The organism is Streptosporangium sp. NPDC023963, from assembly GCF_040639135.1.
Classification (GTDB): Bacteria; Actinomycetota; Actinomycetes; order Streptosporangiales; family Streptosporangiaceae; genus Streptosporangium.
Window position 1 is genome coordinate 1 of record NZ_JBEZZK010000008.1, and the last position, 57,671, is coordinate 57,671.

A 57,671-nucleotide genomic window follows, 5' to 3' on the forward strand; every position below is an offset into this window, starting at 1 on the left:
GGCGCGGCCTGCCCCTGGCCTTCGTGCTCACCGGCGGCAACGTCAACGACTGCACCCAGTTCACCGCCGTGATGGAGGCCATCCGCGTGCCCCGCACCGGCGCCGGCCGGCCCCGCACCCGGCCCGACCATGTGATCGCCGACAAGGGCTACAGCTCCCGCGCCATCCGCACCTACCTACGCCGACGCGGCATTGGCGCCACCATTCCCGAGCGCGCCGACCAACTGGCCGGACGAGCCCGCCGCGGACACCGCCGCCATGCCTTCGACCCGATCCGCTACAAGCGGCGCAACGTCGTCGAACGCTGCTTCAACCGGCTCAAGCACTTCAAAGGCATCGCCACCCGCTACGACAAGCTCGCCGCCCACTACCGATCAGCCGTGACCATCGCCTGCCTACTGCTCTGGCTCAGATGATCCACAAAACAGGTCCTAGTGAACGCCATCCGGGAGCCGAAGTGGCGCGGTCGTCCTGCCGTATCGGTGATCCTCATCGGCACGGCGCTTTCCGCCGTCGTCATCTGCTGGTACGCCGCGATCCGCATTATGTATCTATACGACAACTCCAGCGTGGCGAGTTTCGAGGCCGCGTGGGCGACGCTTAGCGGCCCTGCCACCTGGTTTCCGTGGGAGTTGGCGATCGCACTCGACGATGTCCTGTGGGTCCTGCCGATCATCGCACTGGCCGCTGTTCTGCGTAAGCGGGCGTCCCTGGCCGAGCCCGACCTGAACGGCCCCGATCGCCGCGCCGTGATCTGGATCTTTTGCGTCTCGACGCTGACATGGGAGATCTACGTGGCAAGCGTGTGGCTACCGCTGAGCATCCTGGTGGCCGCGCCTGTACTGTCCATCACCCTTCAGGAGACCCGAAGGTGGGCAGTACTGCGCCAACCTGAACCCGAGCGAGCGACGGTGGTACGAGCCGGCCGTCAAGCGCTCATGGATTTGCGGACGATGGCCTCTGGAGGTTACGGCACCGTCCGGGCCTACGGCCCGTACAAGGACGCGGGACGCAACGCGCTTTTCGGCGGACGAGTCGCACTGGCGCTGGGCGTGTTACCCACCGTCTGGTTCACCTGGCTGGATATATCCTCACAGCGAGGAGACCTCGACGACGGTTGGGCGCTGGCCGTCATCACGATCACGGGCTTGATTATCGGTGAGTTGGTCGTGTGGTTCATGGCGGGTTTCGTCCTTGGGCTTCTTTGGCGCGAACTACCGGGACAGATCAGCCCCTGGAAGGCGCTGCCTCTGGTACTCGCCTACGGAGCGGGGGTTCTGGCCCAGGTCCTGGTGGACTGGGCTCTCGGGCAAGGTCCAGCATGGTGGGCACTGCAACGTTCGTTGTTTGTGTGGGCGATCCTCACGATCGTCGGCTTCGGCATCGAGCTTAGGACTTGGCGCCAGATCAGACCGATTCCGCGCCTTGCGTTGTTCTACGGGTATCAGGGGCGCTTCCCGTGGATGCGCACACTAGCGCCCCAAATCCTTGCCACCGCCTTCTTGGTGTACGCCGTATTGCGCCCCGAGCACGGCTTCATCCAGTTCGAACTCGGCCAGCTCGTCAGACGGTGAATCGGTATAGCAAGCGTGACCATACGATCACTCCGTTGATCTCGTCGTTGTCGACGCCGCCCATCTGCGTAACGGTGACATACATGCCCGCATAGCCGCCATCAGGGCAGATCGCCCCATCAGACGTTGTGTCCGGAAGATCCGGGGCGCCTCACTGGCTCGGCCAACGGGATAAACAGCTCACCGAGGCGGGCCACCTGCTTGGGGACGATTCAGTCGTTGACCCAGGTGCCGCGCCGCTCACTGTCGATCGGTCACGTCCACGGACGTGGTGCCGATCATGGGAAGCAGTACACCTCGGCCGAGTTCGCCAGGGTCTGCGCCGAGCTCGCGTGCGTCAGTCCAGGGGAGCCGTGGGGTCCAGCGGCGACAACGCCGCGGCAGAGACGTTCGACACCATGTTGAAACGCGAGACGCTGCAGGGCGCCACGTACTGGTCCTCGGCGCGCGAAGCCCGCCTGGCCGTCTTCAAGCGGATCACTCACTACAACATCCGCAGGAGACACTCCACCCTGGGCTATCCGAACCCGATCGACTACGAGCAGCAAACCGTCGATAGGGTGCTGCTCGCCGTATGACAACCGGTGCCCACACCTTGGGGCGAGTCCCCGGCTTTTCAATATGGTGGCGCTCGCCGACGTACACGGCTATAAAAAATCCGCTGTGCTTCGCCCAGGGTCGTAATCTTGAAGGGCACAACGCTTTACGAGTTACTACTGCTGGGAATTCTTGCGTTAGCAGGGCAGTCCACATGGTTGTCCGTCGCACGGCTCTTCACGTAAGTGCAACGCGAATCGAACGAGACCTCAGAGCCGTCACCTATTGAACATGACCAGGCTGAAGGGCTGGGCTGCCCGATGGCAGACAACACCGCCTTCCTGTCGCAAGAAGAGATGCCGCCGTAACGTACCACTCCCGTCTTAGGGTTCTCGGAGGCACTCATAGTAGCGTGCAATGAGGTTTTAGTAGCAGACGGTGAGGTTTTCGGACTCGCAACAACGGGCAGTTGCGGATCAGCCGTATCCTGGAGAAGATCGTTCTGGTACGCGAGGAAAGAAATCAGCAACCCTGGTGCCGCTAGAACTAGCGCAAGTATCGCAGACACCTCTGCCAACAGTGTTAACAGGGACTTCTGATTTTTCTCGTTCAACTCCGCCCCGCCCTTGGTCGCTGACCACTATTGAGAGGCTACTCCCGAACCGGCCGCAAAATGCTTTACCTGGCCGCCGTCGTGATGATCGCGTGGATCCTCCTTGGAGGGGTCGCGACGTCGGGAACCATCGTGGCCCTTCCGTCTCGTGGCCCGGCCGGCATCCGCCCTCACATGGAGTCCCGGTCACGACGGGTCCTCTTTGTGATCCCTGACATAAGTATGACTAATCGGCCGCCCCTTCACGGAGCACGTTTTCTCAGCAGAGCCTTGTACGGCCGTGGCGCGACGGGTGACCGCTTCGGTCACCTGGCGGTGAAATTTACAACGCGGCGTCTCCGGGGCGGGATGGAAACGCACCAGTAAGGCCGCGGTGGATTACCACGCTCGGAGAATGCGGCTCAAGCGTCCCTTGACGGGTCTCGATACATCGAATTTGCTCCACGGCATCATCGTCATCCCGCCAGAGAAATGACGGAGAAGGTGACCGGCGTGCGCCGAAGGAGTGAACGCCGCAGTATCCACCTCCCGGACGCACGGCGGACATCCACGTGGATCGTCCGCGTGCCTCCGGCTCACGATCGGCCGGTTTCGCCCGGCCACCGGGGGGCGCGTCCCGGACGGTTCGGGCGGCGCCACGGGGTTCCCGCATCGATCAGGAGGAGCGGAATGACGAGCAGCGGATCGGGTCGGCGGGAGGTCGTCAGAATCGTCGTCTGCCTGATGACGGCGGTGCTGCGCGCTTCCCTCGCGATCACGTCGTCCGCGCCGCCGGTCGCCGCGAGCCCCGCCGACGCGAACAGGGTGTGGGCCGCCGTCGGCATGTACACCAGGACCCCGACAACGGCGCCGTCCTGCGCTCGTACGACAAGGGCGACACCTGGAGGACCACGGTCCTGCCGTTCCACCTGGGCGGCAACATGCCGGGCCGCACCATGGGCGAGCGACTGGCGGTGGACCCGAACAACGACAACATCCTGTACCTGGCCGCGCCCAGCGGGAACGGCCTGTGGCGTAGCACCGACGGTGGGGTGAGATAGGCGCGGGTGACCGGCTTCCCCCACTCCGGTGACGACCCGCAGACGCCCGGCGGCGCGGAGGACGCGGGCCTCGTCTAGGTGACGTTCGACAAGACCACCGGCCGCGCGGGGAACAGGACCAAGACCATCTACGTGGACGTCGCGGACAAGGGCGATCGGTGTACCGCAGCACCGACGGCGGCGCGACCTGGGCTCCGCTGGCCGGCGCGCCAACCGGGTACCTGCCGCACAAGGGAGGGGTGGACCCGATCAACCACCTGCTGTACATCGCCACCAGCGACACCACCGGCCCGTTCAGCGGCGGCAAGGGCGACGTCTGGAAGTACCAACCGTCACCGGCGCGTAGACGCAGATCAGCCCCGTCCCCTCCACCGGCGGCGACGACTACTTCGGCTACTCCGGCCTGACCGTCGACCACCGCCGTCCCGGCATGATCATGGTCGGTACCCAGGTGTCATGGTGGCCGGACGGCATCATCTGGCGTAGCACCGACTCCGGGACCACCTGGAGCCGCATCTGGTACTGGGGCGCCTGGCCCGACCGCAAGCTGCGGTACGAGTTCGACGTCACCGACACACCGTGGGCCACCATGGGCGAGCAGTCCAACCCGCCGATCCTGGTGCCCAAGATCGGTCAGGCGATCTCGTCGATGGAGATCGACCCGTTCGACTCCGACCACATGCTGTTCAACGGCGGCCCGGGCATCGCCGGCACGAAGAACCTAAGCGCCTGGGACACCGGGGGCAACGTCGCCATCACTCCCGAGGTCGAGGGTCTGGAGGAAGGCGCGGTTCAGGGCCTGATCAGGCCTCCGGGGGGCGCGCTGCTCAGCGCCATGGGCGATGTGGGCGGCTTCCGCTACGACGACCTGAACGCGGCCCCGAAGACGATCTTCACTTCGCCGGCCTTCACCACCACCAGGAGCATCGACGTCGCGGAGCGCAATCCGAAGGTCATCGTGCGGGCCGGCGACTTCAACGACGCCGGCCGGCCCGGCGACAGTCATGCGGCGTTCTCCACAGACGGCGGCGTCACCTGGTTCCAGGGCGTCGAGCCCAGCGGCGTGAACTCCGGCGGCAGCATCGCCGCCGCGGCCGACGGCAGCCGGTTCGTCTGGGCGCCGGGCGACTCGGGCCAGCAGGTGGTCCACTCGGTCGGCTACGGCACGTCCTGGACTCCCTCCACCGGAGTACCCGCCAACGCGATCATCGCGTCGGACCGGGTCGATCCCATGAAGTTCTACGCATTCTCGAACGGCACCTTCCACGTCAGCGCCGATGGCGGGGCCAGCTTCACCGCCACCGCCGCCTGCCTCCAACTGGAATCTGCGCGTCAAGGCGGTACCCGGGCGCGAGGGCGACGTCTGGGTGGCCGGCGGCGCCACCTGGACCATCTACGGGTTGTGGTACTCGACCGACTCCGGGGCCACGTTCACAGGGTGTTCGGCGTGGAGCAGGCCGACAACATCGGCTTCGGCAAGGCGGCACCCGGCCGGACCTATCCGGCGCTGTACACCGGCGCGCTGATCGGCGGGCAGCGTGGTCTCTTCCGCTCCGACGACGCCGGCGCGAGCTGGGTACGCATCAACGACGACCGGCACCGGTTCGGCGGCGTTCCCGAGGCGCTGACCGGCGACCCGGCCGTCTACGGCCAGGTGTACTTCAGTGGCTACGGCCGCGGCGTCCTGTACGGCGACCGATCCGTCAGACCCCTTCGGTGACGCAGCCGCGGGGACGCGCCGGCGGCGGCGCGTCCCTGCGCGTCCGTGTCGTGGCGGGTCCGCTCGCTGCGACGATTCCCCGCGGGCACACACCGCACCTTTTTCATCCCCCGGCTGACGCGCCGTTGGAGCAGTGCACCCTTGGAGCGGTGTGCGTGAGCCGCGGTGGCTCCATAACCCGGTGCCGGGCGAATGTTGCGGGGCTTACCGCTCCCCGCGCCGCGCAGGATGGAGTTTCGACCAACAACATTGGACTTTCGTCGCGACACGACGAAAGTCTGACGAAGTCGGCCGTAACATCTGGACAGCCTGCACGTAACATTTTAAGATCGCAGCAGAATGACCGAATGAGCCGCAAAGATGGCGAAAGTTCAGGAGGTGCAGCGATTTGCGATTGCAGCACCGCACTCTTCGTCCCTCGCGCGGCGAGAGGTCGCTGCCCGAGGCCGGGATCGATCGCAGACTCGAATCACCGTGCGGGCGCGCGGCCGTCGAGCCGGAGCCGGAGCGGCCGGGAGCGAACCACCTCACCCGCAGGGCTCGGCACCGTACGGCGACGGCGGTCGAGGCAGGCTCGCGGGCCCTACCGATCACCGGGTTTCCACGGCCCCGGCTCACTCCGTACTCGTACCACCGCACCTGACCACGCGCTTCCACCGACCGCGGCCCCGCGCCGCGATCGGTGATCGGCCAGCCCCCACACCCCCCACACCCCCCACCCCCTCTAACGCCTGGAGGTCGTCATGCGACTGCCGATCCGTACCACCGCGACCTGCTGACGGCGGGCGCGGCGCCAGGCCGGCGCCGCGCCGCCGGCGCAAGGGAGATAGCCGGGTCGGCGAGGGCGTACGCCGACCGCTCCGCCGACCCGGTCCCGCTCGTCACCTACCGGTGGAGGCCGGTACGCGCCGACAGCACCGGCGCTCACCGCCACCTGATTCCCCCGGCCGGCGAGCGGGACGACCCCCTCGTCCCGGCGCCATCCCCGCCTCCCCAGTGTCATGGCGTCATGGCGTCATGGCCGACCGTGACGGCCGGCGACGGCCGCCTTCGTGATGCCCTCCAACGTGTCCGCACGCGGTCGCTTGACGGTTCGTCACAGCCCCGCGGCGCCCGAAGCCTCGAAGACGAGGCCACTCACAACCCCTGACAGAGAACTGTTGACTGTTTTACCCATAGCGGTCACAGTTTGTCCGAGCGACGTCGCCGAGGGATTCCCCCGCCTCTCCGCGTCGTTGGCGTGATCGGCGCACGCCTGTATGGACTCGTACTACAGGAAGCGAGCACCACCGATCATGTTAAGAAAACTCGTCGCATGCGTCGCCGTACTGGCGACCGCCCTCAGCCTGGGTCCTCCACCGGCACAGGCCGCACCGAGCACCGTCTCGAAGGCAGCCTCGAAGGCAGCGGCACCCGCGGCCCTCGCGGCGCCCGGCTACACCCAGGTGACGCTGGCCAAGGGCGCGGCGGAGACCGGCGAGCCGATGGGCCTCACCGTCCTGCCCAACCGGGGCGTGTTGCACACGTCGCGCGACGGCGTGATCCGCTACACCGACGTGCTGGGCAACACCAAGGTGGCTCTCACCATCCCGGTGTACACGCACGACGAGGAGGGCCTGCAGAGCATCAAGGCGGACCCGAACTTCGCGACGAACCGGTGGGTGTACGTCTACTACGCTCCGCCGCTGTCCACCCCGGGCGGTGACGCGCCGGCCTCCGGTACGGCGGCCCAGTTCGCCCCGTTCAACGGGGTGAACCGGCTGGCCCGGTACACGGTCAACGCGGACCACACCCTCAACGCGGCCTCCGCGGTCACCGTCCTCGACGTCCCCACCAGCCGCGGCATGTGCTGTCACGTCGGCGGCGACATCGACTTCGACGCGGCCGGCAACCTCTACCTCTCCACCGGTGACGACACGAACCCGTTCGACTCCAGCGGCTACACGCCGATCGACGAGCGGACCGACCGCAACCCGGCCTACGACGCGCAGCGCACCTCCGGCAACAGCAACGACCTGCGCGGCAAGGTGCTGCGGATCAAGCCGAGCGCGGGCGGCGGTTACACCGTCCCTGCGGGCAACATGTTCGCGCCCGGCACCGCGAACACCCGGCCAGAGATCTACGCGATGGGGTTCCGCAACCCGTTCCGGATGAACGTGGACAAGGCCACCGGCATCGTCTACCTGGGTGACTACGGGCCGGACGCGGGCAGCGCCAGCGCCACCCGGGGCCCGGCGGCGTCGGTCTCGTTCGAGCGCATCACCCAGCCCGGCTTCTACGGCTGGCCGTACTGCTCACAGTTCAACGTGCCGTACATCGACTTCACGTTCCCGTCCGGGCCCTCGGGCTCCGCGTTCAACTGCGCCGGCGGGCCGACGAACAACTCGCGCAACAACACCGGCATCGCCCAGCTCCCGGCCTCGCGCGCGGCCTGGCTGCCGTACGGGGTCGGCCAGGACCGGTCGGAGCTGTGCTGCGGAAGCTGGTCGCCGATGAACGCCCCGGTCTACAACTACGACGCCGGTCTCGTCTCGGACGTGAAGTTCCCGTCGTCGATGAACGGCAAGGTGTTCATCGGCGAGTTCGGCCGGCGGTGGATCAAGACGGTCACCCTGAACGCCAGTGGCGGGGTGGGCTCGATCGAGCCCTTCCCCACCTGGACCGGCACCCAGGTGATGGACATGGAGTTCGGGCCGGACGGCGCGCTGTACGTGCTCGACTACGGCACCGGCTGGTTCGGCGGCGACGCCAACTCGGCGGTGTACAGGATCGAGTACAACTCGGGCACCGGCCAGGCGCCGATCGCGGCGATCAACGCCAACCCGAAGGCCGGAAACGCGCCGCTCACCGTGCAGTTCAGCTCGGCCGGGAGCACCGACCCGGACGGCGACCCGATCACGTACGCGTGGGACTTCACGACGAACGGCAGCACCGACTCGACCGCGGCGAACCCGTCGTTCACCTACACGGCCAACGGCACGTACACGGCGACGTTGACGGTGAGCGACAACACCGGCCGCAGCGCCACGGCGAGCACCACGATCAGCGTCGGGCAACCGACGGTCACCCTCAACCTGCCGCTCAACGGGCGGGTGTTCAACTTCGGCGACGCGGTCCCGTTCCAGATCAGCGTCACCGATCCGAACTCCCCGACCGTCGACTGCAGCCGGGTGAAGATCAACTACATCCTCGGCCACGACAGCCACGGCCACCAGATGACCAGCGCGACCGGCTGCTCGGGCACCATCCAGACCCCCGTGGACGGTGAGCACGACGCCAACGCGAACATCTTCGGCGTCTTCGACGCGGAGTACACCCCGGTCGGCTCGACCACGGCCGTCCACGCGCCGCAGGCCGTCCTGCAGCCGCGGACCCGCCAGGCCGAGCACTACGGCGCCCAGCAGGGCGTGCAGATCGTGGCCAAGCCGTCGGCCAACGGCGGCAACGCGGTCGGGCACATCGAGAACGGGGACTGGATCTCGTTCACCCCGTACAACCTGAGCGGGGTCACGTCGTTCACGGCCCGGGTCGCGTCGGCGGGCACCGGCGGCACGCTCACCCTGCGGGCCGGTTCGGCGACCGGGACGGTGATCGGCACGGCCACGGTCGCGCCGACCGGCGGCTGGGAGACCTGGGTCAACGTCACCGGCACCGTGACGCCGCCGTCGGGGACGACGACCCTGTTCCTGGTCTTCACCGGTGGCACGGGCTCGCTGTTCGACGTGGACTCCTTCACGTTCACCAGCGGCACCCCGCCGGCGTCGAACCTCGCGCTGAACAAGCCGGCGACGGCGTCCAGCGTGGAGGCGGCCGCCTACCCGGCCTCGGCCGCGGTGGACGCGTCGGCGACGACCCGGTGGGCCAGCGCGTTCTCCGACCCGCAGTGGATCCAGGTCGACCTGGGCGCCACGTACACGATCAACCGGGTGCGCCTGGTGTGGGAGGCGGCCTACGGGTCGGCGTACCAGATCCAGACCTCGCCCAACGGAACGACCTGGACCAACGTCAGGTCGGTGACCGGCGGCAACGGCGGTGAGGACGACAACACCGGCCTGAGCGCCTCCGCCCGGTACGTGCGCATCTACGGCACCACCCGGGCCACGGCGTGGGGCTACTCCCTGTTCAACTTCGAGGTCTACGGAAGCTGATCGCCACGGCGGGCCCGGCCCGCCCTGTCAGGTAGCGCCGCCGCGGGGCGTCCGTACGTCGGACGCCCCGCGGTGTCGTTCGTTTCCCGGGCCCGCGGGATCTCCGGCAGCGCCGTCATCGGCGCGGAAGGCCGCTTCCTCGCGGTCAGGTTCTTCGCGGTCAGGTTCTTCGCGGTCAGGTTCTTCGCGGTCAGGTTCCTCGTGGTCAGGTTCCTCGCGGTCAGGCGAAACGGTGGTGGCCCCGCCCCCACTCCCCAGTGGAGCGGGGCCACCGTTTCCGACCGGATCCCGGCGGGCTGCCGGGCGAGCGCGTATCCGGCCGGAAGACCAGGGGGCGGGACGACCGAGGTGTCCCGGCACCGGCGCGCGTCCGGGGCACGCTCGCGTCAGGTGCCCGGGTCGAACGGCGTGGTCCTCGACGGCGCGGCGGTGTCGGGCCGCCGCGCCGTCGAGGGGTGGGCCGAGGTCAGCCCGCGCTGCAGGAGACCGTCGGCCAGGTCGAGTTGCCGTTGCGCTGGATCGTCACGCCCCAGTTGTTGCCGCTGCCGTTGGGCCTGGCGGTCAGCACCTGGGCGCTGGGGTAGCTCGCGCTGATGTTCCAGGTGGAGAGGACCTTGGCGGGGGACGGGACGTTCATCGTCACGGTCCAGTTGCTCGAACCGCTGACCGCGACGTTGAGGTTGTAGCGGTCGCTCCACTGCTCGCCCGCGGAGAGAGACGCGGTGCAGCCACCGCCTCCGCCGCCGCCACCGCCGCCACCGCCTCCGCCCCCGCCGGAGGAACCGCCGATCGTGATGTTGGAGTTCCCGCTGCTCTGGTAGCCCTCGGTGGCGAGGATCATGTAGTCGTGGTTGCCCAGGCTCATCCCGTTACGGGCCCAGGCGTCGAAGTGGTTGCCGGAGGTTATGGTGCCGCCGGTCTTCTTCGACTGGCGGACGCTCCAGTACTGGTTGAACGTCCTGTTGCCCTCGATGGACGGAGCGTTGTACCGCGTCGTCTGGTAGATGTCGTACGTGCCGCCGTCGCTGGTGACCGTGCCCTTGTACGTCCCGGTGGGCCGGTAGGTGCCCCAGTTGTCGACGATGTAGTACTCCACGAGCGGGTTTCTCGTCCACCCGTAGAGGGTGAGATACGCGTTGCCGGACGGGTTGAAGCTGCCCGAGTAGTTCACGCTCCTGCGCCCGCCGGTGCTCCAGCCCTTGCCGGCGACGAAGTTCCCGGTGTTCCTCCACGAGGTGCTGTAGTTGCCGCCGGACCCCAGCTCCATGGAGACCGTGTTCTGGCTGTCGGTCCAGAACGAGAAGAAGTAGCCGTTGTTGGTACCGGTCTGGTTGGTGGTGATGGCTGCGTAGGCGGGGCCGGGCAGCACCGCCACGGCCATGGCCAGCGCCACGGCGCAGACACGGCTGACGAGCGGCCTGGCGCGACCACGCCCGCGGCTCTTCGGGGGGACGAGGGCATCGTTCATATGCGTGCTTCCTCCTGGTGAAGGCCGGTGGGGCGGGCAGCGTGATACGACCCGGCGGGGCGGGCGGTGGCCACGGTGACGTCCACCGCGCGTCGGGGTCGTACAACACGGCAGGGCGGGCCGGGCGTCGTGCGGTCGACGACCGGAGGACCAGGCCGCGCGGCGGGTGACCCGGATCGACAGCGGTTGGAGGCCTGTCGATGGTGAGAGTGTGGGTTTGACACGCCGAGCTGTCAACAACTTTCAGAAATATATCGGAAATATGATCTTGATTACGATTCCCCGAAAGGGCATTTCTCCTGTTCGTCGCGCCTAGCTCGCCAATCCGTGTCGAGGCCGGCCAATGAAAGCTTCTTTGGCGCGGCCAAAGACCGGCCGATGTTACCGAAAGATTTCGATGCTTTCTTGACAGGTTTCGTGACAATACACAGAATGACTCACCAGGCAGGCCCGCTCGTCCCACCCGGGTGACCTTGCGGCAGAACCGCAGCTCAACGCGGTCTTGCGCATTCCGTACGCGTTACGCCGCAGCCGTACGTGCGTCCGTCCCCACCGATCGGTGTTCCAGTGGAGGAACAGAGTGATCGACAACGCAACCATCACCGGCGGAAGCCGGGTACGCCGCTCACGCATCCGGAGTTCGCTCGTGATGGGTCTTCTCACCGTCCTCGGCGCGGCGCTCGCCGTGACCTCGTCACCCGCGGCACAGGCCGCCGACTGCAGCGCCGGATATGTCGGGCTCACCTATGACGACGGCCCCAACCCCGGCAACACCGCCAACCTGCTGAACGCGCTGCGGCAGAACGGCCTGCGGGCCACCATGTTCAACACCGGGCAGAACGCCCAGAACAACCAGGCCCTGGTCCGCGCCCAGCGGGACGCCGGCATGTGGATCGGCAACCACAGCTACACCCACCCCCACCTGGGCACCATGAGCAGCTCCCAGATCCAGTCGGAGCTCCAGCGGACCCAGCAGGCCGTCCAGCAGGCCACGGGCACCGCGCCCCGGCTCTTCCGGCCCCCGTACGGGGAGACCAACGCCACCGTGAGGTCGGTCGCGCAGCAGCTCGGCCTCACCGAGATCATCTGGGACGTCGACTCCCAGGACTGGAACGGCGCGAGCACCGCCCAGATCGTGCAGGCCGCCGGACGGCTGCAGAACGGCCAGATCATCCTGATGCACGACCAGTACGCGACCACGCTCAACGCGATCCCGCAGATCGCCGCGAACCTGAGGAGCCGCAACCTGTGCGCCGGCATGATCTCGCCCTCCACCGGCAGGGCCGTGGCACCTGACGGCGGCACCCCGACCACCTCACCAACGCCGACGAACCCGCCGGGCGGCAGTTGCACGGCCGCCGTCACCGCCGGCCAGCAGTGGAGCGACCGGTTCAACCTGTCGGTCAACGTCTCGGGAAGCAACAGCTGGATCGTCACGGTGACCCTGCGCAACGCCCATCGGGTCAGCAGCACCTGGAACGGCAGCCCGACCTGGGACGGCAGCGGCAAGGTCATGACGATGCGCCCCAACGGCAGCGGCAACACCTTCGGCTTCACCGTCATGCACGGCGGCGACTGGACCTGGCCGACGGTCTCCTGCCGCGTGGGCTGACACCTCGCTTTCGGCCGGCCGTCGGCACGGTGACGGTGGTATCACCGGTGCCGCGAACCGGGCGAAGGGCGCCGCCGCTCCCCCTCACGCGGAGGGAGCGGCGGCGCGCCGCCGCCGGGCCGGCCGGTCAGTCGGGCCGGCCGGGTCGGTCAGGCCGGTCGGGCCGGTCGGGTCAGGAGACCCCGCATGTCAGTACCGGTGTGGCGACGGTTCCGTTGGCGGTGAATCCGAACGTGGTGGTGGCGTTGGCGGCGAGGCTGCCGTTCCAGGTCTCGTTCCGGACGGTGACGGCCGCTCCCGAGCCGGACCGTACGCCTCCCCACAGCTGGTTGACGGCCTGCGAGCCGGGCCAGGTCCAGCTCACCGTCCAGCCGTTGATCGCGCTGGAGCCGGCACGCACGGTGACACTGGACTGGAAGCCACCGCTCCAGTCGTTCACCGTCTGGATCGTCGCCGTGCACCCGCCGGGGCCGGGAGTCGGGGTCGGCGTGGGAGTCGGCGTCGGCGTGGGCGTCGGAGTCGGGGTCGGGGTCGGGGTGGGAGTCGGCGTCGGCGTCGGCGTCGGCGTGGGCGTGGGGGTAGGCGTCGGCGTGGGCCCGCCGATCACGACGGTCGTGAGGGAGCGCGGCCTGAGGGTGACGGCGCCGCCCGTGACCGTGGCGCTCGTGAGCGAGTTGGAGTTGTCGGTGACGTAGGCGGTGGTGCCGCCCTGCAGGCCGTCCCAGGTGACGGCCGAGTTGCCGGTGTTCAGCACCCCGACGACCTTCGACCCGTCGGAGTTGAGGAACGCCGACACCTTCAGCGCCGAGTTGCTCGTCGACGTGCCGAGCCGGACCGCGCCCGGCCTGATGAACCGGCTGTATCCCGCCATCGCCCACAGCCGCTTGGACACGCGGTAGGTCCGCGCCGCCGGGTCGATCTGGATGAGCGCCCGGGTGGCTCCCGAGGAGCCCCCCAGCCAGAAGATGTAGCCGCTGACGTTGCCGACGGTGAGAGCCTGGTGGATGGCCTGGGCGACGGTGAAGCCGTCCTGGCCGCTCCCGTCGTCCCAGCTCTCGTTCCAGGTGCTCCCGTCGGGACCCCATTCCGACATCCAGGTCCGCTTGTTGCCGGGTTGCGGGCTCGTTATCTGGCTGGCATAGGTGTGCGCCGTGTAGGTGGACACCCAGCGGCGGGCCTCGGAGTCCGCCTCGATGGCGTTGGTGTAGGCCTTGCCCTGGTCCCAGCCGAAGGAGTCGCAACACGCGATCTTGACATCGGTCGCGAGCGGGCCGAGGACCTTGACGAAGGCGGCGGCCTGGGCCGGGGTGAAGCGCATGGACTCGTAGGTCGACGTGTAGTCGGGTTCGTTGGTGAACCCCAAGTCCGTGATCTTGATACCTTCCTGCGCGTAGAACTTCGTGTACTGCATCAGGTACCGGGCGTAGGCCGCGCGCCACTCGGACTTGAGGGTGCCGCCGTTGTTCTCGCTCCCGTTGTCCTTCATGTAGCCGGGGGCGCTCCAGGCGTTGGCGTAGAAGCGGTTCACGCCGTACGACTGCGCGACCTTCGACACCCACACCTGGGCGCCGTCGTCGCCGTCCCACACGTATTTCGGCGGGGCGTCGGGCCCGCCGGGGTTCTGCGGCTGGATGGAGACCATCTTGTCGTACGGGCTGCCGGCCGGTGCGGCGCCGATGCCCAGGCGCAGGATGCTGAGCCCCGCGCCGGTCTCGCGGTCGAACCACAGGCGGAAGACGTCGTTCTGCTGCGCCGTCGACAGGTTGCGCAGCAGTTCACCCCGGCGGAACGCCGTGGAGACGCCGAAGCCGTCCATCTCCTGATAACGCACACTGTCTGAAACGGTGATGACAGGCGCGGCCGCGACCTGCCCGGCCGCGGCCTGCCCGGCCACGGCCACCAGTGACGAGCCGAGAAGAGCGATTGCCATGACGATCCGTACCACGGACCCTCCCGAGATCGTGCCATCCGGATGCTGCTAGCAGGTGAAGCTGGTCTGGCTGAGGCGGCTCAATGGTTTCCGTGGCTGTTCGTCCCGCTGCGTACCTGGCCCGCCGACGAGAGTCCCCCTTCCGGCCGCCACCGCCCCGAGCGTGATCGCCGCGACGGCCGCCGCCGGCCCGAGAAGGGCGGTCACCGTATGTTTGCGCTAACAATTGAGTGAAGGCGGCGCGCCCCGTTCGGCACCCAAGTGTGGGAAAGGCCCGGAAAGGTGTCAAGGACATGCCGAGAAAGTTTCGGGCGTCTCGCTGCCGCGTGGATGCGGTTACCCGCGAACGGCGCATTCCCGCCGTGGAAGATATAAGCCTCTCCATCAGCGAAAACCCGACGCGCGGTGTCGAGGTTGTTCAGCGGTGCCGCCCGGCCGCCGCAAGATCGGTGATTTTGAAAGTTTCATTTCCCACCACGCCCTGACTCCGGCCCGTCGAGGTACGGCCGAGCCTGAGGGACACCGGCGGGCCGGGCCTGGCGGCACAGGCGCGCCCGCACCAGTGGTACGGGACAGAGAAGCAGGTGATGACGCCTTGGAGTGCGCCACCGGCCGTCCGGGACCGGGCGGCCGTGATGCCGCCGACGCCCTCTCGACCTGGTGCCTCCCGCCCGCTGATTGATTTTCGCGATGTTTCGGGGTTCCGGTATCGGCCTTTCTTCTTGAAGAAAGGTTTAATACGATTGTTTTCGCTTATAAACCGAAAGTTTCGGGGGACCGATCCCGAGGGAGTTCTATGAAGCGTTTCCTGACCGTCGGTGCGACCACGCTCATGCTGGCCGGTACGCTGAACGCCGTTCCCGTCCTGGCGGAGGAGCGGCGCCCCACGGTCGCCGAGCAGAGCCTGCGCGCGCTCGCCGCCCGCCACGGTCTCACCATCGGCACCGCGATCGACATGGACGTCCTGCGCGACACGGCCGATCCGCAGTACCGCGCGCTCGCCGCCTCGCAGTTCTCCTCCGTCACCGCCGAGAACGCCATGAAGTGGGAATCGCTCGAACCCACCCGCGGCACGTACAACTGGGCCCCGGCCGACCAGCTGATCGACTTCGCCCGCAAGAACAAGCAGCAGGTCCGCGGGCACGTGCTGGTCTGGCAGAACCAGTTGCCGGCCTGGCTCACCCAGGGCGTCGAGGACGGGACGATCGGCAAGGCGCAGCTCCGCGACATCCTGCGCGATCACATCACCACCGTCGTCAAGCACTTCAAGGGCAAGATCTCGCAGTGGGACGTCGTCAACGAGGCGGCCAGCGACCCGTGGGACACCCCGTCGTCGATCCACCTGAAGGGCTTCTGGGCGCAGCACCTCGGCCCCGGCTACATCGCCGACGCCTTCCGCTGGGCCCGCGCCGCCGACCCGAACGCCCTGCTGTTCTACAACGACTACAACATCGAGGCGTTCGGCGACCGCGGCCCCTCCGACAAGACCTGGTACGTCTACGACATGGTCAGGAAGCTGCGCTCGAGCGGCGTCCCCATCGACGGCGTGGGCAGCCAGGGACACCTCGGCACCCAGTACGGCAACTTCGACGCCTTCCAGGCGCTCGAAGTGCTCGACGCCTTCTCCGACCTCGGGCTCGCCACGGCGTTCACCGAGGTGGACGTGCGCAGCCAGATGACCGAAGGGGTGCGTGCGGGCGACTCCAACGAGATCAATCCCCGCCTCCAGGCGTCGGCGTCGAACTACAGCGTGCTCCTGCAGGCGTGCCTGGCCAACCGGCACTGCCTGTCCTACACCGTCTGGGGGTTCACCGACCGGCACTCCTGGGTGCCCGGCTGGTTCTCCGACCCCCCGGAGGGCTTGGCCACCCTGTACGACGAGTCCTACCGGCCCAAGCGCGCCTACAACGTCGTCAAGGCGGACCTGGCCTTCTCCGGACCGCCGTACGTCCTGCCGAGGATTCCGCAAAAGCCCCGGCGATGAGCGGCGGCGGGGCGTCCGCCGACTCGGATGCCCCGCCGCTCCCCTCCCGGAAAGACCGCTGCCGGAAGGACCACTCCCCGAAGTGGAAAACCGGCTCACCCCACGGGGGTGGGGTGAGCCGGAGAGGTGACGTGGCGCACGGGCCGGGCCGTGGAAACCACGGCCCGGTCCGAATCGGGTCAGGGGCTGGTGCAGGTGGCCGTGGGGGTGGCCGCGGTGCCGTTGGCGGTGAAGCCGAAGGTGGTCGACTGACCCGCCGCGATGGAGCCGTTGTACGCGGCGTTGCGGACGCTCACGCTGGAGCCGGACACGGTGTGCTGGCCGCTCCACAGGCTGCTGATGCTCTGCCCGCCGGGCCAGGTCCACCGTACGGTCCAGCCGTTGACCGGCGCGCTGCCCGCGCTGACCGTCACCGTCGACTGGAAGCCGCCCGGCCAGCTGTTGGTCGTCGTGACCGTCGCCGCGCACGCCCCGGGACCCGGGGTCGGGGTGATGGTCGGTGTGGGGGTCGGGGTCGGGGTGACGGTCGGTGTGGGAGTGGGGGTCGGGTTGGGGTCGGCGGCGTTGAGGGCGTTGAGGACCGAGGTGTAGGCCGGCTTCTTGTTGCCCGAGGTGTCGAACAGCAGGGGGCTGGTGTTGGCGCCGAGCCAGGAGTCGCTGTCGCGCACGCCCCACACGGTGATGCCGGTGCAGCGGGGCACGGCCAGGCAGTCGTTGGTCACCGCGGCGTAGGTCTGGGCCGAGCCGCCCTGGATGTCGAGCTCGGTGATCTGCACGTCCACGCCGAGGGCGGCGAAGCTGGAGATGGTGGTGCGGTAGTTGCTGTTGTAGGCGCTTTGGCTGTTGAAGTGCGACTGCAGGCCCACGCAGTCGATCGGCACGCCGCGCTGTTTGAAGTCGCGGACCATGTTGTAGACGCCCTGGGTCTTGGCCCAGCTCCAGTTGTCGATGTTGTAGTCGTTGTAGCAGAGCTTGGCGGCCGGGTCGGCGGCCCGCGCGGTGCGGAAGGCGACCTCGATCCAGTCGTTGCCGGTGCGCTGCAGGTTGGAGTTGCGGCGGCCGCCGTTGCCGTCGTCGAAGGCCTCGTTGACCACGTCCCAGGCGTAGATCTTGCCCTTGTAGTGGTTCATCACGCCGTTGATGTGGTTGATCATCGCCTGGCGCAGCGGGTTGCCCTCCATCGACCGCATCCAGTTGGGCTGCTGGTTGTGCCAGGCCAGGGTGTGCCCGCGCACCCGCTTGCCGTTCTGCACCGCCCAGTTGTAGACCCGATCGCCGCCGGAGAAGTTGAACTGGTTCTGGTTGGGCTCGGTGGCGTCGATCTTCATCTCGTTCTCGGCGGTGATCATGTCGAACTCGCGGTTCGCGATCGTGGTGTACTGCGAGTCACCGAGCCTGCTCGTCGAGATCGCGGTGCCGAAGTAACGCCCGCTCTGCTGGGCCGCCGCGCCCAGCGTGGAGGCGGCGGCACCGGCGGAGGCGGCGCCGGCGGAGACCTGGCCGGTCACCGCCGTGAGCGTGCCGAGCACGAGGGTGCCGAGGGCGCCGGCGACCAGGGCCCGGCGGAGGCCCCCGAGGGGTCGCCGGGTGCCGGGCGGGGGTATGGCGTTTGTGCCCATGTCTGAGACTCCATAACTGCGTCACGGGAAAGCGGGAACGTGGGGGACACCCCCGCGAACTCGACGCCGCGCCCATTTCGGGGGAGGCACACCATCGGGGCGTCGCAGGCGACGGCCCTGCTGCGCACCACCGACCCGGCCGTGGGAGGACGCCTTGGGGACTCAGTGTGGAAACCTTCCCGAAATACGTCAAGGTCGCCCAGAAACTTTCGGTTGTCCGGCTCGGGGGTACAGAACCGGCACATGTCCCAACCTTTGTCCCTGCCTCCTGAAACCTTGCGGGATCATCGCGCAGGGGCCGGCCAGGGCTGATGTAAGTTTCAGCACCATGGCCCTCGCCGGTCAGGGGCGGGGGCCCCGATGACACCGGATGGGCCGTGCTCGGCCGAACGCACCCCGGCGTCCCGGGCACAGGGGCCCTGGCGGCACCTGCGGCCTCGCGGCGGGTCAGGACAAGTGGCGGCTCAGGAGCAGCGGGTTCAGGAAGGGCGGGTTCAGGAAGGGCGGGTTCAGGAAGGGCGGGTTCAGGAAGGGCGGGTTCAGGAAGGGCGGGTTCAGGAAGGGCGGGTGCCGGCGAGCAGCCGTTCGCAGGAGTCGAGCAGGCGCCGCCGCAGCGGCCTCGCCCGCTCGGCGAACCCCCGCTGCTCGGCGGCGTACTCGGCCCGTCCCTCGGGCGTCTCGATCCGGATCGCCCGTTGACCGAGCGAACTCAGGTCGTACGGGCTGGCTCGCATGTCCACCGCGCGGATGTCGCGGGCCAGAGTGAAGCAGTCGGCGACCAGCTCACCGCTCACCAGCGGTGACAGCTTGTACGCCCACTTGTACAGGTCCATGTTGGCGTGCAGGCACCCCGGCTGCTCCAGCTCCGGCTGCCGCTCCCGAGTCGGCTGCAGCACGTTGAGCGGGCGCGCCTCGGGGGTGAAGAAGCGGAACGCGTCGAAATGGCCGCACCGCACACCCCTCTGCTCCACCACCTCCGCGATCTCCTCCCCGCTGAGCCGCAGCGGCCAGGAGCCGTGCCGCACCTCCGTGGTCCTGTAGACCATCGCCCACTCGTGCAGGCCGAAGCAGCCGAAGTATCCCGGCCGTGCCGCGGTGGCGGCCAGCAACCGCATGATCCACTCGATGGAGGACCCGCGCCTGTCCATCAGCGCCGCGGTGTCGAGCGTCGCCCCCTCCGGAGTGTCGAGGTAGTCGCGGCCGAAGTCGCGCGCCCCCTTCAAGGTCACCCCGGCGCCCGGATGCCACTTCCGCAGCCGCGCCGGCCGGTGCCCGTAGTAGGTGAACAGGAAGTCCTCGATGGGATGGGCCTCGCCCCGCGCCCTGCGCGCCAGGTGCGGCTCCGCCCACACCTCGACCCGGCGCCGGTGGGCCTCCGCCCTCGCCCGCCACTCCTCCGGTTCCAGAACCTCCACCGCTGAATGGTACGCGCGGGCCGGCGGTGCCCGGCGGGCGGCCCGCACGCCCGCTCCCGGAGGACCGCCTCGGTCTCGCCGGGCTCGACGGGCTGCCACCTGGGAGAACGGCGTTCCGGCCGGGGGGAGGACCGGGGTCTCGGAGGTTCCGAACGAACTGGGCGCTTGACTGCACCTTTCTCCGGGCGTAAAAGTGCGAAAAGAGTTGGATAGCGCTTTCCCACCCTTCGTCCCAGAGCGTCGTGACGGGTCTGCTCGGCGTACTCCGCCGCAGGTCAGCCATGCCCACAGCCCCAAGCCAGGGGTCGTGGGCGGGCTCGCACGCCGCCCGACGGACATCGCTCGCCGGGGCCCCGGCGTCGCCGGCGCGTGACCGCGGAACGCGGCACGCTCGCGTCGCCGGTTCGGTCCCGGCGCGAGGCCATGGCCGACCGGACCGGGAGCACGGCCGGTCGGTACTGACGGAACTTGGAGGTTCCACGGTGCGAAGAAGGAAAGGGCTCGACGGCTCGCCGTTCACCGCGCTCGCGACGGCGCTCGCTCTCGCGGTGATCGGGGCGCTGGTGCTCGTGGCGATGCCCAGCGCGTTCGCCGCGTCGTTGTTCGCGGACAACTTCGAGGACGGCAACTCCAACGGCTGGTCGAAGTCCGGGGGAAGCTGGTCGGTGGTGGCCGACGGCTCCCAGGCGTACCGGCAGTCCGGGACCGGCGCGGACGCCAGGACGGTGGCCGGCACCGGCTGGTCGGGCCAGGCGGTGCAGGCGCGAGTGAAGCCGATCGCGTTCAACGGCGGCGGGCGGTACGTCGCGGTGCTGGCCAGGGCGCAGAGCACCAGCAACTACTACTTCCTGGGACTGAGCAACTCGGGCTCGGTCGTCCTGGGCAAGCGGACCGGCGGCGCCCCGACGACCCTCGGCTCGGCCGCGGCGACGGTGACCCCGGGCACCTGGTACACCCTCAGGCTCGAGGCGTTCGGCACGACGCTGCGCGGCTTCGTGAACAACGTGGAGGTCGTCTCGGCGACCGACTCCACCTTCTCCTCCGGCAAGGTGGGCCTCGCCGGTTACTACGCGAGCGCCTCGTTCGACGACGTGCTGGTGACCGACACCGGCGGGCCGAGCGAGCCGCCGGTCACGCCCACGATCACCCCCACCGTGTCACCGCCCCCGGGCACCTGCCCCACCTCCGGAACGCCCGTCGGGTTCGCCTCGGTGAACGCCTGGGGCCGCGACGGGACCACGGGCGGCGCGGGCGGGCCGACCGTCGAGGTCGACACCGCGAGCGAGCTGATCTCCGCCATCGGCCAGAGCGGGCCCCTGAACATCTGCGTACGCGGGATGATCACGGTTCCGGCCGGGATGCACAACGTCACCTCGAACAAGACGATCGTGGGCATCGGCTCCGGTGGCGGCATCAGCGGCGGCGGGCTCAACATCGGCCTCCCCGCGGACAACGCGATCACCTCGCCGCCCGCGAACGCCGTGAACAACGTCATCATCCGCAACCTGACGTTCCGGAACGCCAACGACGACTCGATCAACGTGCAGATGTTCTCCCACCACGTCTGGATCGACCACAACGACCTGGCCGGCGGGTACGACGGGCTCATCGACATCAAGCGCGGCTCGTCGTACGTCACCGTGTCGTGGAACCACACGCACGACCACACCAAGAACATGCTGCTCGGCCACGACGACGGCAACAGCGCGCAGGACGTCGGCCGGCTGAAGGTCACCTACCACCACAACTGGTTCGACCGGACCCCGCAGCGCAACCCGCGGGTGCGGTTCGGCGAGCCGGTGCACGTGTTCAACAACTACTACGTCTACAACACCGACGCCGGGGTGGCCTGCCAGCTGAACGCCGGATGCCTGGTCGAGGGCAACTACTTCGAGCGGGTCGAGGTCCCGGTGACGAACACCTACTCCGGTACCGCCGGCAGGTGCGTCGCGCGGAACAACGTGCTCGACGACTCCGGCCCGCCCGAGTGCAGCGGCAGCGTGCAGGAGGCGAGCTCGTACTACGGCTACACCCTGGACGACCCGAACTCCGTGAAGGCGATCGTCAGCGCGGGGGCCGGGATCGGCAAGATCGGCGGCTGATCTCCCGGGGTCCCTGAAACCCCTGGACCGGGTCCCGGCGGGCGGCTCACTCCGGCGCCCGCCGGGACCCGGTCCCTGTCCCGTGCGGCGTGCCGGAGATCTCCGCCGGAACGCCGGCGAGGCGTACGGTGACCGTGTTCGAGCCGCCACCCCGGCCCGCCAGGCGCCCGAAGGTGAGCGTGAGACCCGCGCCGGTCGTGGCGCCCGCCAGGAGGGGATGCCCGCGGAGCACCTCGGTCACCGGCCGGTTCCAGGTCACGGTCAGCTCGTCCAGGTCGCGCCGGGGGTCCGACACGGTCAGCGTGGCCGTACCGTCGCCACCGTCGCCGCCCTCCCTGACGAGGACCGCGCACGGGGCGGAGGCGGCGAGGTCCCCGGCGGCCCCGTCGTTCCAGAAGTTGACGGCGGTGATCCCGAGTGACGGTACCCGGACACCCTGCTGATGGGCGGTGTTGGCGAGCACGCGCGCCCAGCCGGGGTCGGCGGCCCGGGCCCGGGTCTTCGCGAGGCTCGCGCCCGGCAGCAGCAGGTAGACGTAGCCCGCCGAGACGGGATCGACCCCGTGGTCGAGCCAGAGGGTCGCGTAACTCCGGGTCACCGGGTCCCGTCCGCCGGCGCGTTCCTCGCGCAGCGTGCGCAGGCGGGTGCCGCAGGGCAGGACGTAGCCGCCGTGCCCCTCCAGGTGCGCCCACCCCTTCCCGTCGTCCACGGTGAGAGGCGCGTCGGTCCTGCGGTTGTCCACGATGGTCTCAACGGGTACGCCGTCCTCGGCGGTGATCCCGGCACCGAGGCAGACGATCGCGTCGTCGAGGAAGAACCACGATTTGAAGGCGTCCAGGGTGCTCTCGAAGCCGTTCAGGTGCTGGCCGACCGTCGCGTACACGCCGTCGGTGGCGCCCCCCACCCAGCGGCCCGGCGGGCAGGTGTCGCCCCACGCCTCGCCGGCGCCGTCGGCCGGCCGCCGGGCGGAGACGGTCGTGCCCGGCAGGCGGCAGGGGTCGACGGTGGCCCAGAAGGAGTCGGAGTACTGGTCGCCGTGGCCGTCGGCCCACCAATAGAGCATCCCCGAACCGGTGTGCCAGCCGCGGAGGTTCTCGCCGTTGCCGTGCTCGTAGTGGCCGACGCGGTGGGAGGCCATGCTGAGGCCCGCGCACCAGCCAGGGCCGCCCCGCGCACCGGGAGCCGGGCCGGTGCGCGGGGCGCGGTGCACGGCGCGGGCGCTCATCGCCAGCAGCCGGTGCCCGGCGGGCTCCTCGGCCGCGGGGACGGCGTCGTCGTCCAGGATCGCGGCGAGGCGCGCGTGGAATCCCAGGTCGTCGTCCTCGGCCGCGTCGAGCATGGGCCGGTGGGTGTCCCGCAGCGCCCACCCCTTGACCATGCCCTGCCAGCGGGACCGCTCGGCGGCGGAGGCCGTCTCCCCCAGCAGCAGGATCGCGGAGGCGATCGCGCGCCCCCTGTCGTGGTCGCCGTACGGCTGCCTGCCGATCGCCCGGCCGCTGACCAGGTCCATGCAGAAGCCGTCGTGGACGACCGGCGCGAACGTCCTCTCGACGCTGTCGAGGACGACCTGCCTGTTCGGGTTGACGACCTCCCACGGCGAGCCGCGCAACACCGCGAACAGCGTCGCGAGACCGGACAGCAGCGTCGCTCCGTACGTGCCCTGGTAGGGGACGGTCGTGTGCTGGACGAAGGAGCCGTCCCGGTAGAACCCGTCGCCCTCGGAGACATAGGGGAAGACCGGGGAGAGCGCGGAGACGGCCAGCGAGGCCTTCGCCGGGTCGGAGCCGAGGACGGCCCGCAGCAGCGTCACCACGCACAGGTCCACCCGGTTGGCCCCGGTGCTGGTCCCGCTGTAGTCGTCCAGGCGGCATTCGGGGACGAAGTGATCCACCGCCTCCCGCAGTGCCCCGCTCTGCGGGCCCGTCAGGTGCGGGCCGATCAGCAGGGCCGCGTCGAGGAGGTTCCTGGGGGTGCCGATCTGCCAGTGCCACCAGTTGCCGGCCTGGTCGGCGCCCGCGGCGTACACCCGCCGCCGGTAGTGGTCGATGCCACCCGCGACGGCCGCGGCCAGGTTCGCGTCGCCGGTCAGGCCGGTCCCCGGCAGGGCGTACGCGCGGGCCATGGTCCGCAGCCGGGCCGGGGTGGCGCCGAGCGAGGGGAACGCCAGGTCGGGCCAGAGCGACGCGCCGGCCGGCGCCATGGCGTCCCGGTACCCCGCCGCCCTCCTCCCCAGCATCGCCAGCCGGGTCCGGTACGGCTCGGCCGTCGCGTCGAACCCCGACCCCGCCGTCACGTCCCGCCACCGGTGGCGCAGCGGGGCGAGGGGGTCGGCCGAGGTGCGCGGCGTGGTGACCGGGTGCGTGGTGACCGGGTGCGTGGTCCCGGTGTTCGCGGTCTGCGGGTGCGCGGTCTCCGCGTTCGCGGCATACGCCGGGATCAGCGCCCCGGCCGCGGCGACACCACCGAGCTGAAGAAACGATCTCCGGGAATGTCGGTTCACGCCTAGATTGTCAGGCGGAAATCCCCCTCACTGCGGATACCACGCCGTACGGGTCCGGGTCCGGCTTTGGGTCTGCGGGGGCCGTCGCCGGGGATCAGAGATCCACGTCGCGGGAGGCGACCACGCGGACCCCCTCGGGTTCGTGACCCGCCGGGGTGACCACGACCCGCCTTCCCTCGTCCTCGTAACCGTGGTCGGTCAGCCACAGCAGGGTGTACGGGTCGAGTTGGCTGAAGTCGACCGGAGAGGCGGGCGAGAAGATGTCGTCACCGGACGAGACGCCGACGGTGTCGCCTTCGACGATCGACAGGGTGTACGCGGTCATGGCAGCCTCCGGGCCGTGGTCGTCCTCGGAGAGGTCCCTACCCCCGGGGACGGCTGCAATCCCCTGACCTGGTGATACCCGCAGGCGCTCGCCGGCGCCCGGCCCGGCCACCGAAATGATCAAGAGGGTCCGTTCTCCCGGGAACGGGGAGCCGTGCGGGCTCCCGTCCGTCCTCGCCGGGGGCGCCGACCCCCTCCCCCGGAATCCGGCCGGCACCGCCTGTGCCAAAAGTCATTGTGCGGGCGGCAACGTCTTCCTAATCTCGGATGCATGGCTCAGGACGGCGTGCCGGACGGGCGACGCATTCATGAGATCGACGCGGTGCGCGGATTCGCCCTCGCGGGCATCCTGGTCGTGAACATCGAGTTCTTCGGCGACCCCGGGCTGCTGGGGTCGATGACCGGCGGGACCGGGATCGGGGGCGGGGACCACGGGCCGGTGCAGTTCGTCGTGCAGGCCCTGTTCGAGTTCAAGTTCTACGTCATCTTCTCCTTCCTCTTCGGTTACTCCTTCACCCTGCAGATGCGCTCGGCGGAACGCGCCGGGGCGAGCGTCCGGGCCAGGACCCTCAGGAGATGCCTCGGCCTGTTCGTGATCGGCGTGCTGCACGGGCTGCTGCTGTGGGTGGGCGACATCCTCACCCTGTACGCCGCGCTGGGCCTGGTTCTGCTGGCTGCACGCAACATCGGCGCGCGGGCCGCCACGATCGCCGCGACCGTGCTCATCTCGTTGATGTCCATCCTCGTCCTGCTCCTGGCCGGGCTGGTGGCCCTCGTACCCGGCCCGCCCGCCACGGGCGCGGACAGCGCGCTGGCCGCGGAGACCGCGCGGATCCTCGCCGCCACCACCGGCGGTCCTCTCGACTACCTGGGCCTGCACCTGACGCAGTACCCGCGGATAGCGATCATGATCTGGCTGCTGCAGGGGCCGATGGCGATGGCCCTGTTCCTGCTCGGCCTGGCGGCCGGCAAGGCGCGGCTGTTCGACGAGCCGGACCGGTGGGCTCACCTGCTTGCAAGGGTTCAGTGGATCGGCTTCGGCCTCGGCGTGCCCACGGGGGTGTTCTACGCGGCGACCTCCGGTCAGGGCGACGCGACGGAGCTGGTGGCGCTGGCGCTCACCCTCGCGACCTCGGTGTTTCTCAGCGCCGCCTACGTGGCCACCCTGCTCCGCCTGATCAGGCGATCTCCCTCGGTGGCGGGCGTGCTCGCTCCCGCCGGCCGGATGGCGGCGTCCAACTACGTCGGCCAGTCCGTGCTGCTCTGCCTGGTGTTCACCGGTTACGGCCTGGGCCTGATGGGCCGGATCCCGCCCCTCGGGGTGATGGGCGTCGCCGTCGTGGTCTACGCGGTGCTGCTCGCGCTGAGCGCGTGGTGGCTGCGCGGCCACCGTTACGGTCCCGTGGAGTACGGTCTGCGCCGCCTGACGAACTGGAGATGACGGTCAGCCGGGTCGTCCGGGGCGTCCGGGGCGCGGCCCGGCGATGCGGGGAAGGGCGCGGTGAGGCCGTACCGGCCGGCGGCTGCCTGTAACACGCATCACACGAAAATACGACGAAAGCCACATAAGGTGTGTAGCGGACAAATCTCCCTTGTGACGGGCTTCCCCCCAAGGTGACGGGCTTCCCCCAATGCGCGTACGGCCGGTCGCGAAGAGCGGCTCGTCCCCGGCGGAGGCGAACCCCTCACCGGTGCCGCCCGGAGGCCCCGCCCTCTCTGTTCCCCTCTCCGGCGCGCCCGCCGGCCGACGGAAAGTCATTCGATGAACCAGGACGGCACCAGTCCGCACACCGACTTCGAGATCGACCTCACCCTTGAGGAGACTCGCCGCCGCGCCGCGGTCATCGCGGCGCTGGGGCCGGGCTGGGACCCGGTGGCGGTGATGCGGGACGAGGAGGAGGCGTACGACCTCCTCTACTCCGGTCTCGACGAGCGACAGCGGGAGACCTACGACATGCTCGTGGCCGCCGGCGTGCTTCCCCGGAGGGGGCCCGGCCGTGCTGCCACTTGATCCACACGCCGACCTCGGGCGCAGGGCGTGGGTGCCCTGTCCCGCCTGCCGGGACCACCGCGACTGCGGCGACTGTCTCGGCGGGCGCAACTGCGGGGAGCACTGGCGCTATCTCCTGGGCACCACCGGGAGCCTGCTGCATCTGCAGTGCCCGGGATGCGCCCACCTGTGGAACCACGAGACGGGCTTCGGCGCGGGTGGCGGAACCACGCCCCGCCGACTTCCCTGAGGCGCCGACCGGGCGGGGCCGGGCGGGGCCGGGCGGGGATCGCGTCGGACGCCCCGCGGCCCCTGGACGGCGGCCTGCCCGCTCGTCCTCGTCCCGGGCGATCGCGTGCCCGCGCGCCCCGCCGGGCGGCCGTCCGAGGGCGGCCCGAGGGCGGTCCGAGGGCGGAAGGCCGCCGTCCGCGCGCCCCCGGAAAAGCGGGGGTTCCAATTACCCGAACGCGGGCCGCGAGCCGAACGGCCAAACAGAGGAAACGCATACATATCAAGTTGCTATGACGGCTTGCGCCAATCCGGAGTGGGAAACGGTATCGCGATCTTCCTGTGCGCGGCGAGAGCGCGGACGGCCGCCGGAAAACCGAACAGGAGGCGAACGACCGGGCCGCATCAGGGAAATGGCAGTTCAACAAGAAACGTGAAGGATCATCCGAAACCTCAGGACGGCCGTACTTCTCTAGAGAACCGGTGGCACGGTCCACTCGCAGGATGGCAGCAGGTAGGCGAATTACCGGTTTCGGACGGGCCATATATCTACTTAGGTGTTATTTATAATCCAATAACCATAAGTGGCAATTACTGAGCCCTTTACCTTCCAAATAGATCACGGTCAGTCTAATATTTGGACCTATGTCATGGCGTGCATCAGATTTCCCAGATGGACAGGCTGGGTCCTCTGGCCGTGGCAGTGGTTCCTCTAGGCACGATTCCGAACACGCATCCGACTGGCATCCCGAACGCCTCCTGTCATTCGATTGGCGGAAGGTTATTCTGTTCACGGCTGTATTAGCGATCATCGCCGTGGCCGTGTTCTGGCTCGCGACCAGAGCACCCTCCGGTTCGTCCCTGGCGGCGAACCCCACCCCCGACCCTTCGGACACCGGCTGGGAGAAGGCTCCTTCCTCGCCCTCGCCCTCGCCGACGCCGTCCCCCGCCCGTTCTTCCACTCCCAGATCGACCCCGAAACCCACCGGAAGCGGCACGGCCAGGTCCCCCCGCCCCGAGGCCGCCCCCACGAAGCGGCCGCGGACCGAGACCAGGACCACCCCGCCGCCCGCCGACCCGCCGGCCGGATCCAGCTCGCCCCAGCTCACCGCCAAGGAGGCATACGGCATCCACGGCCGCTACCAGCGGGGGTTGTCGGTGGCCCAGGCGAGGAAGGACCGGGCGGCCATGGCGAAGCTGGAGCACGGGCTCGCGCTGGAGATGACGAGGGCGGGTTTCAAGACCGCCGAGATGCAGGGAACCTCGCTCGCGACGGGGATATGGCCCAACCCCCAGGTGTGGATCCCGCGTCACGTGGAGGGCACCGCCGACTGGTTCGTGGCGGTCTCGTACGAGCCCGGCGTCGCGCGGATCGTCGACGTGATGAGCTCGGCGCCCGGCGGCTGGCGGCTCGTCGCCTCGGCCGCCGACACGCGCGCCACCCCGGCGCGGTTCCCCAAGATAGCGACCGACGGCGAGGGGTACGCGACGAGCCTCCCGGAGAACGCCACCGGGCTGAGCTCGACCCCCAGGCAGATCGCCCGCGCGCATCTGGCGAGCCTGGAGAACGCCGAGGTCGACCCGCGGTTCGACGAGGGGCCGTGGACCAGCGAGGCCGCGCTGTTCTGGCAGCAGGAACGCGGCCGGCTGGAGCAGGCCGACTGGAAGATCACGCTGTCGTACCGGCTTGAGGGACCGGTACGCGCGCTCAGGACCAGTGACGGGGGCGCTCTGGTCTGGTACGGAGCCCGATCCACCGAGCTCCGCGAGGCGGTGCGGGAAGGGGCGAAGGTCAAGCTGAAGGGCTCGGCCGCCGTCCGTACCCGCGACAAGGCCTTCGCCCACTCGGTGAGCGCCACATACGGCCGCATGTATGTGACACATGTCCCCCCCGCCGGCTCGAACGAGCCCGCTCGCGTGCTGGGCGAGTGGAGCGACGTCCTGGAGAGCCACGGCGACTGACGTTTTCACCGGAAGAAAAGGAACATTCTAATGACACCCTCACGTAAGCCATCGCGCGCGACGGTGATCACTGCGAGTGTCGCGATCGGTGTCTTCGGCGCCGGCGCCGGGCTGGGAACCGTCATCGCCATGCGCCCCGATCCGGGCGAAGGGCAGGTGATGCGGCTGGCCGCGGGCACGTACCTCCTCGACGACCAGGCGGGAGCCTGGACGTCGAGCGCGGCACCCGGCGGCGACCAGCCGCTCCCGCTCTCCGGCGCCGACGCGGGCAGCACGATCGCGGACGGCGCCAAACCGGCCGCCGCCGCCGGGGACCAGCGGGTCTGCCTGACCGCCACCACCGACGGGCACGCGCTCGGAGGCTCCGCGGAGGGCTGTGTCGCCCTCCCCGTCCTGGGCGTGGCCGCCGCCGCAGCGGAGGCGCCCCTTCAGCGGCCGGGAAACCCCAAGAGCACGCCGACCCCGCCTTCGGCTCCCAAGACGACCGCGCCGACGAAACCCGCGACGCCCAAGAAGGCCGACCCGCCTCCCAAGCCCGATCCGGCACCGGTGCAGCCCGCTCCCAACCCCGGGCCGGCGCAACCCCCCGCTCAACCCCCTCCGGCGAACAACCAGCCCGTCCAGCCGCCCGCTCCACCGCCTCCGACCCCGACGAAGAAGATCAGCGGCAACATCTCGGAGAGCGAGAACGAGAGCGGCAGCGTCATCCAGCGCCCCGTGGAGAAGAAGGTCGAGATCGTCTCGCCGCCCAAGCCGGCTCCCGAGTCCGGCGGGACGAGGTCCTCGGGCCCCTCGCGGCCCTCGCAGCCCGACGGGGGGAACGGGCGCTCGCAGCCCCCGGCGACCAACGGCGACAGGCAACAGCCCCCGGCGACCAACGGCGACAGGCAGCAGCCCCCGGCGACCAACGGTGACAGGCAGCAGCAGCCCCGGCCGACCGGAGGGAACAGCCGGCAGCCCCAGCCCACCGGCGGTCTCAAGCCCTCGCAGCCCCAGCCCACCGGCGGGAGCAGGCAGCAGCCCCAGCCCAGCGGCGACGTCAGGCCCCCGCAGCCCGGGGACGACGCCAGGAACCCCCGGCCGACGGGCACCCTGACGCCGGCGGTCCGGTCGGGCTCCGGCCGGCCGCTCGTGCCCTCGGGCGAGGTCACCATCCCCGCGGCGCCTCCCGAGACCAGGCCGACCGGCGACGCGCCCTCGGCGCCGCCGACCTCGGTGGCACCGACCGCGCGCGGCGGCCAGGATCCGGCCCAGCCGCCCGGTGGCCGGAAGCGCTCGCAGGCGCCCAGCCCGTCGCGGGGACTTCCCTCGGCCGGGCCGTCCCGGCCCGCACAGCCGCAGCCGTCCCCCGGCCCCGGTGAGAACGCCTCGCAGGAGCCCGACGGGACCGTGCTCATGCCGGCCGACCCGCGGCTTCCCGGCGGCGGCCCGGACGGCGGCGTCTCGCTGCCGGTCTTCGAGAACCCCGAGCTGCTGCGGCGCGCCTACGAGGCCCTCGGGCTGGACAGGGGCATGCGCTACACGGACGAGAACGGCGTGTGGGACCTCAACATCGCCCCGCCGGGCACCCCGCCGTGCCGCAACTACACCACCGAGGAGATCCAGGCGCTCAGCGCGTCCCAGGGCCCGAGCCCGTCCCCGGGCGCCCAGGCGATGATCCCCCGCGACTCGTGCCTGTGGCCCGCCTTCATCCGCTGGCTCTACGCGGAACCCGAGCCCGGCCAGATCAGCAACTGGACCAAGTTCACCGGGCTGCCCCAGCGGAACCTGGAGCTCGTGGTGACCGATCCCCCTCCCGTCCCGCTTCCCAGCCCGATCCCCAGCGAGAGCGTCGTCCCGCAGCCTGACCAGGGACAGCCCGACCAGGGACAGCCCGACCAGCGGCAGGGCGTCCCCGGCGAGGAGGAGCCCTGGCAGCCTGACACGGGCGGGCTGGTCCCCGCCCAGCCGGGACCCGAGGACGCCGTGGCCCCCAGAGACCCCGGAGACGACGTCCCCGAGCGATGGCAGGGCGAGAACACCGCTCCCTTCCAGTCCGACCAGGGCCGGCCCGACCAGGGCCAGGTCGAGCCGGACCCGGTCGAGTACGACGGCCGATGAGCACACCCACCGGAACCGGGCGTCTCACGCCCGGCCCCGGCCAGGGGGCGGCCTGGGTGCGCGAGCACGGCGCGCACCTGATGGACTACGCCGCCTCCCACCTCGAATCCGGCCGGGCGCGCGCGGCGGTCGTCTCCGCGCTGGCGGCCGGCCGGGTGGAGGCCGCTCCCGGGGACGTCACGGTCCGGGGGCGGCTGCTGGCCGCACTGCGACGTGACTGCCGCACCTCTCCGGGGTACCGGGAGCGGTACGTGCCGGGTTCGGGGCCCGGCATGCCCGACGTCTCGCTGATCGAGCGGGTGTGGACGATCGTCGACCCCCTGGGCACGGAGACGCTCAGGCTGACGTACCGCCACGCGCTCGGCATGGAGGATCTCTCCCATGTGCTGGCGATGCCCGTCGACGAGGTCGGCAGGCTCGCCACCCGCACCCAGGACCTGATCGAGACCCTGGTGAGCGGGCTGGACGCGCTCGCCCACGGGCGGCGTACCTGCCCGGAGCTCGCCCCGCTGGTGGAGACCGTCTTTCCCGGGGTCCTCCTCGAGGGCCCGGCCGGCGGGCGGGCGGCGTCCCCTCCCGACGATCCGGAGGGCGCCCAGGCGCGCCTGCTCTCCCACATGATCAGGTGTTCCGTGTGCACGCGGCCGATCAACATCCGCTACACGGTGCCGCAGATGATCTCCCATCCCCCGGTCGCGCCGCTCTCCGCGGAGGAGCGGCGGCGGCTCACGGACGCGCTGCCTCCCGAGGTCGCCGCCGAGGCGACCCCCGGGGGGATCCCGCCCGCGCGTCCGGCCCGTGACGGGTCTCCCCTCCTGTCCGCTCCTCCGGGCGGGGGGCGGTCCCCGGTCCTTCCCGCGCCCCCGCCAGGGGGCCGGACCCCCACCTCGCCCGGGCGCCGGTCCATCGCCCCGCCCGGGCACCGGTCTCCCGCCTCGCCCGCCGCCCCGGCCGGGGGCGGCGTCCCGGCCACCCCGGCCACCCCGGCCACCCCGGCACCGTCGGCCGCGGCGTCGCCCGCACCCGCGCCCAGGGTCCGCATGCCTCCCTACCCGCCGGTGGCGTCGAAGCCCGCCGCGAAGCCACCGGCCGAGACGCCGTCGAGTACGGCACCGTCGAGTACGGCGCCGGGTGCGGCGTCACCGGTCACGGCACCGGGAGGCGGGCCCGCGACGGGTCCCTCCGATCCCGCCAACCCCTCCGGACTGCCCCCGCTGCCCGCCCTGCCGCCTCGCAGGACCCGGCCGGCCCGCCCACCGTCCGCGCCACCCGTGCCCGGGCACGACACCCCGCTCTACGACGCCCTGCTCACCCAGGCGTGGGCGCGCGAGGTCCTCGCCCAGAGCGAGGAGCTCACCGGCACCATCCCCAGGCAGGCGCCGCCCGCTCCCGAACCCGTCGTCAAGCCCGAGCCCGTCGTCATCGCCGGGCAGGCCTCCGTCGAGATGCGCGACACCGCGACACGCGAGACCGGCGTACGAGACGCCGTGACACGCGAGATGGGGGTGCGCAAGCGCGAGACCGGGGTGCGCGACGACGCCCAGGTTCCCGCGCTGCGCTTCCACACCGAACCCGACGACCGCCCCGACGAGGAGCGGATCGAGATGGGGATCCGCGTGCTGGAGGCGCTCAGCTGGGCGGGCGCCCGGATCAGGAACACCACGATCAAGCTCGTCATCATCGTCGTGGCGGGCGCGGCGGGCACCCTGACCGGGATGAACCTGCTCGGCCCCGCGATCGAGTCCGAGGAGCCCGCGAGCTCGCTGCAGGCGTCCACCAGCCAGGCCACCCGGTCTCCGCCTCCCACGGCCGGCGCGCCGGCGCGGCAGGACGGGCTCGCCTCGCGCCTGCGGGTCCCGCCCGTGGTGACGCTGGACGAGTTCGGCCTGGGAAGCATGGTCCTCACCATCTCGGGAGAGCCGCTGAAATGGCGGATATCGGCTCCCGGCCTGGCGGTGACCCCCTCCAGCGGCACGCTGCGGGAAGGGGTCACGCAGGTGATCAACCTGCGCGCCCACCGGGTCCGCAACTGGTGCGGCGCCCCCGCCTCGGTCACCGCCCCGATGACCGTTCACGGCCTCGACGACTCGATCAGCACGACGGTGCGCTGGCGGACCTGCTGACCTCCCATCCCCCCAAGATCGCTTTTCGAGAAAGGACCAGGGCAATGACGGATACCTCTCCCCACATCCAGGCATCGCCGTCCACCCCGCCCGAGCAGTTCCACGAAACGGTCCCGCTCACCGCGGAACACCTGCTCACCAACCGCCGCCCCGAGCCCGCAGGAGGATGGCGCCGTCTGGTCTGGCAGCTCTCCGGCAAGCGCATCATCCCCGCGGAGTCGGCGGCGGAACTGGAACGGCGCACGCTGATGGCACAGGCCCAGACCCCCGTCGCGAGCGGTCACCACCGGATCGCGGTCATGAGCCTCAAGGGCGGGGTCGGCAAGACCACGACGACCGTCGCCCTCGGCAACACGCTGGCCTCCCTGCGCGGCGACCGGGTGATCGCGATCGACGCCAACCCCGACCGCGGGACCCTCGGCATCAAGGTGAAGTCCGAGACGGCCGCGACCATCCGCACCATGCTGGCCGAGGCCCCCCACATCCTGCGCTACGCCGACGCCCGCGCCTTCACCTCCCAGTCGCCCGCCCGGCTGGAGGTCCTCGCCTCCGACACCGACCCGGCCGTGAGCGAGGCGTTCAACGCCGAGGACTACCGCACGGTCGCCGGGCTCATCGAGCGCTACTACTCCATCTGCATCACCGACTGCGGGACCGGCCTGCTCCATGGGGCCATGGGCGCGACGCTCGAACTGGCCGACCAGATCGTGCTGGTCAGCCTGGTCGCGGTGGACGGGGCGAGCTCGGCCGCCGCGACGCTGGACTGGCTGACCGCCCACGGCCACGCCGATCTCGTCAAGAACGCCATCGTCGTGCTGAACGCCGTGGAACCCAAGTCCGACGTGGACCTGGACCTGCTGGAGCGTCACTTCACCTCCCGCTGCCGCGCGGTGATCCGCATCCCCTACGACCCGCATCTCAAGGAGGGCGCCGAGGTGGACCTGGTCCGCCTGCGACCCACGACGCGGGGCGCGTACCTCCGCCTGGCCGCGGCGGCCGGGCAGACCTTCGGGCAGCGCCCCGACCGGAGCCACTAGTGCGACCGGTCGCCGACGATCCCACGCTGAACTGGGATCTGGGCCCGCCGCCGAGCGCCCGGCGGCGGATGCTCATCGTGGTCGTCTCGATCGTGGGGACGATCCTGCTGGCGGCCGGGGCATGGCAGCTCCTTCGAACCGACTCCACCCCCGTGAACGCCTCCGCGCCGAAGGCCGTCGGGGACACCGTCCTCCTCGCCCCGCCCTCCGGCTACGAGGGCGCGGCCGGTTACCCCGTCGGGTTCCCCCGCACCGAGCTGGGCGCGGCCTCGGCCGCCGCCGCGGCTCTGGAGGCGGCGTGGACCCTGGACGCCGAGCAGGCCGAGCAGGCCGCGGTGCTGTACGCGCGGCCCGAGCAGCACGACGCGGCACGGGCCGGCGCCCGCGAGGCCGTCGCGGGATGGCGGGAGATCCTCGGCCTTCCCAAGGACGGGGCACTCCCCGACGGCGCCGCCATGCGGACGCGGACGATCGGCGTCCAGTGGAAAGCCCGCGCCCAGGATCAGGTGCTGGTCTCGGTCCTGGTCCAGGTGACCGCGACCAAGGGCGTCGGCGACACCGATCCCACCTATGCGAGCCCGTACGCCATGAGCCTGCTCATGGTCTGGCAGCCCGGCATGCGCGGTGCGAACCAGGGGGACTGGGTCAACGTCCCCGACCCCCTCGCCACCTCCGTGCCGCAGGTCGCCCTCCCGGGCACCCCGGAATTCACCGCCGCGGGCTGGAAACCCATCTCCGGCCCAGAGCCCACCCCATAGATCCAGGAAGAGCGATCAATGCCCCCACGCAGCTCGTCCCGGCGTGTCACCTTACTCTCCGGCCTTCTGCTGGCCGCGGTATCCGCGACGACAAGCGCGGTCATCGCCCAGCCGTGGGCCGCCCTGGCGGATCCCGGCGTGAGTTCCGACTCACCGTCGCAGGAGTTCGCCGTCCCTCCCGCTCCCCCCGCCGCCCCGCCCCCCGCCCAAGAGGAGTCCCCCCCGGAGACCACCGTCCCCGAGACCGGGAACACCTCCGGGCCGGACGAGAGGCCTCCCTCGAACCGCGACTCCGGCTCGACGCCGGACAGGAACCCGCCCTCGGAGGACGCGTCGCCTCCCGAGGCCCGCAGTGCCCCTCCCACGTCCCGTAGCCGCCCCGGCCAGCGGAACACCGCCCCCCGCACGGAGGAGAACGTTCCCGCCGAGCAGTCCTCCCCACCCTCCCGGGAGAACGCGCAGTCCAGGAACGCGGTACCGACGGACCCGCCGTCGAGGAGGGCACACCGCACCGAGGCTCCACCGGCGGCCCCGAAGAACGCCGAGCCCACCGCCGACGCGTCTCCGGAGACCAGGAGAGCCACCCAGGCACCCCAGACGAACGAGACCAGGAGAGCCACCCAGGCGCCCCAGAAGAACGCGGCGCCCACGAACGCGCCTCCGGAGAGCAGGAAGGCCACCCAGGAACCGCCCAAGACCACGGCGTCCACCCCGGCGCCGCCCGGCGACACGAAGCCGTCGGCGACGTCCACGGCGACCTCCGTCCCGACCACCCCGGCGCCGTCGGCCAGCGCCACCTCCTCGTCCACGCCGAGCGCCAGGCCCACGGCGACCGGGAAACCGCAACCGCCGAAGGCGACGCCCAAGCCCTCCGGCCCCGAACCTTCCGACAGGGCCACCAGGCCCGCGCCGGACCCGCTCCCCACGCGCCCAGGTCCCAAGCCCTCGGGTCCCAGCGCGACGGCGACGGCGACCAAGCCGGCGCCGACCGCCACCCCCGCGCCCAAACCCACCAGGTCGACGTCCCAGCGGCCCACCACCCCTCCGAAGGGGACCCAGAAGCCGTCGGCGAGCCCGGCCTCCACTCTCACCGCCCCGCCGCGCACCGGTCCGCCGAGCCGGGCGACCAACGCGCCACGGCCCGCGCCCACGCGGACCGGCGTCTACGAGCCCTCCTTCCTGACCGAACCGGTCCAGAGCACCCGATCCTCGATGGCCGCCCCGTCCCCGGCGCCCTCGATCCCCGCCGTCCTGCCCCTGCCCCCGCTCAGGCGCTCCACCTCCGACTTCTGTAAGCCGGAGGACATCGCCTCGTGCTGGAGCCTCGCGCCCTGGCGGGGCCGTACCTCGCAATCCCCCGTCCTGCTGATCGCGAACCAGGAGCCGGCGAGAGCACCGCGCTGGGTGTTCGGGCCGCCCGCCTCCCCCGCCCAGCCGCTGCCGAGCCCGACCGCGTCGTCGATCCCCAGCCCGACGAGCACCGGCTGCTGGAGCTTCAGTCCCTCCACACTCTGCGCCAGATCCTGGGAGGAGTAATCATGATCACCAGATCCCACGTGCGGGTGGCCGTACTCAGCATGGTGGCCGCGCTGACGGTGAGCACCCTCAGCGCGGCCCAGGGAGAGGTGGTCTCGGCGGCGCCCTGCGCCCCCGCCGCCACCGGCGAGGCCGGCGCCGCGCAAGCCCTCAACTGGGGCGCACCGTCCTGGTGCGCGGAGTTCGACGACTATCTCGACGAGTCCGACTGGGTGTTCTACGACTCGGCCGGGCACGCCGGCAACGGCCGCCGTTCCCCGCAACAGCTCTACCTCGGCAACGGGGCGCTCTACCTGTACGGCCGCGAGGACGGGACCACGGCCGGTCTGGCCGCCCGTCACGACCAGGCCTACGGACGCTGGGAGACCCGTATCCGCCTGTACCCGGGCGCCGGGTCGTACCACCCCGTCGCCCTGCTGTGGCCCAAGGAGGGCGGCGGCAACGTGCGGAGCTCCACGGGTGAGGAGATCGACTTCCTCGAGGTCATCGACGATCCGGAGAGGCAGCGGCCGAACTTCTTCCTGCACACCCCTCAGGGGCAGGAGCAGGCCCACGCCAACATCGACATGACCACCTGGCACACCTACGCCGTGGAGGTCACCCCCGACAGCGTCGTCGGCTACATCGACGGGCAGGAGTGGTTCCGCTCCGGCAACGCCACCCGCAGCTCGATGTCGGTCTGCCTGCAGCTGGACTGGTTCCCCGGCCAGGGCAGCTCGGGAGAGGCGTGGATGGAGGTCGACTGGCTCCGCATCTACCCGGCCTCGACGGGCACCGCGGGCTGAATCCACCCGGCAAAACAGGAGGGTGCGGGATCCGTGGGAACGGGCCCCGCACCCTCCTCGCGTCTCGCGGTGCGGGCCACCCGGCACGGGCCGCCCGGAGCGGATCGTTCAGCCCGTGGCGGCGGGAAGCCTCGCCTCCAGGATCTGGCCCGGCCAGTCTCCGACCTTGAAACTCTCGGTCCTGGTGAAGCCCCGGCTCTCGTAGTACGCCACCAGCCGGCCGTCGTCTCCGGCGTAGCAGTCGACCCGTACCAGCGCGACCCCCAGCCAGGCGGCCTCCGCGCGGGCGCGCTCCAGCAGGACGGCCCCGACCCCCCGGCCGTGGTGTCTCCGGTCGACGACCAGCCCCTGGACGTACAGCTCCGGCTCTGAGGCGGGAGGGACGTAGGGCATCGCGGTCCCCACCACCAGGCAGCCCGCGGGCCGGCCGTCGAGTTCCGCGATGCGCATCCCGCCGGACATCGCCCACGAGGTGATGTTCTCGACACGGGCCGCGTTGAGCGAGAACGGTTCGCTGCCCCACTGGCCGGTGCGGCCCAGGGAGGACAGCCACGCCACCGCGCCGTCGAACATCGCCAGGACGGCCGGTACGTCCCCGAGATACCCCTGACGGATAATCACCGGCGGATCGTAACAGGGAGACGCACCCCTGCACAGGACAGGTGTATGTACCTCACGCAGGGCAGACCCGCACCGGACCAGCCGTACCGGGAGGTTAGTAAACTCTGCGACGGCCGGAATACGGCTCCTCGGTCACGGGCGCACGCCATGGCCGCTTTCCCCCCGGGAGTCACGTGAGCAGCGGGTTGATCGACGCATTCCCCGAACCGCCCCCCGAGCCGCCGGTGCCGCCCGGGCGGCGCTCGTGGCGGCCGGGCCGCAGGTGGTTGTGGTGGCTGGTGGCCGCCGTCACCGCCGTGGTGCTCGTGGCGGCGGGGACGGTGGCCGGCGCGTACGTCAAGCTGACCGGCAACGTCAAGCATGTCGAGGTCTCGGCGGAGGATCTCGGGCGACGCCCGGTCAAGGCCGCGAGCAAGGCGATGAACGTCCTGGTCGTCGGCTCGGACCAGCGGGGCGGCAAGAACGCGCGGTACGGCCGGGTGGCGGGCGAGCGGACCGACACGATCATGCTCGCGCACATCTCACCGAAGCGGGACAACGCGATGGTCGTCAGCTTCCCGCGCGACTCGATGGTCCAGCTCCCCGCCTGCCGGGCCAGGCAGGGGCTGCCCGGACAGCGACCGCACGTGGGCATGATCAACGAATCGTTCAACTCCGGCGGCATCGCCTGCACCTGGAAGACCGTCGAGTCGCTCACCGGCATCCACATCGACCACTTCGTGAAGGTCGACTTCACCGGCTTCAAGGGCATGGTCGACGCGGTCGGCGGCGTGGAGGTCTGCGTACCCGAGGCGATCAACGACAAGAAGGCCCTGCTCCACCTGGCCGCCGGGCGCCAGAACCTCGGGGGTGAGCAGGCCCTGGGCTACGTCCGTGCCCGCTACAGCCTGGGCGACGGGTCGGACATCGGGCGCATCCAGCGCCAGCAGATGTTCATCGCCTCCATGGTCAAGAAGGTTATGAGCGGCGAGACGCTCACCGACCCCACCCGGCTCTTCGGCTTCCTCGACGCGGCGACGAAGTCGGTCACCACCGACCCCGGCCTCACTCCGGGCGTCATGCGGGACCTGGCGACCAGCGCGCAGGGACTCGCCGCGGGGCAGATCCACTTCATCACCACCCCGTGGCGCTACTCGCTGGTCCACCCCGGCCGGGTGGAGTGGGTCCAGCCGCAGAGCGGCAGGCTGTTCAGGATCGTCGCGACGGACCGGGCGATCAGCGGCTCCGGGGTCAAGGGCGGCCAGACCAGGGTGCCCCGCTCGAAGATCCAGGTCGAGGTGCGCAACGGGACCATGCGGTCCGGCCTGGCCACCCTGGTCGCCGTCCAGCTGGAGGAGCGCGGCTACCACGTCGCCAGGATCGGCGACGCGTCGCGCAAGCCGTACCCGACGACCACGATCGCCTACTCGCCGAACGGCACCGCCAAGGCGCCCACGCTCAGCCGCGACCTGCTCGCCGCCAGGCCGCTGCCCGTCCGCCGGGCGACCACGGGCAGGCTCGTCCTGACGATCGGCGACGACTGGAAAGGGCTGAAGCCGCTTCCCCGCGACGACGACGAGAGCCTGAAGGGATTCGACGCGACCCACGACTCGTGCGCCGGCGCCTGATCGTCCTGCCGGGAGACTTCGCGGCGATCCGCAGGGGAACGGATGACCCGCCGTGGAGGGGCCGGAGGCCGCGACGGCACCCTCCCGGCCCCTGGCTCGCGGAAACCATTGCCTTCGCCGCCGAACGGGCGTGAGAACTTGGCCGTGCTTTGCCCGGGGATTAAGGCCAGCCACCTATAAATGGTTAAAAGCGTCTTTAGGGAAGGAAAGCCGCTTTTCAGGGGGTACAAGCGTTGCGACGTCCGCGTTCGATCCGGGGTCGGGTGACCCTCATAGCGATCGTCGTGTTCGCCCTGGCCCTGGGCACGGGCGCGTTCGCGACGTGGCAGATCGTACAGAGCAGGCTGGTGGCCGACCTCGTCGGCGCGACGGCCGTGGCGGCCAGGAAGACGGGCCTGGACATCCAGAAGGGCCGCCCGGACACCGTCATCCTCCCGGTCAACCGCGTCGACCGCATCCAGGTCGTCGCGAACGACGGCCGGGTGGTCGCCGCCAGCCCCGCCATGCTCGGCTCGGCCCCGATCAGCCGGATGCGCCCGGTCGGCGGTGACATGCGCGTTGACGGGACGTCGTGCGTGAGCTCCTCGGTGACGAAACGGGAGTGCTACATCACCGTGGGTCTCCGGATGGCCCACACCGTCTACGGCGACGTCATGGTTTACGCGGCGGCGCCGGAGCCCCCGGTCCTCCGCACCAACTCCCTCGAGATCGCGCTGACGCTCTTCTCCCTGGGACTTCTCGCGCTGCTCGGCTGGGGCACCTGGCATCTCGCCGGCCGTACGCTCGCGCCGGTGGAGCGGATCCGCGCCGAGATGGCCGAGATCACCGCCTCCGATCTCAGCCGCCGGATGCCCGTTCCCGCCTCCGGGGACGAGATGGCACAGCTCACCGAGACCGTCAACGCGACCCTCGAAAGGCTGGAGCACGCCGTGGAGAACCAGCGCCGCTTCGCCTCCGACGCCTCCCACGAACTTCGCACCCCCCTGACCGGGCTGCGCACCAAACTCGAACTGGCGATCTCCGATCCGAAGGCGGAGAACCCGATGAAGACGATGTGCTCCGCGCTGACGGACGTGGAACGGCTCCAGGCCATCATCGAGGACCTGCTGCTGCTCGCCCGCCTCAACGCCGGCGCACCGGGCCCGCCGGAGCCGGTCGACCTCGCCGAGCTGGTCACCTACGAGATGAGGCGCCATTCGTCCCGGCACGAGCTGCTGCTGGAGCGCGACCCCGGCGTCGTGGTGCGGGGCAGCAGGCTCCAGCTGGGCCGATTGCTGACCAACCTGCTGGCCAACGCCGACCGGCACGCGGTGAGCGAGGTGCGGGTCCGGGTCCGGAGCGAGCGGGGCGAGGCCGTTCTGGAGGTCACCGACGACGGGCTCGGCATCCCGGCGGAGGAGCGGGAGCGGGTCTTCCAGCGGTTCACCCGCCTGGACTCGGCGCGCAGCCGCGACGCCGGGGGCACCGGCCTGGGCCTGCCCATCGCCAGGGACATCGCCGTGGCGCACTACGGCCGGCTCTACGCCGCCGACAGCACCACCGGCCGCGGCGCCCGGCTCGTCCTCCGCCTGCCGCTGTCGAGCGCGGCCCCCTCCTGAGCTCACCTCGTGGCGGGGGCGGGCGTCGCTCACCTCGTGGCGGGGGCGGGCGTCGCTCACCTCGTGGCGGGGGCGGGCGTCGCGGGAAACCGCGAAGGCGGCCCCTGCGAGAATGGCCCGTACCTTCCCTGTGTGAGAATCGGGCCATGCACAGGATCGTCACGCTCGCCCTGGACGGTGTGATCCCCTTCGAGCTGGGCATCCCGCCGCGCGTCTTCGGCGGCGCCAGGGGCCCGGACGGCAGACCGCTCTACGAGGTGCTCACCTGCACCGTCGACGGCGCCCCCGTACGCACCGACGCCGACTTCTCGATCACGGTGGAGCACGGGGCCGAGGCCCTGGAGGGCGCGGACACCGTGGTGATCCCGGCCACCCACGCCCTCGGCACGACCCTCGGCGAGGGACGGCTCCCCGAGCCCCTGGCCGCCGCGATCGCGCGTATCCGGCCGGGCACCCGCCTGGTCTCGATCTGCATCGCCGCCTACGTGTTCGCGGCGGCCGGGCTGCTCGACGGTCGTCCCGCGACCACCCACTGGAGCAGCGCCGACCACTTCCAGAAGCTGTTCCCCAAGGTCAAGGTGAACCCGAACGTGCTGTTCGTGGACGACGGGGACGTGCTCACCTCGGCCGGGGTGGCCGCGGGGATCGATCTCTGCCTGCACATCGTCCGGCGCGATCACGGCACCGAGGTGGCCAACCGCGTGGCCAGGCGATGCGTCGTCCCTCCTTGGCGCGACGGCGGCCAGGCCCAGTTCATCGAGCACCCGCTTCCCGCCCCGACCGCCGCGACGACCGCCGCGACCAGGGCGTGGGCGCTGGAGCGGCTGCACGAGCCGCTCCCCCTCAGCGAGCTCGCCGCCCACGCCCGGATGAGCCGCCGTACCTTCACCCGGCGCTTCCGCGAGGAGATGGGCCTCAGCCCGGGGCAGTGGCTCATCCTGCAGCGGATCGAGCTGGCCCGGCGGCTCCTGGAGACCAGCGACCTGCCGGTGGACGGCGTCGCCCTGCGGTCGGGGTTCGGCACCGCCGCCTCGCTCCGCCAGCACCTGCAGGTGGCCATCGGCGTCTCGCCGATGGCCTACCGCCGCACCTTCCGGCTCGTGGACGCCTGATCCGGCCGGGCGCCACGAAGGGTGCCCGGCCGCCGCGGAAGAGCCGCCGCGAATGAGCCGTCACGGAAGAGCCGCCGTGGAGGAGCCGTCACGGAGGAGCGGCTGTCACCGGCCGTGCCGGGAAACCGTCACTGGCCGCGGGACCACTCCTTCTGCAGGTGGTCGGCCGCCTTCTTCGCGGTGGTCCGGCCATGGGCGACATCGAGGATGGTGTCACCCTCGGCGCGCTCCAGGAAGACCTCGTCGGGGACGTTCACGGAACCGCCGTCCCTGATGAGTTCCTGGACCGCGGCGTAGCCGTCCTTGCCCTCCGGGGTGGCGAAGACGGACGAGTCCATCCGGAAGTCCTCGCGCGAGGGGACCATCGTCAGGTCTCGGGCCCAGCCGGAGACTCCCCCGCCCGCGGTCAGGAACTCGATCAGCGTGGCCGCCTCGGCCACGTGCTTGGAACTCCTGGGGACGGCCAGGCCCACTTCGACCGCGCTGCGGACGGCATGCTCGGCACCCGACAGGACGGTCGGGAAGGGGCCCACGCCGACCTTCTTGACGGAGGTCTTCGTGGTGTCGCGGTAGGACGCGGACAGCATGGGGCTCCGGCCGGAGCCGTCCACCAGGAACAGGGCCTTGCCGTCGCGGAAGAGCTCGGCCGGGCGGTCGCCCTTGAGGGTGAGCGCCGACCTCGCCAGCACACCCCGGTCGAACAACGACCCGTAGGCCCTCAGGGCCGAGACCATCTCGGGGCCGTTCCACGGCTTGTCACCGGCCAGCAGGTCGTCGGAGAGGGTCGGCTGGGTCTGGCTCGCGACGGTGAACAGCAGTTCCTCCTGCCGGCGCGGCTCCCCGGAGAAGACGACCGGCCGGAGGCCGGGGATCTCCTTCTTGACCCGCATGACGACGGACTCCAGGTCGGCGGCCGTCTCGGGGAAGGACTCCCCGAGCTCGGACAGGAGATTGGCGTTGTAGTACATGACCGCGCCGCCGCTGGACCCCATCGGGACGGAGTAGAGCTTGCCGTTCTTGGCGGCCTTCTTCGTCTGCTCCACCGCGCTCTCGTCGAGCTCTTCGACCCAGCCGCCGGAGACCTTGTCCTTCCAGTCGTCGACCGGGCGAAGCCGGTCGGCGACCGCGCGGGTCATCGTCGGGACCTGGACGCCGACGACGTCGAGTGCCTCGTCACCGTCGAGCGCCTTGGGCAGCCGCTTGCGGTAGTCGGCCTCGGCGAAGGTGCGCAGTTCGACCTCGATGCCGGGGTTCGCCTGCTCGAACGCGGTGATCGCCCTCTTCAGCGCGGCCTCGGGCGGGGAGAAGGTCCAGTACTTCAGGGTGACGGGTCCGGCCGGCTTCTCGGGCTTCTTGGTCTTCTCACCGGCCTTGGGGACGGACTGCGCGACCGGCCGGCCGTCGACCGGCCCGCCCGCGCTGCAGGCGGTCAGCCCGAGGGCGAGGGCGGCGGTGGTCATGGCGAACGCACGAGCTGTGTCACGCATTCATACCTCCAGCAGAATCATGGTGCGGGTGACGGTGTTCAGCCCGGCGAGGTCGATCACGGTCAATCCGGTCGATTACGAAAAGTGATCTTATGTGCTCCTCTGCCGCGGCAGAGGGCCGCCAAACTCCCGGCGGAGCCGCGTCCCCGGACCGGGACACCCCGGACCGGGACACCCTGGACCGAGACGCCCTGGACCGGGACGCCGCAGACCGGGACGCCGCAGACCGAAACGCCCCAGGCCGAAGCGTCCCTCAGATCGAAGCGGTCCCGGACCGGGACGCCCCTCGGCCCGAGGCGTCTTTCAGGCCGGGACAGCGCTCCGCCCGGACGGGGCGTCCACCCGAAGAAGGCGCTCAGCCGGAGGCGGTGCTCAGTGGCTCGGCGATGTCCTCCAGGCCCTTGCCCTCGGCCTTGACCCCGAGGAAGAGCTCCACCAACCCGGCGGCGATCATGAGACTCGCGCCGATGCAGAAGGCCAGCGCGGTGTCACCGGGCCTGCCGCTCTCGACGAGGCTGGCGAAGATCAGCGGCCCGGACACGCCGCCGACGAAGGTGCCGATCGCGTAGAAGAACGCGATGGCCATGGCCCGGGTCTCCATCGGGAAGATCTCGCTGACGGTCAGGTAGGCCGAGCTCGCCCCGGCGGAGGCGAAGAAGAGCACCACGCACCAGCAGGCGGTGAGCGTGACCGCGGTCAGCACCTCCTGGTTGAACAACCAGGCCGTGCCGAAGAGGAGCACCCCGGACAGGATGTAGGTGCCGGAGATCATCGGGATGCGGCCGATCGTGTCGAAGAACCGCCCGAGCAGGAGCGGGCCGAGGAAGTTGCCGACCGCGATGACGGCGAAGTAGTAGCCGGTCTCGGTCTCGATGCCGAAGAAGGTCGACAGGATCTGCGCGTACCCGAAGGTGATGGCGTTGTAGAGGAACGCCTGGCCGATGAAGAGCGACAGGCCGAGGACGGTGCGCTTGGGGTAGCGGGCGACCATGGTGTGCGCGATCCGGCCGAACCCGATGGACTTGCGCTGGTGGATGGTCATCGACCGCTCGGGCTCGTCGAGCTTGACGCCCTTCTCGCGCTCGATCTGCCTCTCCACCCCGTCGACCAGCCCCTCGGCCTCCTCGTCACGGCCGTGGATGAACAGCCAGCGGGGACTTTCCGGCACGTGCCTGCGCACCAGCAGGATGGCCAGGCCGAGCACCACGCCCATGCCGAACGCGACACGCCAGCCGATGTTCAGCGGCAGGTTGTTGAGCAGCGGCACCGTCAGCAGCGCGCCGCCCGCGGCGCCGAGCCAGTAGCTGCCGTTGATGATGATGTCGATCCTGCCCCGGTGCCGGCTCGGGATGAGCTCGTCGATGGCCGAGTTGATGGCGGCGTACTCGCCGCCGATGCCGAACCCGGTCAGGAACCGGAACAGGAAGAACCACCAGGCGGAGAACGAGAACGCCGTCGCGGCGGTGGCGACCAGGTAGACGACCATCGTGATGATGAACATCTTCTTGCGGCCGAACCTGTCGGTGAGCCAGCCGAAGAACAGCGCCCCCAGGCACGCCCCGGCCACGTAGAGGGCGGCGGCGGTACCCGCGACCTGGGCCTGGGTGATCGCCAGGCCGCTGCCCTCCTTGGCCAGCTGGGCGGAGAGGTTTCCGACGATCGTCACTTCGAGACCGTCGAGGATCCAGACGGTTCCGAGCCCGATGACGACCATCCAGTGCCATCGTGACCATGGCAACCGGTCCAACCGTGCGGGGACCTTCGTGGTCACCGGCCCCGTCCGAACGTCGCTCATGGCGGTACCTGCTACCCCTTCACGGCCGGCTCATACCGGGGTGAGTTTCGTCGTTTCGGTGTTCTCCTCCTTCCCATTTGCCCCCTTCACCTCCGCGCGATCAGGACAAACCACCGTGTTTTAGATACATTGCGCGAGCATGGGGAGACTTGACGCTGTTTAGGGAGATCAATGAAAGCCCGGATCACGGGCGTCGCGACGTATCTGCCGGAGCGGACCGTCTCCAGCGCGGACGTCGAACGGCGGATCGAGGGCTACGTGCCCCACGGAGGCGTCGTCGAGCGGCTGACGGGAATCCGGCGCCGTCACGTGGCCCGCGACGACCAGCAGGCGTCGGACCTGGCCGCGGAGGCGGCCCGCGAGCTCGACCACTCCGACGTCGACCTGCTCGTCTTCGCGTCGGCCTCCCAGGACATGGTCGAGCCCGCCACCGCGCACATCGTCGCGGCCAAGCTGGGACTCTCGTGCCCGGTGTTCGACGTCAAGAACGCCTGCAACAGCATGCTCAACGGGATCCAGATCGCCGAGGCGCTGATCCTGACCGGCGCGCACCGCAAGGTGCTGGTCTGCTCGGGTGAGATCCCGTCGCGGGCGATCCGGTGGCGGGTCAGGGACCGCGCGCAGTTCGTCGACTCGTTCGCGGGCTACACGCTGTCGGACACCGGGGCCGCGGTCACGGTCGCCGCCGATGTGGAACGTGGCATTTTCTACCGCGACTTCGCGGCCGACTCCACGGCCTGGGCGGTCGGCACCCTGCCCGGGGGCGGTTCGGCGCACCCCCGCGACCCCGAGTACTCCTACTTCCGCGGCGACGGGCGCCGGCTGAAGGAGGCCTTCGAGGCGATCGGCCCGGACATCTTCCTCAACGCGCTCAAGCGCACCGGTCTGACCTGGGACGACTTCGCCATCGTGGCGGTGCACCAGGTGGCGCTGCCCTACCTGCGCTTCCTGGCCGAGGTGCTCGACATCCCCGAGGACAGGCTCGTGGTCAGCTTGCCCGAGCACGGCAACTGCGCCTCGACGACGCTGCCGCTCCAGCTCGCGCTGGGCGGCTGGCGGCCGGGCGACCGGGTGGCGCTGCTCGGGCTCGGCGGCGGGATCAGCACCGGCGTGATGCTGGCGGAGATGTGACGGATCGGCACCGGCGTGACGCCGGCGAAAACGCGACGGACCTCTGGGTGATCGTCCCCGCCTACAACGAGGCCCCCGGCATCGAGGCGACGCTGCGGGCGCTGGCCGAGCAGGACGACCGGGACTTCACGCTGCTCGTGGTGGACAACGCGAGCACCGACGGCACCGCCGAGGTCGTACGGCGGCACGGCGTCCGGGTGGTCGTCGAGACGAGGAAGGGCACGGGCGCCGCCTCCGACACCGGCATGCGCCACGCCATCGCGCACGGGGCGACCCACCTGGCCAGGACCGACGCGGACTGCCTGCCCCGCCCCGACTGGGTGCGCAACATCCGGCGGGCCTTCGACGACGGGCTGGAGATGGTCGGCGGCCAGTTGCGGCCCCGGACCGACGAGTTCCGGCTGAAGTTCTGGGAGCGCCGTCTCATCCCGTTCGTGATCGAGGTGGCGGCGGCCTTCGGCCGCTTCCGGCCGGGTAACAGGGACCCGCGCTACCGGGGCCCGTACGTGATGATGCCCGGCGCCACGCTGGCCATCACCGCGGACCTGTACGAGCGCGCGGGAGGCTTCCCCAGGACCGCGATCGAGGAGGTCCACGAGGACCGCGCCCTGGTCAACCGGGTGCGTACCCTCACCCCCGCGTACGCCTCGCGGCGCGACGTGGTGGTCTTCGGCTCGGTGCGCAGGCTGCGGGCGTACGGCCTCGCGGGCACCCTCGCCTGGTACGCCGACCACCACTACCGGCCAGAAGTGATCGACGTCCGGTGAGGCACGAGACCCGCCTCTACCTGGCCGCCCACCCCTTCGCCTACCCGCTCATGCGGCTGCTGGCCCGGCTCGGGCCCGTGGTGCGCGTCCCCGGGCTGGGGGTCGTGGTCAACGACGCCGCCGTCGCGCGGGCCGTGCTGATGGACGAGCGGTTCCGCAAGGACGGACCCGGCTCGCCCGGCGACCTGTGGACGCCCGTGCTCGGCCCCTCCGTGCTGCTCAACATGGAGGGACCCGGCCATCTCGCGCTCCGCAGGAAACTGATGCCGCTGTTCACCGCCGGGTACGTGTCCGCGCTGGTGGACGACGTGCTCCGCGGGCCGCTCGACGATCTCTCCGCACGCCTGGAGCGTGGCGAGACGGTCGACCTGGTGGACGCCATGCGGCTGATGGCCGGGGCGGTGATCTGCCGGGTGATCGGGCTGGGCGAGGTCTCCGAGGCGCGGGCCAGGGAGCTGTTCGCGGACGGTGAGCGGGTCGTCTCGATGGTCTCGCTGCGCTCGCGGCGGCTGTCGGACCGGCAGGTGGCCGTCGCCCGGCGGGTGCTCGACCGGATCGGGGACATCGCGCAGGCCGCCTACGAGGCCGGGGACGAGTCGACGGTCATGGGCCGGATGCGGGCGCAGGGGCTGTCCGCGGCCGAGGCCAGGGGCGCGGCCGGGGCGTTCTTCCTGACCGGTACCGAGACCGTCGCCACGTTCGTCCCCCGGCTCGTCGCCCTCCTGCACGACCACCGGACCCCGGTGGGCGACCTGGACACGGTCATCGAGGAGGCCATGCGGGTCACCACGCCGACCCCGCTGATGCTGCGCTCGGTGGCCGCTCCGGCGCGCGTCGGAGGGACGCCGGTGCGCCCCGGCGACCGGGTGCTGATCGTCACCCACAACTGCGCCAGGGCGTACGGCCCGTTCGACCCCTCCCGCGCCCACCCGCCCGAGCTGCGCAGGCTCTGGTTCGGCGCGGGCCCGCACTTCTGCATCGGCTACCCGCTGGCCCTGGCGGAGATCCGGGCGGTGGCCTCGGTCCTGCTCTCCCACCGGCTTCGCGTCGTACGGCGGCGCGCGGCCAGGGGGGTCCTCATCCCGACCTACGAGCACCTGTGGGTCAGCAGCCGGGCCGGCACCGCGTGAACGACATCGTCAGCGGGATCATGGCGGTCGCCGCGCGGGAGCCGGGGCGGACCGCCATCGTCGACGGCCGGAGCCGCGAGATCACCTACGGGGAGCTGGCCCGCCGGGTCTCGGCGGTCCGCGACGCGATGGGCGGGCCGCCGGAGGGCCGAGGACGCCCGGGAGCCGGGGCGGGCCCGGAGGACGGGGCGCGGGCGGAGGGCCGAGGACGCCCGGGAGCCGGAGCGGGCCCGGAGGACGGGGCGCGGGTGGAGGGCCGGACGCGGCCGGGAGCCGGGATGCGGCCGGGGGACGGGGTGCTGTTCGCGGTGCGGCCCGGGGTCGACGCGGTGACGTTGGCGCTGGGAGCGGTGGCGGCGGGCGGGACGCTCGTCCTCGCGGACCCCGGCCTGGCGCCCGACGTGCTCGCGGCCCGGATGGCCGCGACCCGGCCCGCGTGGGTGGTCAGCGAGTCCCTGCTCCACACCCTGAGCGGTCCGCTCAAGGGCCTGGCCCGTCGCCGGGGCCTGCTCCTGCCGGACCTCGCGAACCCGCTTCCCGGCCACCCCGTCCGCCACCTGTACACGGGCCCGTGGCTGCCGGGAGTCCCCCGGGGGGCGCTGCGGCTCTCCCGGATCCTCCGGTCGTCCGGCGGCCTCACCGGCCCCACCGGCCCCACCGGCCCCACCGGTAGAGGAGGCGGCCGGGAGGCAGGTCCCGAGGCCGGTCCGGCGGCGTACGGGACGAACCCTGACCAGCCGGCGGCGGTGATCTTCACTTCGGGCACCACGGCACGCCCCCGAGGGGTGGTGCACACCCGGGGGTCTCTCGCGGCCGGGCTGGAGATGTTCCGGAGCGTGTTCCCGCTGGGCCCCGGTGACGTCGTGCACACCGACCAGCTGATGCTCGGACTCCCCGCCCTACTGGCCGGGGCGACCTGGTCCCTGCCCGGAGGCGGTGACCTCGCCGCGGAACTGGCCGCTCGGCGGGCCACCCACACCTTCGCCGTCCCGGTCCACCTGGACCGGCTGCTGCGCGAGACCCCCAGGCTCCCCGCGACCCTCCGCTACCTCCTGCTCGGCGCCGCCCCGGCCCCACCGGGCGTGCTCCGCCGGGCGATCGAGGCCGGGCCCGAGGTCCTGTCGGTCTACGCGATGACCGAGGCGCTCCCCATCGCGATCGCGTCCGCCCGGGAGAAGCTGGCCCAGGCCGGGGGAGATCTGCTCGGGGTGCCCCTGCCGGGCGTCGGCGTCCGGATCGCCGAGGACGGCGAGCTGTTCGTCTCCGGCCCCCACCTCGCGCGGCGCTATCTCGGCGAGGAGCCGCTGCGGGAGATCGCCACCGGCGACCTGGTCCGGCTCGAAGGAGACCGGCTGGTGCTGCTCGGCCGGAAGAAGGACATGATCCTCCGCGACGGGGTCAACATCTACCCGGGCCTGTACGAGTCCGGTGTCGCGGCGCTGCCCGGGGTGGCCGAGGCCGCGATCGTCGGGCTCCCCGACCCCGAGACCGGGGACGAGGAGGTCGTGCTGGCCGTCGTTCCCGCGGACGGCTACGACGAGGGCCTGCTGCGCAGGGCGCTTCCCGGGATCGTGGACGCCGCGGCCCTGCCCGACCGGATCGAGCCGCTCGACGCCTTCCCCCGCTCGGGCCGGGCCGACAAACTCGACCGTGCCGCCCTGCGGGACCTGGTCGCCCGCCGTGTCTGAGCGGCCCACGCCCGAGCGGGCCGTGTCTGAGCGGCCCAAGCCTGAGCGGCCCACGCCCGAGCGGGCCCCCGGGCCCGGCGGGCCCGGCGGGCGCACCGGGCGGGGGCTGCGGATCGCGGTGACGGGCGCCTCCGGATTCGTGGGGGGCGCGGTCTGCCGCGCGGCCGTGGCACGGGGCTGGACGGTGTCGGCCTTCGGCAGGCGGCCCCGGGTGGACGGCGGGCACGTCGGCGGCGCTCCCTACACGTCGTGGGACCTTCTCGGCCCCCGGTCCGCGACGTTCCCCGGGGAGGTGGACGTGGTGATCCACTGCGCCGGGAGCGTCACGGACTGGGGACCGCCGCGCGACATCTGGGCCGCCAACGTGGACGGCACCCGCAACGCCGCCGCCGCCTTTCCCGGCGCCAGGTTCGTGCACGTCAGCACGGCGAGCGTCTACGACCCGTTCCGGCCGACCGTGATGGCCGCCGAGGACGCCGCCCCGGTCGGGCGGTACGCCAACGCGTACGGCGCCTCGAAGGCCGCCGCGGAGAGGTGCCTGGAGCGGGCGGTCATCCTGCGGCCGCACGCGGTCTACGGCAGGGGGGACACCACGCTGCTCCCCCGGGTCCTCGGCGCGGTCCGGGGCCGCAGGCTGCTCGCGGTGGGCGACGGCCGCCAGCGGATCAGCCTGACCTCGGTGGACAACCTGGTCCAGGCCTGTCTGCTCGCCGCCGAGGGTCCGGTCGACCACGGCGTCTTCAACGTGACCGACGCCGAGCCCGTCGTGCTCGACGACGCCCTGCGCGCGATCCTCGGGGAACGCGGCATCGACGCCGAGCCGTACTACCTGCCGCTCACGCTGGTGGACCCCCTCGCCGCCGTCGCCGAGACCGTGTCACGGCTGCTCCGGCGCCCGCGCCCGCCCCGGCTGACCCGCTACGCCGCGGGCCACCTGGCCGTCGAGCGGACCCTCGACATCACCGCCGCGCGCACCCGGCTCGGCTATCACCCTTCGGAAACGTCCTTCGGGGGTTCCGCGCACTGGTGAGCACGGGCCTCGAACGCCGCCGCCGCGAGCCTGGAACGGACGAGCCTCCCCCTGACGAAGAAGCCCGTCACCGCCAGGAGAAGGCCCAGCGCGAAGATCACCCGAAGGCCGTTCCTCAGGAAGGCGGTCAGCGCGTCGAATATCGCCACCACGGCGGCGTACGACAGGCCACCGGCGACGGCGTCGGGCAGGTAGACGTTGCGAACCGCGGACATGGCGACCGCCAGCACAAGCATGCTCGCGGCCAGGCCGAGCCCGGAGCCGATCAGCGCGGCGTACCGGTCGCGGACCAGGACCACCCCCGCGGCGATCAGGACCGGCGACATGCCCAGCAGGACCCACCTCAGCGAGATCAGCCTGTCGTAACCCTTGTCGATCGTGATCATGGCGGAGGTGGGCAGCAGCAGGGTGACGGGGTGCGCCTCGGGCAGGCGCGAGGCATCCCCCATTCCGGCGACCTGCAACCTCCGCTTGACCAGCTCGTACACCGGGGCGAGGTCGTAGCCGACACCGTCCTCCTGCGCGCCGGGATTCGGGGAGTGACCCAGGATCGCGAGGAACCGGCGGTGTGTCAGCTTGTTGATGTCCAACCAGGCGACGGCGAAGTCGTTGTCGACGCCCGCCTTCGCCGTCTCGCGGATGAGTTCCCCGCCGACCGAGAGCCCCAGCCCGCGCAGTTGCAAAACGATCTCGTCGGTGACGCGATTCGTGACGGCGCTCTTGACCGCCGGGTGAGCGGCCAGCGGGGTCACGTTGCGGAGGTAACGGTCGGGGTCCGCGATCTCGTTCGCCGCCCAGTGGGCGGTGAGGGCGAAGGGAGCGAGAAGGCATCCGAGCGCGATCAAAATCGAACCGATCACTCTACGCACGGGGCCCCCTAACCGCTTTACCTGGGAATCCCCGCGTTTGCCGGACAAAACCAGTTACGGACTCTTTTTGACGCGAACTTGGAGATCAGCGTCATCGCGACGGCGAGATCTGGTTTACAAACCTTGACCCACCACCCCCAGCGCGTCGAACAACCACATAGCCGATTCAACCGAAAACCGTTACTAACCTGCGACGTATTGGGCTGACGGACAGGAGATGTCACGGCTATGGCAGGCAATACGGGGCGAACAGGCGTCGGATCGAGCCTGGCACTGACGCTGGGCTCGGCCGTTCTGTGGGGCCTGGCCCACATCTGGGTGGGCCGCCGCCTGACCGGCGCCTTCCTGATGGGCGTCGAGCTCACCCTCGCCGGAGCCGCCGCGACCGCCGTGCTGACCGCCGGGCCCTCCCTGCTCTCCCTCGCCGTGCAACCGGCCTGGCTCTGGGTCTTCGCGCTCACCGCGATGCTGGTCGCCTCCGTGGCCGTCGCCGTGATCATCCGCTCCTACCTGCTGGTACGGCCGAAGGTGGCGCCCCCCTCGGCCAAGTACCTCTCGGCCGCCGCCATCGGCGTGCTGTGCGCGCTGGTGATCGCTCCCATGGTCTACGCGGCCCGGCTGGCCTATATCTCCCACAACGTGGTGACCTCGGTGTTCGCCGAAAGTGTCACGCCGATCCCGGTGGACCCGTGGAAGGGCCTGGACCGGCTCAACATCCTGCTCGTCGGCGCGGACGCGGCGGCCAACCGGGTCGGCGTACGCACCGACAGCATGACCGTGGCCAGCGTCGACACCCGGACCGGCGACACCGTGCTGTTCGGCCTGCCCAGGAACCTGGAGGACGTCCCGATGCCGCCCGGCCCGGCCCGCGACCGCTTCCCCTACGGCTTCCAGGGCGAGCCGCCGTACACGCCGGGCCTGCTCAACGAGGTGTACCAGTACGCCGAGGACTACCCCGAGATGGTTCCCCGGCAGAACAAGCGGCACCGCGGCCCGACCCTCCTGAAAAGAACGATCAGCGGCATCCTCGGGCTCGACATCCCCTATTACGCGATGGTCGACATGAGGGGATTCGTGGAGATCGTCGACGCGATAGGCGGTGTGCGGGTCCGCATCAAGGACCCCATCGTGTACGGCAGGCAGGACGAGGGCCTGATCGAGGCGGGCAGGCGGAAACTCTCGGGCGAGGAGGCGCTCTGGTACGGCAGGTCCCGCACCGACAGCGACGACTACGTGCGGATGGGCCGCCAGAAGTGCCTGCTGAACGCCGTCGCCAAACAGGCCGACCCGATGGCGGTCTTCCAGAGCTTCGAGAAACTGGCCACCGCCGCCGTCGACGCGATCTCCACCGACATCCCGCGTCAGCTGCTGCCCGACCTGGTCGAACTGGCGGAGAAGGTGAAGGACTCCAGGATCAGGAGCCTCCAGTTCGTTCCCCCGTTGATCTACTCGGGTGCACCCGACTACCACCGGATCAGGCGCGAGGTCATCACCACCCTGGCGGCGCCGCCCGCCCCGCCCCGCTCCATGCCCGCACTGCAGGCCGGAAACCGGAGGAACGCGGGCGAGCGCGCCGAGACGAACGCCGTCGTCCTCGACTCCGCCTGCCACTGACGACCCGGCGGCCCGGCTGCCCGGCGAGCCCGCGGGCTGACGGGCTGACGGGCTGACGGGCTGACGGGCTGACGGGCTGACGGGCTGACGGGCTGACGGGCTGACGAACCTGCGGGCTGACGACCCGGCAGGCCGGTGAACCGGTGAACCGGCGAACGACACGCTCGGCACTTCCGGCGCGTTGAGAGCGCCCACGAGGGTCTGAATGCTGTTATGGAGTGATTACTTAGCGTCATCATGGAGGTTCGAGGATGAAACGTCATCTGGCGAGTGTGGGCCTGCTCGCCGCGATCGCCGCACCCGCTGTTGGATGGCCCCTCGCCTGGGCCGATCCGGTCCCCTCCGTCTCCATCTCCCTCGACGACGGGGCGAGGGAGACCACTCCGGGTGCGGAGAACACGTACACACTCCGCATCAGCAACCAGGGGACCGCCCAGCTGAGGCGCGTCCTCCTGGTGCAGTCCCTGCCACCGTCGATGACCTTCGTGAAGGCCGACGCCGGAGGGCGGGTGAAGCAGGGCAAGGTGGCGTGGACGGTCGACGTCCCGCCCCAGAAGGACGCCATCGTCCACGTGAGCGCCCGGGTCGGCGCGGTCGCGGGGGCCGCGGTGCGGAACCTGGCGACGACGGCCTGCGCCCGCAGGAGCGCCACCGGACCCGTGCTGGTCTGCGCCACGGACATCAACACCGTGGCCGTGCCGGAGAAGACGGCCGACTGGGTCCTGCCGGTCTCGCTGGCCTCCGCCGCCGTCGCGGGACTGGTCACCGGCGCGTTCCTGCTCCGCCGTCGCCGTCGGGTCCAGCCGGTCTGATCCGGCCGCGCCGAGTGCCCGGCCAGGGTCTCCCTAGCCGGGCCGCGCCGAGTGCCCGGCCAGGGTCTCCCTAGCCGGGCCGCGCCGAGTGCCCGGCCAGGGTCTCCCTAGCCGGGCCGCGCCGAGTGCCCGGCTAGGGTCTCCCTCGCCGGGCGCACAGCCGCGGGACCAGACCGAGGCCGGAGAGCAGGAGTCCCACCAGGACCGGCCAGAACGGCAGGCCCGTGAACGGCAGCGAGGGACCGGCCGGTTCCACGCGAGACCAACCGGCGGGGCAGGGGATCGAGACGGACCGTCCCCGCCCCGGCACGCACGACGGGTCGGGGGGCGGGTCGGAAAGCGGACCCGGCACCCGCGCGGGTACCGGGGTCCGCTCCGGGCCGGGAACAGGCGTCGCCCCCGAGGAAGAGGCGGGGGCCTGTGCCGGACCGGGAACCGGCGCGGGCTCGGGGACCGAGCCGGGAGCGGGAATCGGCGCGGGAGCGAGAACCGAGCCGGGAGCGGGAATCGGCGCGGAATCCGGCTCGGGCGCCGTCACGGAGCCGTCGGCGGCCGCCGGGGCGGAGGCCGTCTCCGCCGGCCGCCTCTCGCAGCCAGGGCCGGACGACCCCGCCGGGCAGTCGGGCCCGGGTTTCGCGTCCACCGCGACGTCACCCGGTTCGGTCGCCTCGGGTGCGAGCGCCCCGGTGCTCGTCGTCCCCTCGACGGCGACCCGCTGCGCGCAGCCGAGACCCGCGCCGGGAACGGGAGCGGCGAGCCTGGCGGACCACGGTGCCGGGTTCGGGCAGTTCGTCCCGCCCCCGGGGGCCTGGACGGCGCTGTCCAGCGCCCCGTCCCCGGTGGCCGCGGTGCCGACGGTCACGCTGTAGGTGATCGTGACCGTCTCGGCCACCGGGACGTCGCCGGTCCAGGCCAGCCTCGGCGCGCCGTACGAGACGGTGCCGCTCGTGACTCGCGCGTCGCCGTTGTAGGCCGCGTCATCGAGGACCCGGGAGAGTTCTCCGGTGAGCGTGGCCCCCGGATAGACGGCGTTGCCGACGTTGCCGACGGTGATCGTGTAGGTGACCACCTGGCCGGGACCCGCGGTCTCCCTGTCGGCGGTCATGAGGACGTACAGCAGCGGCAGACCGGGCGCGCCGAGGTTCCCGCAGGCGGGATCGGCGGAACCGGCCGCGCAGTTGGAGCCCTCGGGACCGACCAGCTCGCCGGAGAGGCGCAGGTCCCCCGCCGGAGGGTCGTCCACCGTGACGCCGTAGGTGACCGTCACCGTCTGACCGGCGGCCACGTCGCCGGTCCAGGTCACCTCGGGCGCGGTGAAGGAGACCGTCCCCGAGGTGGCCGACTGGTCGTGGTCGAAGCGCGCGTCGTCGAGCAGGCCTGACAGGTCGTCGGTGAAGGTGAAGTCCGACCGGCCGGTATCACCGGCGTTGCGGAGCTTGACGGTGTAGGTGACCTTCTGTCCGGGCTTGGCGAGGATGGGCGAGGCCGTCTTGGTGATCTCGACCTCCGACCCGCCGCCCGCCGGCTCCCCACCCACCGACTCCCCGCCCGCCGACCCCTCGACCGTCGGCTCCCCACCTACCGGTTCCCCGACCACCGACTCCCTGCCCGCCGACCCCTCGACCTCCGACCCGCCGCCCGCCGGCTCCCTGCCCACCGACCCCTCGACCGCCGGCTTTCCGGCTCTTGCCGTCGCACGACTCTCGTCGCTGTAGACGCCCCGCGCGACCCGCTTTTCCGTCACGGACGCGGGCGAGGGCTGCCCCTTTTCCGTCGCCGCCATCGTCACCGCCGAAGACTTCCCCCTGACCACCGCCACGGACGAAGACCTTCCCCTCACCACCGGAACCGACGGAGGCCCTCCTTCCGCGACAGTCGTCCCTTCCGCGGCCGTCGTCGAGGGAGTTCCGGCCTCCGTCCGGACGGACGGTGAGAATGCCTCCGTCCGGACGGACGATGAGACTGCCTCCGCCCCACCCGTCCCGGATGCGGCGAGAACGGGAGCCGGCGTCACGAGCACCGCGAGCGCGACCCCGCACGCGGCGAACCCACCGGCTCGCCGTCCGGAGGCCGACCACCCGGGGGCCGGCCACCCGGAAAGCCGTCGTTCGGAGACCCGCCGCGCGGAGAACCGCCGATCAAGGGCCCACCGCGCGGGAAACCGGCGCCCGGAGACCCTTCGCTCGGAAAACCGCAGTTCAGGAATCCGCCGCGCGAAAACGCGACGCGACCAGGCACCGATACGTACCACCAAAGCCCCTTGCTGACCCTTGTCCACGATCTTGCAGGGGGTCAAGATCAACCGACTCGGGGTGGGATACCCGGACCGGCCGGATCTCACCGGTGCCGGTGGTAAACATCCGCCCCGCCGATCCCCAAGGGGGTTGCCGAGTCAGCACAGGAGACCTCGAAGCGGTAACAGCGGATCTTTGTCACCGGTCATGACATGGCAGGTGTTTTCTCTCACCCCTTTCGCCCGCACCTGTCATGGGAGATCACTCTCATCCGCGTTCGCGACACGAGAGCGCCTCTCCTTCTCCTCGCGATAAGCACCCCGCGCCCCCACCCGCCGTGGCATGATGGCCCCCAGAGAGATTGAAATGATTTTCATAATCAGATTGGATCGTCGTTATGAGGGTGGCGTTCGTTGGCAAGGGCGGCAGCGGCAAGACGACCCTGTCGGCGCTTTTCGCGAGATACACCGCGGGCCGGGGTGGCCCCGTCGTGGCCGTCGACGCCGACATCAACCAGCACCTGGGCATGGCGCTGGGGCTGAGCGAGGGTGCGCTGCCGAGGCCGATGGGCTCGCACCTGACCGAGATCAAGGAATACCTGCGGGGCGACAACCCCCGCATCTCATCGGCTTCCGCGATGGTCAAGACCACCCCGCCGGGGTCGGGCTCGCGACTGCTCCGCCTCGACGAGCAGGACGACCCGATCCACACCCGATTCTCCGCCGCCACGCCCGAGGGGCCCAAGCTCATGGTCACCGGGCCGTTCAGCGAGGACGACCTGGGGGTGGCGTGCTACCACTCCAAGGTCGGCGCCGTGGAGCTCTATCTGAACCATCTGCTCGACGGCGCGGGCGAGTACGTCGTGGTCGACATGACGGCCGGGGCCGACTCCTTCGCCTCGGGGTTGTTCACCCGCTTCGACATGACCTTCCTGGTGGCCGAGCCGACCCGCCAGGGCGTGGGCGTCTACCGGCAGTACCGCGACTACGCCGCCGACTACGGCGTGCCGGTCGCGGTGGTGGGCAACAAGATCCACGGTCCGGGAGACGTGGCGTTCCTGCGCGACCAGGT

The 57,671-nt window shown here is 70.8% G+C and carries 41 protein-coding genes and 2 pseudogenes (1 of these 43 running past the window's edge); 29 read left to right on the forward strand and 14 right to left on the reverse strand.

Annotated features, from left to right (window positions below):
• From AB0F88_RS23675 to AB0F88_RS23685, 3 genes and pseudogenes are all read left to right on the forward strand, one after another.
• A partial coding sequence (locus AB0F88_RS23675) for an IS5 family transposase (RefSeq protein ID WP_362687842.1) occupies positions 1-416 on the forward strand: 416 nt, incomplete at its 5' end.
• 18 nt (positions 417-434) lie between these two features.
• The gene (locus AB0F88_RS23680) at positions 435-1,574 is read left to right on the forward strand and encodes a DUF6185 family protein (protein WP_362687844.1); all 1,140 of its coding nucleotides are present in this window, start codon (positions 435-437) and stop codon (positions 1,572-1,574) included.
• 273 nt (positions 1,575-1,847) lie between these two features.
• A pseudogene (locus AB0F88_RS23685) lies at positions 1,848-2,152 on the forward strand (integrase core domain-containing protein); the annotation flags it as partial.
• Positions 2,153-3,299: 1,147 nt separating this feature from the next.
• Here the strand turns inward: AB0F88_RS23685 and AB0F88_RS23690 are convergent.
• Complete coding sequence (locus tag AB0F88_RS23690; RefSeq protein ID WP_362687847.1) at positions 3,300-3,548, reverse strand: hypothetical protein; 249 nt, start codon at positions 3,546-3,548, stop codon at positions 3,300-3,302.
• On the opposite strand from AB0F88_RS23690, the gene AB0F88_RS23695 reads away from it, so the two are divergent.
• From AB0F88_RS23695 to AB0F88_RS23710, 4 genes are all read left to right on the forward strand, one after another.
• Entirely contained in the window at positions 3,531-3,764 is a 234-nt protein-coding gene (locus AB0F88_RS23695) for a hypothetical protein (RefSeq protein WP_362687850.1), read from the forward strand. The genes AB0F88_RS23690 and AB0F88_RS23695 overlap by 18 nt on opposite strands.
• Positions 3,765-3,922: 158 nt before the next feature.
• Positions 3,923-4,171: a hypothetical protein gene (locus tag AB0F88_RS23700; RefSeq protein ID WP_362687853.1), complete on the forward strand. Its 249-nt coding sequence runs from the start codon at positions 3,923-3,925 to the stop codon at positions 4,169-4,171.
• 23 nt (positions 4,172-4,194) lie between these two features.
• A complete protein-coding gene (locus AB0F88_RS23705) occupies positions 4,195-5,484 on the forward strand; it encodes a hypothetical protein (protein ID WP_362687856.1) in 1,290 nt (429 codons plus the stop codon).
• Between the two features lie 1,295 nt (positions 5,485-6,779).
• Positions 6,780-9,632, forward strand: coding sequence for a carbohydrate-binding protein (locus AB0F88_RS23710; protein WP_362687859.1), 2,853 nt, complete (start codon positions 6,780-6,782; stop codon positions 9,630-9,632).
• A 466-nt stretch (positions 9,633-10,098) separates the two neighbouring features.
• On the opposite strand, the gene AB0F88_RS23715 is transcribed toward AB0F88_RS23710, so the two are convergent.
• Entirely contained in the window at positions 10,099-11,100 is a 1,002-nt protein-coding gene (locus tag AB0F88_RS23715) for a glycoside hydrolase family 11 protein (protein WP_362687862.1), read from the reverse strand.
• Positions 11,101-11,680: 580 nt separating this feature from the next.
• On the opposite strand from AB0F88_RS23715, the gene AB0F88_RS23720 reads away from it, so the two are divergent.
• Entirely contained in the window at positions 11,681-12,712 is a 1,032-nt protein-coding gene (locus tag AB0F88_RS23720; RefSeq protein WP_362687865.1) for a polysaccharide deacetylase family protein, read from the forward strand.
• Between the two features lie 172 nt (positions 12,713-12,884).
• Here the strand turns inward: AB0F88_RS23720 and AB0F88_RS23725 are convergent, their stop codons facing one another.
• Positions 12,885-14,642 carry a cellulose binding domain-containing protein gene (locus tag AB0F88_RS23725; protein ID WP_362687868.1) on the reverse strand — a complete coding sequence of 586 codons (1,758 nt, stop codon included), beginning with the start codon at positions 14,640-14,642 and terminating at the stop codon, positions 12,885-12,887.
• Positions 14,643-15,438: 796 nt separating this feature from the next.
• Between AB0F88_RS23725 and AB0F88_RS23730 the strand changes: the two genes are divergently transcribed.
• Complete coding sequence (locus AB0F88_RS23730; RefSeq protein WP_362687871.1) at positions 15,439-16,626, forward strand: endo-1,4-beta-xylanase; 1,188 nt, start codon at positions 15,439-15,441, stop codon at positions 16,624-16,626.
• 179 nt (positions 16,627-16,805) lie between these two features.
• Here AB0F88_RS23730 and AB0F88_RS23735 read toward each other — a convergent pair whose 3' ends face one another.
• Both AB0F88_RS23735 and AB0F88_RS23740 read right to left on the reverse strand, forming a co-directional pair.
• Positions 16,806-18,245, reverse strand: coding sequence for an endo-1,4-beta-xylanase (locus AB0F88_RS23735; protein ID WP_362687874.1), 1,440 nt, complete (start codon positions 18,243-18,245; stop codon positions 16,806-16,808).
• A 554-nt stretch (positions 18,246-18,799) separates the two neighbouring features.
• A complete protein-coding gene (locus AB0F88_RS23740; protein WP_362687877.1) occupies positions 18,800-19,660 on the reverse strand; it encodes a 3-methyladenine DNA glycosylase in 861 nt (286 codons plus the stop codon).
• Between the two features lie 482 nt (positions 19,661-20,142).
• Between AB0F88_RS23740 and AB0F88_RS23745 the strand changes: the two genes are divergently transcribed.
• Positions 20,143-21,762 carry a pectate lyase gene (locus AB0F88_RS23745; RefSeq protein ID WP_362687880.1) on the forward strand — a complete coding sequence of 540 codons (1,620 nt, stop codon included), beginning with the start codon at positions 20,143-20,145 and terminating at the stop codon, positions 21,760-21,762.
• Between the two features lie 46 nt (positions 21,763-21,808).
• Here AB0F88_RS23745 and AB0F88_RS23750 read toward each other — a convergent pair whose 3' ends face one another.
• On the reverse strand, positions 21,809-24,262 hold the full coding sequence (locus AB0F88_RS23750) for a polysaccharide lyase 8 family protein (protein WP_362687883.1): 2,454 nt from the start codon (positions 24,260-24,262) through the stop codon (positions 21,809-21,811).
• 94 nt (positions 24,263-24,356) lie between these two features.
• Positions 24,357-24,587 carry a hypothetical protein gene (locus AB0F88_RS23755; protein ID WP_362687886.1) on the reverse strand — a complete coding sequence of 77 codons (231 nt, stop codon included), beginning with the start codon at positions 24,585-24,587 and terminating at the stop codon, positions 24,357-24,359.
• 270 nt (positions 24,588-24,857) lie between these two features.
• On the opposite strand from AB0F88_RS23755, the gene AB0F88_RS23760 reads away from it, so the two are divergent.
• From AB0F88_RS23760 to AB0F88_RS23790, 7 genes and pseudogenes are all read left to right on the forward strand, one after another.
• The gene (locus AB0F88_RS23760) at positions 24,858-26,027 is read left to right on the forward strand and encodes a DUF418 domain-containing protein (RefSeq protein WP_362687889.1); all 1,170 of its coding nucleotides are present in this window, start codon (positions 24,858-24,860) and stop codon (positions 26,025-26,027) included.
• 321 nt (positions 26,028-26,348) lie between these two features.
• On the forward strand, positions 26,349-26,597 hold the full coding sequence (locus AB0F88_RS23765; protein WP_362687892.1) for a DUF6400 family protein: 249 nt from the start codon (positions 26,349-26,351) through the stop codon (positions 26,595-26,597).
• Positions 26,584-26,826: a hypothetical protein gene (locus tag AB0F88_RS23770; RefSeq protein ID WP_362687896.1), complete on the forward strand. Its 243-nt coding sequence runs from the start codon at positions 26,584-26,586 to the stop codon at positions 26,824-26,826. The genes AB0F88_RS23765 and AB0F88_RS23770 overlap by 14 nt, the downstream gene beginning before the upstream one ends.
• A 794-nt stretch (positions 26,827-27,620) precedes the next feature.
• On the forward strand, positions 27,621-28,766 hold the full coding sequence (locus AB0F88_RS23775) for a hypothetical protein (protein WP_362687899.1): 1,146 nt from the start codon (positions 27,621-27,623) through the stop codon (positions 28,764-28,766).
• Positions 28,767-28,829: 63 nt separating this feature from the next.
• Positions 28,830-30,866, forward strand: a complete 2,037-nt coding sequence (locus AB0F88_RS23780; protein WP_362687902.1) for a hypothetical protein — start codon at positions 28,830-28,832, stop codon at positions 30,864-30,866.
• On the forward strand, positions 30,863-32,989 hold the full coding sequence (locus tag AB0F88_RS23785; protein WP_362687905.1) for a hypothetical protein: 2,127 nt from the start codon (positions 30,863-30,865) through the stop codon (positions 32,987-32,989). Before AB0F88_RS23780 ends, AB0F88_RS23785 begins: the two co-directional genes overlap by 4 nt.
• Before the next feature lie 131 nt (positions 32,990-33,120).
• Positions 33,121-34,026, forward strand: a pseudogene (locus AB0F88_RS23790) (MinD/ParA family protein); the annotation flags it as partial.
• A 568-nt stretch (positions 34,027-34,594) separates the two neighbouring features.
• Here AB0F88_RS23790 and AB0F88_RS23795 read toward each other — a convergent pair.
• Positions 34,595-35,935, reverse strand: coding sequence for a hypothetical protein (locus AB0F88_RS23795; RefSeq protein WP_362687909.1), 1,341 nt, complete (start codon positions 35,933-35,935; stop codon positions 34,595-34,597).
• A gap of 12 nt (positions 35,936-35,947) precedes the next feature.
• Positions 35,948-36,292 (reverse strand): hypothetical protein, encoded by a 345-nt coding sequence (locus AB0F88_RS23800; protein ID WP_362687912.1) that lies wholly within the window; start codon positions 36,290-36,292, stop codon positions 35,948-35,950.
• 30 nt (positions 36,293-36,322) lie between these two features.
• Here AB0F88_RS23800 and AB0F88_RS23805 point away from each other — a divergent pair, with 30 nt between their 5' ends.
• A complete protein-coding gene (locus AB0F88_RS23805; protein WP_362687915.1) occupies positions 36,323-37,105 on the forward strand; it encodes a glycoside hydrolase family 16 protein in 783 nt (260 codons plus the stop codon).
• Positions 37,106-37,213: 108 nt separating this feature from the next.
• On the opposite strand, the gene AB0F88_RS23810 is transcribed toward AB0F88_RS23805, so the two are convergent.
• A complete protein-coding gene (locus AB0F88_RS23810) occupies positions 37,214-37,726 on the reverse strand; it encodes a GNAT family N-acetyltransferase (protein WP_362687918.1) in 513 nt (170 codons plus the stop codon).
• Between the two features lie 173 nt (positions 37,727-37,899).
• Between AB0F88_RS23810 and AB0F88_RS23815 the strand changes: the two genes are divergently transcribed.
• The 3 genes from AB0F88_RS23815 (at position 37,900) to AB0F88_RS23825 (ending at position 42,043) form a co-directional block, all read left to right on the forward strand.
• Positions 37,900-39,333, forward strand: coding sequence for an LCP family protein (locus AB0F88_RS23815; protein WP_362687921.1), 1,434 nt, complete (start codon positions 37,900-37,902; stop codon positions 39,331-39,333).
• A 263-nt stretch (positions 39,334-39,596) separates the two neighbouring features.
• Positions 39,597-40,931 (forward strand): HAMP domain-containing sensor histidine kinase, encoded by a 1,335-nt coding sequence (locus tag AB0F88_RS23820; RefSeq protein ID WP_362687924.1) that lies wholly within the window; start codon positions 39,597-39,599, stop codon positions 40,929-40,931.
• 146 nt (positions 40,932-41,077) lie between these two features.
• A complete protein-coding gene (locus AB0F88_RS23825; protein ID WP_362687927.1) occupies positions 41,078-42,043 on the forward strand; it encodes a helix-turn-helix domain-containing protein in 966 nt (321 codons plus the stop codon).
• Positions 42,044-42,171: 128 nt separating this feature from the next.
• On the opposite strand, the gene AB0F88_RS23830 is transcribed toward AB0F88_RS23825, so the two are convergent.
• Together AB0F88_RS23830 and AB0F88_RS23835 are read right to left on the reverse strand one after the other, a co-directional pair.
• Complete coding sequence (locus tag AB0F88_RS23830; protein WP_362687930.1) at positions 42,172-43,530, reverse strand: extracellular solute-binding protein; 1,359 nt, start codon at positions 43,528-43,530, stop codon at positions 42,172-42,174.
• Positions 43,531-43,885: 355 nt separating this feature from the next.
• Complete coding sequence (locus AB0F88_RS23835) at positions 43,886-45,325, reverse strand: MFS transporter (protein WP_362687933.1); 1,440 nt, start codon at positions 45,323-45,325, stop codon at positions 43,886-43,888.
• A gap of 171 nt (positions 45,326-45,496) precedes the next feature.
• Between AB0F88_RS23835 and AB0F88_RS23840 the strand changes: the two genes are divergently transcribed.
• The 5 genes from AB0F88_RS23840 to AB0F88_RS23860 are packed head-to-tail and all read left to right on the forward strand — an operon-like array spanning position 45,497 to position 51,071.
• The gene (locus AB0F88_RS23840; RefSeq protein ID WP_362687936.1) at positions 45,497-46,456 is read left to right on the forward strand and encodes a ketoacyl-ACP synthase III; all 960 of its coding nucleotides are present in this window, start codon (positions 45,497-45,499) and stop codon (positions 46,454-46,456) included.
• Positions 46,457-46,503: 47 nt separating this feature from the next.
• A complete protein-coding gene (locus AB0F88_RS23845; RefSeq protein ID WP_362687939.1) occupies positions 46,504-47,223 on the forward strand; it encodes a glycosyltransferase in 720 nt (239 codons plus the stop codon).
• Positions 47,220-48,353: a cytochrome P450 gene (locus AB0F88_RS23850; RefSeq protein ID WP_362687942.1), complete on the forward strand. Its 1,134-nt coding sequence runs from the start codon at positions 47,220-47,222 to the stop codon at positions 48,351-48,353. Before AB0F88_RS23845 ends, AB0F88_RS23850 begins: the two co-directional genes overlap by 4 nt.
• Positions 48,323-50,041, forward strand: a complete 1,719-nt coding sequence (locus AB0F88_RS23855) for a class I adenylate-forming enzyme family protein (protein WP_362687945.1) — start codon at positions 48,323-48,325, stop codon at positions 50,039-50,041. The genes AB0F88_RS23850 and AB0F88_RS23855 overlap by 31 nt, the downstream gene beginning before the upstream one ends.
• The gene (locus AB0F88_RS23860) at positions 50,034-51,071 is read left to right on the forward strand and encodes an NAD(P)-dependent oxidoreductase (RefSeq protein WP_362687948.1); all 1,038 of its coding nucleotides are present in this window, start codon (positions 50,034-50,036) and stop codon (positions 51,069-51,071) included. The genes AB0F88_RS23855 and AB0F88_RS23860 overlap by 8 nt, the downstream gene beginning before the upstream one ends.
• Here AB0F88_RS23860 and AB0F88_RS23865 read toward each other — a convergent pair.
• Positions 51,029-51,940: a hypothetical protein gene (locus tag AB0F88_RS23865; protein ID WP_362687951.1), complete on the reverse strand. Its 912-nt coding sequence runs from the start codon at positions 51,938-51,940 to the stop codon at positions 51,029-51,031. The genes AB0F88_RS23860 and AB0F88_RS23865 overlap by 43 nt on opposite strands.
• Positions 51,941-52,168: 228 nt before the next feature.
• On the opposite strand from AB0F88_RS23865, the gene AB0F88_RS23870 reads away from it, so the two are divergent.
• Together AB0F88_RS23870 and AB0F88_RS23875 are read left to right on the forward strand one after the other, a co-directional pair.
• Positions 52,169-53,554: an LCP family protein gene (locus AB0F88_RS23870; RefSeq protein ID WP_362687954.1), complete on the forward strand. Its 1,386-nt coding sequence runs from the start codon at positions 52,169-52,171 to the stop codon at positions 53,552-53,554.
• A 251-nt stretch (positions 53,555-53,805) separates the two neighbouring features.
• On the forward strand, positions 53,806-54,366 hold the full coding sequence (locus AB0F88_RS23875) for a hypothetical protein (RefSeq protein ID WP_362687957.1): 561 nt from the start codon (positions 53,806-53,808) through the stop codon (positions 54,364-54,366).
• 133 nt (positions 54,367-54,499) lie between these two features.
• Here the strand turns inward: AB0F88_RS23875 and AB0F88_RS23880 are convergent, their stop codons facing one another.
• Entirely contained in the window at positions 54,500-56,110 is a 1,611-nt protein-coding gene (locus tag AB0F88_RS23880) for a hypothetical protein (protein WP_362687960.1), read from the reverse strand.
• 887 nt (positions 56,111-56,997) lie between these two features.
• On the opposite strand from AB0F88_RS23880, the gene AB0F88_RS23885 reads away from it, so the two are divergent.
• Positions 56,998-57,671 carry the 5' portion of an ATP-binding protein gene (locus tag AB0F88_RS23885; RefSeq protein WP_362687963.1) on the forward strand. The gene runs 292 nt beyond the window's last position, so 674 of the gene's 966 nt are visible here — the first part of the coding sequence; its start codon is at positions 56,998-57,000; its stop codon lies off the right edge, out of view.

Bases quoted from the DNA above. Each gene is read 5' to 3' on its own strand.
- AB0F88_RS23690 (WP_362687847.1), bottom strand. From the start codon at position 3,548: ATGCCGACGGCGGCCCACACCCTGTTCGCGTCGGCGGGGCTCGCGGCG.
- AB0F88_RS23705 (WP_362687856.1), top strand. From the start codon at position 4,195: ATGATCATGGTCGGTACCCAGGTGTCATGGTGGCCGGACGGCATCATC.
- AB0F88_RS23710 (WP_362687859.1), top strand. From the start codon at position 6,780: ATGTTAAGAAAACTCGTCGCATGCGTCGCCGTACTGGCGACCGCCCTC.
- AB0F88_RS23715 (WP_362687862.1), bottom strand. From the start codon at position 11,100: ATGAACGATGCCCTCGTCCCCCCGAAGAGCCGCGGGCGTGGTCGCGCC.
- AB0F88_RS23725 (WP_362687868.1), bottom strand. From the start codon at position 14,642: ATGGCAATCGCTCTTCTCGGCTCGTCACTGGTGGCCGTGGCCGGGCAG.
- AB0F88_RS23730 (WP_362687871.1), top strand. From the start codon at position 15,439: ATGAAGCGTTTCCTGACCGTCGGTGCGACCACGCTCATGCTGGCCGGT.
- AB0F88_RS23735 (WP_362687874.1), bottom strand. From the start codon at position 18,245: ATGGGCACAAACGCCATACCCCCGCCCGGCACCCGGCGACCCCTCGGG.
- AB0F88_RS23755 (WP_362687886.1), bottom strand. From the start codon at position 24,587: ATGACCGCGTACACCCTGTCGATCGTCGAAGGCGACACCGTCGGCGTC.
- AB0F88_RS23760 (WP_362687889.1), top strand. From the start codon at position 24,858: ATGGCTCAGGACGGCGTGCCGGACGGGCGACGCATTCATGAGATCGAC.
- AB0F88_RS23765 (WP_362687892.1), top strand. From the start codon at position 26,349: ATGAACCAGGACGGCACCAGTCCGCACACCGACTTCGAGATCGACCTC.
- AB0F88_RS23785 (WP_362687905.1), top strand. From the start codon at position 30,863: ATGAGCACACCCACCGGAACCGGGCGTCTCACGCCCGGCCCCGGCCAG.
- AB0F88_RS23805 (WP_362687915.1), top strand. From the start codon at position 36,323: ATGATCACCAGATCCCACGTGCGGGTGGCCGTACTCAGCATGGTGGCC.
- AB0F88_RS23825 (WP_362687927.1), top strand. From the start codon at position 41,078: ATGCACAGGATCGTCACGCTCGCCCTGGACGGTGTGATCCCCTTCGAG.
- AB0F88_RS23830 (WP_362687930.1), bottom strand. From the start codon at position 43,530: ATGCGTGACACAGCTCGTGCGTTCGCCATGACCACCGCCGCCCTCGCC.
- AB0F88_RS23835 (WP_362687933.1), bottom strand. From the start codon at position 45,325: ATGAGCGACGTTCGGACGGGGCCGGTGACCACGAAGGTCCCCGCACGG.
- AB0F88_RS23840 (WP_362687936.1), top strand. From the start codon at position 45,497: ATGAAAGCCCGGATCACGGGCGTCGCGACGTATCTGCCGGAGCGGACC.
- AB0F88_RS23870 (WP_362687954.1), top strand. From the start codon at position 52,169: ATGGCAGGCAATACGGGGCGAACAGGCGTCGGATCGAGCCTGGCACTG.
- AB0F88_RS23875 (WP_362687957.1), top strand. From the start codon at position 53,806: ATGAAACGTCATCTGGCGAGTGTGGGCCTGCTCGCCGCGATCGCCGCA.